General features: G+C 64.3%; 58 protein-coding genes and 1 tRNA gene (2 of these 59 only partly in view). 29 read left to right on the top strand and 30 right to left on the bottom strand.

From position 1 onward, the window contains the following. The 3 genes from CCC_RS12945 to CCC_RS12935 all read left to right on the top strand — a co-directional run. Nucleotides 1–926, top strand: partial view of an acetyl-CoA C-acetyltransferase gene (locus CCC_RS12945; RefSeq protein WP_009870746.1) — the 3' portion only. It extends 247 nt beyond the left edge of the window; the window shows 926 of its 1173 coding nt (coding positions 248–1173); its start codon lies beyond the left edge, outside the window; the stop codon is at nt 924–926. A 142-nt stretch (nt 927–1068) separates the two neighbouring features. After that, entirely contained in the window at nt 1069–1791 is a 723-nt protein-coding gene (gene phbB, locus CCC_RS12940; protein WP_041041789.1) for an acetoacetyl-CoA reductase, read from the top strand. Nucleotides 1792–2029: 238 nt separating this feature from the next. Then, nucleotides 2030–3154 (top strand): HD domain-containing phosphohydrolase, encoded by a 1125-nt coding sequence (locus CCC_RS12935; RefSeq protein ID WP_009870744.1) that lies wholly within the window; start codon nt 2030–2032, stop codon nt 3152–3154. A 3-nt stretch (nt 3155–3157) separates the two neighbouring features. Here the strand turns inward: CCC_RS12935 and CCC_RS12930 are convergent, their stop codons facing one another. Further along, nucleotides 3158–5035, bottom strand: coding sequence for a TonB-dependent receptor domain-containing protein (locus CCC_RS12930; protein ID WP_236686379.1), 1878 nt, complete (start codon nt 5033–5035; stop codon nt 3158–3160). 183 nt (nt 5036–5218) lie between these two features. Here CCC_RS12930 and CCC_RS12925 point away from each other — a divergent pair, with 183 nt between their 5' ends. The 4 genes from CCC_RS12925 to CCC_RS12910 all read left to right on the top strand — a co-directional run bounded on the left by CCC_RS12925 (nt 5219) and on the right by CCC_RS12910 (nt 9870). Beyond that, the gene (locus tag CCC_RS12925) at nt 5219–7675 is read left to right on the top strand and encodes a sensor histidine kinase (RefSeq protein WP_236686378.1); all 2457 of its coding nucleotides are present in this window, start codon (nt 5219–5221) and stop codon (nt 7673–7675) included. Between the two features lie 82 nt (nt 7676–7757). Beyond that, complete coding sequence (locus tag CCC_RS12920) at nt 7758–8480, top strand: response regulator transcription factor (RefSeq protein WP_041041785.1); 723 nt, start codon at nt 7758–7760, stop codon at nt 8478–8480. Nucleotides 8481–8483: 3 nt separating this feature from the next. Then, entirely contained in the window at nt 8484–9092 is a 609-nt protein-coding gene (locus tag CCC_RS12915) for a TetR/AcrR family transcriptional regulator (protein ID WP_041041783.1), read from the top strand. Then, on the top strand, nt 9082–9870 hold the full coding sequence (locus tag CCC_RS12910; RefSeq protein WP_009870739.1) for a hypothetical protein: 789 nt from the start codon (nt 9082–9084) through the stop codon (nt 9868–9870). Before CCC_RS12915 ends, CCC_RS12910 begins: the two co-directional genes overlap by 11 nt. Here CCC_RS12910 and CCC_RS12905 read toward each other — a convergent pair. Together CCC_RS12905 and CCC_RS12900 are read right to left on the bottom strand one after the other, a co-directional pair. Then, nucleotides 9857–10171 (bottom strand): YdhR family protein, encoded by a 315-nt coding sequence (locus CCC_RS12905; RefSeq protein WP_009870738.1) that lies wholly within the window; start codon nt 10169–10171, stop codon nt 9857–9859. The genes CCC_RS12910 and CCC_RS12905 overlap by 14 nt on opposite strands. Nucleotides 10172–10183: 12 nt before the next feature. Beyond that, nucleotides 10184–10594 (bottom strand): PaaI family thioesterase, encoded by a 411-nt coding sequence (locus CCC_RS12900; protein WP_009870737.1) that lies wholly within the window; start codon nt 10592–10594, stop codon nt 10184–10186. Nucleotides 10595–10664: 70 nt separating this feature from the next. On the opposite strand from CCC_RS12900, the gene CCC_RS12895 reads away from it, so the two are divergent. Then, entirely contained in the window at nt 10665–11450 is a 786-nt protein-coding gene (locus tag CCC_RS12895) for an enoyl-CoA hydratase (RefSeq protein ID WP_009870736.1), read from the top strand. A gap of 6 nt (nt 11451–11456) precedes the next feature. Here CCC_RS12895 and CCC_RS12890 read toward each other — a convergent pair whose 3' ends face one another. The 5 genes from CCC_RS12890 to CCC_RS12870 all read right to left on the bottom strand — a co-directional run bounded on the left by CCC_RS12890 (nt 11457) and on the right by CCC_RS12870 (nt 15998). Next, entirely contained in the window at nt 11457–11759 is a 303-nt protein-coding gene (locus CCC_RS12890; RefSeq protein WP_009870735.1) for an STAS domain-containing protein, read from the bottom strand. A gap of 15 nt (nt 11760–11774) precedes the next feature. After that, nucleotides 11775–13823 carry a methyl-accepting chemotaxis protein gene (locus CCC_RS12885; RefSeq protein ID WP_009870734.1) on the bottom strand — a complete coding sequence of 683 codons (2049 nt, stop codon included), beginning with the start codon at nt 13821–13823 and terminating at the stop codon, nt 11775–11777. A gap of 206 nt (nt 13824–14029) precedes the next feature. Then, the gene (gene soxZ, locus CCC_RS12880; protein WP_009870733.1) at nt 14030–14359 is read right to left on the bottom strand and encodes a thiosulfate oxidation carrier complex protein SoxZ; all 330 of its coding nucleotides are present in this window, start codon (nt 14357–14359) and stop codon (nt 14030–14032) included. Nucleotides 14360–14363: 4 nt separating this feature from the next. Further along, the gene (locus CCC_RS12875; RefSeq protein WP_041041781.1) at nt 14364–14813 is read right to left on the bottom strand and encodes a thiosulfate oxidation carrier protein SoxY; all 450 of its coding nucleotides are present in this window, start codon (nt 14811–14813) and stop codon (nt 14364–14366) included. Nucleotides 14814–14900: 87 nt separating this feature from the next. Continuing rightward, nucleotides 14901–15998, bottom strand: coding sequence for a YeeE/YedE family protein (locus CCC_RS12870; RefSeq protein WP_052473206.1), 1098 nt, complete (start codon nt 15996–15998; stop codon nt 14901–14903). 152 nt (nt 15999–16150) lie between these two features. Between CCC_RS12870 and CCC_RS12865 the strand changes: the two genes are divergently transcribed. Then, nucleotides 16151–16378, top strand: coding sequence for a sulfurtransferase TusA family protein (locus CCC_RS12865; RefSeq protein ID WP_009870730.1), 228 nt, complete (start codon nt 16151–16153; stop codon nt 16376–16378). A 197-nt stretch (nt 16379–16575) separates the two neighbouring features. Here CCC_RS12865 and CCC_RS12860 read toward each other — a convergent pair whose 3' ends face one another. Genes CCC_RS12860 through CCC_RS12845 form a run of 4 tightly spaced genes read right to left on the bottom strand, consistent with a single transcriptional unit; the run spans nt 16576 to nt 20474 of the window. Then, complete coding sequence (locus tag CCC_RS12860) at nt 16576–17256, bottom strand: N-acetylmuramoyl-L-alanine amidase (RefSeq protein WP_009870729.1); 681 nt, start codon at nt 17254–17256, stop codon at nt 16576–16578. Beyond that, nucleotides 17253–18155, bottom strand: coding sequence for a DMT family transporter (locus CCC_RS12855; RefSeq protein WP_009870728.1), 903 nt, complete (start codon nt 18153–18155; stop codon nt 17253–17255). Before CCC_RS12855 ends, CCC_RS12860 begins: the two co-directional genes overlap by 4 nt. Beyond that, entirely contained in the window at nt 18152–19966 is a 1815-nt protein-coding gene (locus tag CCC_RS12850; RefSeq protein WP_009870727.1) for an ABC-F family ATP-binding cassette domain-containing protein, read from the bottom strand. The genes CCC_RS12855 and CCC_RS12850 overlap by 4 nt, the downstream gene beginning before the upstream one ends. 31 nt (nt 19967–19997) lie before the next feature. Beyond that, on the bottom strand, nt 19998–20474 hold the full coding sequence (locus CCC_RS12845) for a hemerythrin domain-containing protein (RefSeq protein ID WP_009870726.1): 477 nt from the start codon (nt 20472–20474) through the stop codon (nt 19998–20000). Nucleotides 20475–20671: 197 nt separating this feature from the next. Between CCC_RS12845 and CCC_RS12840 the strand changes: the two genes are divergently transcribed. Continuing rightward, nucleotides 20672–21016, top strand: a complete 345-nt coding sequence (locus CCC_RS12840; RefSeq protein WP_009870725.1) for a hypothetical protein — start codon at nt 20672–20674, stop codon at nt 21014–21016. A gap of 84 nt (nt 21017–21100) precedes the next feature. Continuing rightward, nucleotides 21101–21634, top strand: coding sequence for a carbonic anhydrase (locus tag CCC_RS12835; RefSeq protein ID WP_009870724.1), 534 nt, complete (start codon nt 21101–21103; stop codon nt 21632–21634). Between the two features lie 54 nt (nt 21635–21688). Here CCC_RS12835 and CCC_RS12830 read toward each other — a convergent pair whose 3' ends face one another. The 3 genes from CCC_RS12830 to cobB form a co-directional block, all read right to left on the bottom strand. After that, nucleotides 21689–23581, bottom strand: coding sequence for a potassium transporter Kup (locus CCC_RS12830; RefSeq protein WP_009870723.1), 1893 nt, complete (start codon nt 23579–23581; stop codon nt 21689–21691). 3 nt (nt 23582–23584) lie between these two features. Further along, complete coding sequence (locus tag CCC_RS12825; protein ID WP_009870722.1) at nt 23585–25474, bottom strand: potassium transporter Kup; 1890 nt, start codon at nt 25472–25474, stop codon at nt 23585–23587. A gap of 66 nt (nt 25475–25540) precedes the next feature. Then, entirely contained in the window at nt 25541–26269 is a 729-nt protein-coding gene (gene cobB, locus CCC_RS12820; protein WP_082036612.1) for a Sir2 family NAD+-dependent deacetylase, read from the bottom strand. Nucleotides 26270–26317: 48 nt separating this feature from the next. On the opposite strand from cobB, the gene CCC_RS12815 reads away from it, so the two are divergent. Further along, nucleotides 26318–26791 carry a low molecular weight protein-tyrosine-phosphatase gene (locus CCC_RS12815; RefSeq protein WP_009870720.1) on the top strand — a complete coding sequence of 158 codons (474 nt, stop codon included), beginning with the start codon at nt 26318–26320 and terminating at the stop codon, nt 26789–26791. A gap of 126 nt (nt 26792–26917) precedes the next feature. Here CCC_RS12815 and CCC_RS12810 read toward each other — a convergent pair whose 3' ends face one another. Further along, nucleotides 26918–27325, bottom strand: coding sequence for a hypothetical protein (locus CCC_RS12810; protein WP_009870719.1), 408 nt, complete (start codon nt 27323–27325; stop codon nt 26918–26920). Nucleotides 27326–27544: 219 nt separating this feature from the next. Between CCC_RS12810 and CCC_RS12805 the strand changes: the two genes are divergently transcribed. After that, complete coding sequence (locus CCC_RS12805; RefSeq protein WP_009870718.1) at nt 27545–27736, top strand: hypothetical protein; 192 nt, start codon at nt 27545–27547, stop codon at nt 27734–27736. A gap of 26 nt (nt 27737–27762) precedes the next feature. On the opposite strand, the gene CCC_RS12800 is transcribed toward CCC_RS12805, so the two are convergent. The 6 genes from CCC_RS12800 to CCC_RS12775 all read right to left on the bottom strand — a co-directional run bounded on the left by CCC_RS12800 (nt 27763) and on the right by CCC_RS12775 (nt 33320). Then, a complete protein-coding gene (locus CCC_RS12800) occupies nt 27763–28203 on the bottom strand; it encodes a CBS domain-containing protein (RefSeq protein WP_009870717.1) in 441 nt (146 codons plus the stop codon). An 85-nt stretch (nt 28204–28288) separates the two neighbouring features. Next, complete coding sequence (locus CCC_RS12795) at nt 28289–29254, bottom strand: ankyrin repeat domain-containing protein (protein WP_009870716.1); 966 nt, start codon at nt 29252–29254, stop codon at nt 28289–28291. Nucleotides 29255–29265: 11 nt separating this feature from the next. Continuing rightward, nucleotides 29266–30945, bottom strand: coding sequence for an energy-dependent translational throttle protein EttA (ettA, locus tag CCC_RS12790; RefSeq protein WP_009870715.1), 1680 nt, complete (start codon nt 30943–30945; stop codon nt 29266–29268). Nucleotides 30946–31020: 75 nt separating this feature from the next. Continuing rightward, nucleotides 31021–32433, bottom strand: a complete 1413-nt coding sequence (locus tag CCC_RS12785) for a TRAP transporter large permease subunit (RefSeq protein WP_009870714.1) — start codon at nt 32431–32433, stop codon at nt 31021–31023. Beyond that, nucleotides 32433–32876, bottom strand: a complete 444-nt coding sequence (locus CCC_RS12780) for a TRAP transporter small permease subunit (RefSeq protein ID WP_152619772.1) — start codon at nt 32874–32876, stop codon at nt 32433–32435. Before CCC_RS12780 ends, CCC_RS12785 begins: the two co-directional genes overlap by 1 nt. Nucleotides 32877–32924: 48 nt before the next feature. Next, nucleotides 32925–33320, bottom strand: a complete 396-nt coding sequence (locus CCC_RS12775; protein WP_009870712.1) for a hypothetical protein — start codon at nt 33318–33320, stop codon at nt 32925–32927. A 110-nt stretch (nt 33321–33430) separates the two neighbouring features. Between CCC_RS12775 and rnr the strand changes: the two genes are divergently transcribed. Both rnr and CCC_RS12760 read left to right on the top strand, forming a co-directional pair. Continuing rightward, complete coding sequence (gene rnr, locus CCC_RS12770; RefSeq protein WP_009870711.1) at nt 33431–35692, top strand: ribonuclease R; 2262 nt, start codon at nt 33431–33433, stop codon at nt 35690–35692. A 186-nt stretch (nt 35693–35878) separates the two neighbouring features. After that, nucleotides 35879–37453, top strand: a complete 1575-nt coding sequence (locus tag CCC_RS12760; RefSeq protein WP_236686377.1) for a S41 family peptidase — start codon at nt 35879–35881, stop codon at nt 37451–37453. A gap of 34 nt (nt 37454–37487) precedes the next feature. Here the strand turns inward: CCC_RS12760 and CCC_RS12755 are convergent, their stop codons facing one another. Continuing rightward, nucleotides 37488–38240 (bottom strand): SDR family NAD(P)-dependent oxidoreductase, encoded by a 753-nt coding sequence (locus CCC_RS12755; RefSeq protein ID WP_009870709.1) that lies wholly within the window; start codon nt 38238–38240, stop codon nt 37488–37490. Between the two features lie 222 nt (nt 38241–38462). On the opposite strand from CCC_RS12755, the gene CCC_RS12750 reads away from it, so the two are divergent. Then, nucleotides 38463–38852: a CBS domain-containing protein gene (locus CCC_RS12750; protein WP_041041776.1), complete on the top strand. Its 390-nt coding sequence runs from the start codon at nt 38463–38465 to the stop codon at nt 38850–38852. Between the two features lie 9 nt (nt 38853–38861). On the opposite strand, the gene CCC_RS12745 is transcribed toward CCC_RS12750, so the two are convergent. Next, nucleotides 38862–39782: an ethylbenzene dehydrogenase-related protein gene (locus CCC_RS12745; RefSeq protein WP_009870707.1), complete on the bottom strand. Its 921-nt coding sequence runs from the start codon at nt 39780–39782 to the stop codon at nt 38862–38864. A 129-nt stretch (nt 39783–39911) separates the two neighbouring features. Here CCC_RS12745 and CCC_RS12740 point away from each other — a divergent pair, with 129 nt between their 5' ends. Next, nucleotides 39912–40595, top strand: a complete 684-nt coding sequence (locus CCC_RS12740; protein WP_041041774.1) for a c-type cytochrome — start codon at nt 39912–39914, stop codon at nt 40593–40595. A 46-nt stretch (nt 40596–40641) separates the two neighbouring features. Further along, nucleotides 40642–41214 carry a YqgE/AlgH family protein gene (locus CCC_RS12735; RefSeq protein ID WP_009870705.1) on the top strand — a complete coding sequence of 191 codons (573 nt, stop codon included), beginning with the start codon at nt 40642–40644 and terminating at the stop codon, nt 41212–41214. 397 nt (nt 41215–41611) lie between these two features. Here CCC_RS12735 and CCC_RS12730 read toward each other — a convergent pair whose 3' ends face one another. Together CCC_RS12730 and pdxH are read right to left on the bottom strand one after the other, a co-directional pair. Beyond that, nucleotides 41612–42514, bottom strand: coding sequence for a cation diffusion facilitator family transporter (locus tag CCC_RS12730; RefSeq protein WP_009870704.1), 903 nt, complete (start codon nt 42512–42514; stop codon nt 41612–41614). Continuing rightward, nucleotides 42511–43098 (bottom strand): pyridoxamine 5'-phosphate oxidase, encoded by a 588-nt coding sequence (gene pdxH, locus CCC_RS12725; protein ID WP_009870703.1) that lies wholly within the window; start codon nt 43096–43098, stop codon nt 42511–42513. Before pdxH ends, CCC_RS12730 begins: the two co-directional genes overlap by 4 nt. 100 nt (nt 43099–43198) lie before the next feature. Between pdxH and CCC_RS12720 the strand changes: the two genes are divergently transcribed. Next, nucleotides 43199–43672 carry an RT0821/Lpp0805 family surface protein gene (locus CCC_RS12720; protein WP_009870702.1) on the top strand — a complete coding sequence of 158 codons (474 nt, stop codon included), beginning with the start codon at nt 43199–43201 and terminating at the stop codon, nt 43670–43672. 83 nt (nt 43673–43755) lie between these two features. After that, nucleotides 43756–44688 (top strand): DnaJ C-terminal domain-containing protein, encoded by a 933-nt coding sequence (locus CCC_RS12715; protein WP_009870701.1) that lies wholly within the window; start codon nt 43756–43758, stop codon nt 44686–44688. Nucleotides 44689–44691: 3 nt separating this feature from the next. Here CCC_RS12715 and CCC_RS12710 read toward each other — a convergent pair whose 3' ends face one another. After that, nucleotides 44692–45642, bottom strand: coding sequence for a ChaN family lipoprotein (locus CCC_RS12710; protein WP_009870700.1), 951 nt, complete (start codon nt 45640–45642; stop codon nt 44692–44694). Between the two features lie 74 nt (nt 45643–45716). Between CCC_RS12710 and CCC_RS12705 the strand changes: the two genes are divergently transcribed. Genes CCC_RS12705 through CCC_RS12695 form a run of 3 tightly spaced genes read left to right on the top strand, consistent with a single transcriptional unit; the run spans nt 45717 to nt 49088 of the window. Then, a complete protein-coding gene (locus tag CCC_RS12705) occupies nt 45717–46655 on the top strand; it encodes a TAXI family TRAP transporter solute-binding subunit (protein ID WP_009870699.1) in 939 nt (312 codons plus the stop codon). A 22-nt stretch (nt 46656–46677) separates the two neighbouring features. Continuing rightward, on the top strand, nt 46678–48735 hold the full coding sequence (locus CCC_RS12700; protein WP_009870698.1) for a TRAP transporter permease: 2058 nt from the start codon (nt 46678–46680) through the stop codon (nt 48733–48735). Beyond that, nucleotides 48732–49088, top strand: a complete 357-nt coding sequence (locus CCC_RS12695) for a DUF1850 domain-containing protein (RefSeq protein ID WP_082036611.1) — start codon at nt 48732–48734, stop codon at nt 49086–49088. Before CCC_RS12700 ends, CCC_RS12695 begins: the two co-directional genes overlap by 4 nt. An 11-nt stretch (nt 49089–49099) precedes the next feature. Here CCC_RS12695 and CCC_RS12690 read toward each other — a convergent pair whose 3' ends face one another. From CCC_RS12690 to CCC_RS22950, 3 genes are all read right to left on the bottom strand, one after another. Further along, nucleotides 49100–50113: a TRAP transporter substrate-binding protein gene (locus CCC_RS12690; RefSeq protein ID WP_009870696.1), complete on the bottom strand. Its 1014-nt coding sequence runs from the start codon at nt 50111–50113 to the stop codon at nt 49100–49102. Nucleotides 50114–50406: 293 nt separating this feature from the next. Beyond that, on the bottom strand, nt 50407–50559 hold the full coding sequence (locus tag CCC_RS22810) for a hypothetical protein (protein WP_236686376.1): 153 nt from the start codon (nt 50557–50559) through the stop codon (nt 50407–50409). Beyond that, nucleotides 50556–50681 carry a hypothetical protein gene (locus tag CCC_RS22950; RefSeq protein ID WP_269078883.1) on the bottom strand — a complete coding sequence of 42 codons (126 nt, stop codon included), beginning with the start codon at nt 50679–50681 and terminating at the stop codon, nt 50556–50558. The genes CCC_RS22810 and CCC_RS22950 overlap by 4 nt, the downstream gene beginning before the upstream one ends. Before the next feature lie 84 nt (nt 50682–50765). Here CCC_RS22950 and CCC_RS12685 point away from each other — a divergent pair, with 84 nt between their 5' ends. From CCC_RS12685 to CCC_RS12660, 6 genes are all read left to right on the top strand, one after another. Beyond that, the gene (locus CCC_RS12685; protein WP_236686375.1) at nt 50766–52184 is read left to right on the top strand and encodes a sensor histidine kinase; all 1419 of its coding nucleotides are present in this window, start codon (nt 50766–50768) and stop codon (nt 52182–52184) included. Beyond that, on the top strand, nt 52181–52783 hold the full coding sequence (locus tag CCC_RS12680) for a response regulator transcription factor (RefSeq protein ID WP_041041768.1): 603 nt from the start codon (nt 52181–52183) through the stop codon (nt 52781–52783). Before CCC_RS12685 ends, CCC_RS12680 begins: the two co-directional genes overlap by 4 nt. A gap of 104 nt (nt 52784–52887) precedes the next feature. Next, entirely contained in the window at nt 52888–53538 is a 651-nt protein-coding gene (locus CCC_RS12675; RefSeq protein WP_041041766.1) for a response regulator transcription factor, read from the top strand. A gap of 634 nt (nt 53539–54172) precedes the next feature. Further along, nucleotides 54173–54637: a DUF192 domain-containing protein gene (locus CCC_RS12670; protein WP_009870692.1), complete on the top strand. Its 465-nt coding sequence runs from the start codon at nt 54173–54175 to the stop codon at nt 54635–54637. A gap of 43 nt (nt 54638–54680) precedes the next feature. After that, nucleotides 54681–54757, top strand: a tRNA-Pro gene (locus tag CCC_RS12665). Between the two features lie 175 nt (nt 54758–54932). Further along, on the top strand, nt 54933–55322 hold the 5' portion of the coding sequence (locus CCC_RS12660) for a proteasome-type protease (protein ID WP_041041764.1). 348 nt of this gene lie beyond the right edge of the window; 390 of the gene's 738 nt are visible here — the first part of the coding sequence; its start codon is at nt 54933–54935; the stop codon falls past the right edge of the window.

Raw genomic sequence — 55322 nt, 5'->3', positions numbered from 1 at the left:
CCATCAACCAGCTGTGTGGCTCGGGCCTGCGCGCCGTGGCGCTCGGCTTCCAGGCCATCAAGCTGGGCGATGCCAACATCATCGTCGCCGGCGGCCAGGAGAGCATGAGCAACGCTCAGCACGCCATCTATATGCGCGGCGGCGTCAAGATGGGCGACGCCGCCCTGGTCGACACCATGATCAAGGACGGCCTGACCGACGCCTTCAACCCCATCCACATGGGCATCACCGCCGAGAATCTGGCCGAGAAGTTCCAGATTTCGCGCGAGGAGCAGGACGCCTTCGCCCTGGCGTCGCAGAACAAGGCCGAGGCCGCCATCAAGGCTGGCAAGTTCAAGGACGAGATCACTCCCGTCACCATCACGGTCAAGCGGGAAGAGAAGCTGTTCGACACCGACGAGTTCGTCCGCATGGGCGCCACTCTCGACCAGATCGCCAAGCCCAAGCCCGCCTTCAAGAAGGACGGCACGGTGACCGCCGCCAATGCTTCGGGCATCAATGACGGCGCCGCCGCCCTGGTCCTGATGACCGCCAAGGAAGCCGATAAGCGCGGCATCACGCCCTTGGCCCGCATCGCTGGCTGGGCCACCGCCGGTGTCGATCCCAGCACCATGGGCTATGGTCCGGTTCCCGCCTCGCAGAAGCTGCTGGCCAAGCTGGGCTGGAAGCACGAGGACCTGGACCTGATCGAGGCCAATGAGGCCTTCGCCGCCCAGGCCATTTCGGTCAACAAGGGCATGGGCTGGGACACCTCCAAGGTGAACGTCAATGGCGGCGCCATCGCCATCGGCCATCCCATCGGCGCCTCGGGCGCCCGCATCCTGGTCGGCCTGCTGCACGAAATGGGCAAGCGCAATGCCAAGAAGGGTCTTGCCACCCTGTGCATCGGCGGCGGCATGGGCATCGCTCTGTGCGTCGAGCGCTGATCTGACCGGGTTTTGAAATAAGGGGGAGCCGCGCCCGCCCGGCGGCTTCCCCGCTTTCCACAGGACGGATTTACAGATCGGACAGCCGGAGCGAACCGGCAGCAAAGATCCGAGCGGAGACACAGTAATAGAGGAGAAGTCCATGGGTCGTTTAGCAATTGTGACCGGCGGCACCCGCGGCATTGGCCGCGAGATTTCGGTGACCTTGAAGAAGGCCGGCTACAAAGTGGTGGCCAATTACGGCGGCAATGACGAGGCTGCGGCCAAGTTCACCGCCGATACCGGCATTCCCTCCATGAAGTGGGATGTGGGCAGCTATCCCGCCTGCGAAGCCGCCATCGCCAAGATTACCGCCGAGCACGGCCCGGTCGAGATCATCGTCAACAATGCCGGTATCACCCGTGACGCCACCTTGCACCGCATGAGCTATCAGATGTGGGAAGAGGTGATTCACACCAACCTGACCTCGTGCTTCAACATGGCGCGTCTGGCCATCGATTCCATGCGTGAGCGTGGGTTCGGCCGTATCGTCAATATCGGCTCCATCAACGGCCAGGCCGGTCAGTACGGCCAGGTCAACTATGCCGCCGCCAAGTCGGGCATCCACGGCTTCACCAAGGCCCTGGCCCAGGAAGGCGCCGCTAAGAACATCACCGTCAACGCCATCGCGCCCGGCTATGTGGACACCGATATGGTCCGCGCCGTGCCGCCCGCGGTTCTGGAAAAGATCATCGCCAAGATCCCGGTGGGCCGTTTGGGGCGCGCCGAGGACATTGCGCGCTGCGTCATGTTCCTGATCGCCGACGAAGCCGATTTCATCACCGGCTCGACCCTCTCGGTCAATGGCGGCCAGCACATGTATTGATCCGTTTTTGCCACTTCGGCGAAATGGCGGGCCCTCTTCCCTTGGGAAGAGGGCCTACTTTTTGAGCCGGGCAGACGTGGATTCGTCACCGAGCGTGTGTTGCATGTTGATAATGGTTTCCCCATACTGATGGGAGGGGAATTGCTAGAACATGAGACAGGGAAATGACCGGCTCTGACAACGCGTGGCGAGGATTCGCGAGTGGCCGGGAGGTTTGTGCAAGCCGAGGCTGTCCCGCATGAGTTCTCCCAAGGTAACCAATCCCGAACTGGCCGATCACTCCCGCAAGATTCTGGTGGCCGTGGTGGATGCCCATCAGGGGCATCGCCAGCAAGTGGTCTCGGCCTTGATGTCGTTCTATCAGGTCGCGGCGTTCGACAGCTTCGACCATGCCATGGAAAAGCTGGCCAAGACCCCGCCCTGCGTGGTCCTCCTGGACGAACAGGTCTTGCCGCGTATGGGGGGCGACCCCATCGGGATCACCCGCAAACTGCTGAAGGGTGTGCCTATCATCCGCACCCTGGCGCGCCCCATCTCGCAACTGGGCAGCGCCGCCTATGACACCGACGCCTGTCTGGAGAAGCCCTACCGCCGCTCGACGCTGATCAAGACCATTTCGGGGCTGGTCAACAAGACGGTGGAAGCCGAGTGGGAGAATCTGGCGCCCCAGTACAAGGAATCGCTGCGCCGCACGGTGGACAGTTTCAACAACATCTCCGACCTCATCGACAAGGGCCAGCCCCTGGTCTACACCGAAATCACCGAGGCCTGCGGTCCCCTGGTGGACGCGGTCAGCAATCACGACTTCAAGGTGATCCTCAACGGGGTCAAGGGCCACGACAACTATTCCTATGTCCACTCCCTTCGGGTGGCGACCCTGCTGTCCCTGTTCGGCCACACGATCGGGCTGAAGGGCGAGGATCTCAATCTGCTGGCCACCGGCGGTCTGCTGCACGATATCGGCAAGATGGGCATCCCCCACGAGGTGCTGAACAAGCCTGGCCGTCTGGACGATGTGGAATTACAGGTCATGCGCAGCCATGTGCCGCGGTCGGTGGATTATCTGAAGCTGTGCGAGCATTTGCCTAAGGGCGTTCTGACCATCGCCGCCCAGCATCACGAGAAACTGGACGGCACGGGCTATCCCGCCGGACTTCAGGGCTCGCAGCTTAACGAACTGGCGCGCATGGCCTCCATCGTCGACATCTTCGGGGCGCTGACCGACCGCCGGGTCTATAAGGAGCCCATGTCGCCGGAAGATGCGCTGACCATGATGGTCGAGCGCATGGGCAACGAGATCGACACCTCCCTGCTGGCCCTGTTCCGCGCCATGCTGCTGGACGCAGCAACCCCCACGGCCTAAGAGTTAAAAACTGACCGTCGCCTGGACGAAGGCGTTGCGGCCCGGTGCCCATTGCAGCCGGGTCGTGGGGCTTTGCGGCAGCGGATTGACGTGAAGGTGATAGTGCTTGTCCAGCACATTGGCGATCCCGGTGGTCAGGGCGGCCCTGTCCCCCAGCGCCACCCCGGCGAACAGGTCGAGCAGCGCCCAGCCCGCCGTGCCGCCCGCCGTGTCAGAGCCAGAACCAGTGGCGTTATAGGCGTCGATGCGGTTCTGTGTGGCGGCGAAACTGAGTCGGGCCCCCGCTGACCCCACGGTGTCGGGGGCCAGTTCCCGTCGGTGTTCGAGGACCATTTCGCCGTCCAGCGGGGGAATCTGATAGAGGGGGCGTGAATCGGTGAGGTTCTCGCCGCGCGTCCAGGACAGCCTGGCCCGAGCCCCCCAATTCTCCGAGACCTGCCACCAGCCTTCCATGACCGCTCCGGCCAGATAGGCGTCCACGTTGCGGTAGATGATGGCGCCGTCGCTTTTCAGGATTCCCGGCTGGCCATGCGCCCGGTCGGCGGTGATGAAGTCAACGACCCGGTCGCCATAGCCTGATACGGCCACCCGCCAGGATCCGGTGGGATTGTCCGGCGCGAAATTACCTTTGAAGCCGCCGCCATCCTGGCGTGCTCCCAATTCGAGGCGGTGGTGGGCCTCCGGGTTCAGTTGCGGGTTGCCCACCTGGACGAGGGCGACAGGACCGGAACTGGCGTAGAAGCGTTCGCCCGCATCGGGGCTGCGTACGGCCCGGCGCAGATCGGCATGCAATCGCCCGGTCTTGTCCTCGGTGTCGTGGGTCGCCATGAGGCGGGCGCTGATGTTCAGATTGCTCGGATTGGAATCCGTATTGCCGTAATAGCGGTTCCACAATTGCTGTGGCGTGACCTGGAAGGACGAGGCGCCGCTTCCTGAAACCGGCGGCAGCTGGCTGCGGTCATTGGCGTCGGAATGGATCGCGTCCAGACGCAGGGCGGCGCTGAGGGCGTCCTGGGCCGAAAGTTTGGTGGTGGTGGCGAAGGTCAGTCCCGCCTGCAAGGTCTGGACATCGGGCATGCGGTGCACGGCCTGGCCCTGCGACGGGTACAGGGCATCGATGTCGATATTGTATTTCAGCAGGCCGAAATCGGCGCTCACCGTATTGCGGAAGGCGCCGGTGGTGAACTGGCCCCGCATCACGCCGCGGGTGGTGGTCCACAATCCGTTGTATTTCAGACCCAGGCTGCCCCGGTCCCGCAGGCTGGTATTGTCGGCGTCGTAGCTAAGAGCGTCGAAGACCACCCCCGCTTCCACCCGGTCGAACCCGGACTCCTTGGGGGCATGCTCGAAGACCGTCGAGGCGACGTAGCGGTCCAGCCGGGTGGCGTCGATGCCGTAATTGGGAATGCGGTGGTTGGTGAAGGCGTCGCGCATGAGGAAGCCGGACAGGCGGCTTTCAGGGGCGGGGCGCCAGGCCGCCGCCAGTTGGGTGTTGACCCGGTCATAGCCGTAATTCACCCGCTGACCGGCGCCATCCTCATAGGGCTTGACGTGGTCGTGGCGGGCGCCGCCCCATAAAGAGACGCCGCCCATGTCCATATTGGTCAAAGCGGCTTCGGTCGAAACATTTCCATTGCCCTGAAACCCACCGGTGAGCGCCACATTGCCCGAGGCCGCCACAGCGCGGCGCTGGGCGAAGAACTCGGTCGGCCAAGCCGTCTTGGCGGGCATCAGCGGCTCTGCCACGGGCAGGTCGGTGAGCAGCATGGTGGGCGGCACGTCCTGACCGGCGTGACGGCCCATGTAGCGGGTATCGATGAAGGACTGGTCGGGTTGCAGTTTCGGCGGTTCCGTCGCCTGGGCCGATTCGGCGCAGACCAACAAGGCCGCCAGTAACGGCAGCTTCCGCGAAAGACATGAAATTTGAGTTTTCCCCCTACTCATACCAACTAGAACTAATAGGATGTTGCTATCAAAGGCAAGCCAATCCGACTGCAACCATTGCACTTGTTGCTTCTTCGGTGTACCGGTTTCAGGTGGCGTGGGCGGGGAGTGCGCGCATCCATGGGAATGAGATTGGCAGAGCGGTTCGCCGCGATCATGGCCCTGGCGCTGTGGGTGATGACGGCGTTTGCCCCATTGGCTGGCGCCGCGACGGTCTTGTCGCCCGAGACCCAACTACAGCCTCTTGGCGGGCAGTGGTCAGCTTTGCGTGATCCATCGGGAACGCTTCGCATCGAGGATGTGGCCCAATCGGAGGCCGCCCATGGGTTTGCGCCCCTGCCGGGCAATCTCGCCGCCGGATATGATCGGGGGGCCTGGTGGCTGAGCGCCGAGATTCGCCGGACAGCCGATGCCTCCGCCGACTGGCTGCTGGAGGTGGAGCCCGCCTTTCTCGATGAGGTGACCTTGTTCACCGGGGATGGGCAAGGCGGATTTCGGGCCGTCACCATCGGAGACCGCGTCCCCTTTTCCGCACGCCAGTTGGCTTACCGCACGCTGGTCTTTCGCCTTCATCTGCCCGACGATTTGCCGCTTCGGGTTTATCTGAGGATCAAGTCCACCAGCACCATTTCGGTATCGGCGCAGATCCTGTCGCCAGAAGGTTTCGCCTTGCGCGTATCCAACAGCCAGATCGCCCATGGTCTTGCCCATGGCGCATCGGTCATCCTGATTCTGCTTGCCCTGGTTCAGTATGCCGCTGGCCGCGATCGCCTCTATCTGGGCTACATTACATATGCATTCCCGGTAGAGGTCATGTATCTGGCCAGAGACGGGCTTGCCTCGCAGTTCCTGTTTCCCGAGATGCCTTTGGTGGCCGATCATCTGCTGGGCATATCGCTCTGTCTGGCGTCCGGGGCTGCCGTCCTTTTCGCCGCCCGCGTCATGGAACTTGAGACGTATTTTCCCCGGATGAACCGTGTCTACAGGATTTTGGGGCGCGGGTGCCAATGGTCCGCGCTGTCGGTTCCCGCCGGGTTTTACGGGCTTGCGGCGCCTGTGATCGTCTCGATGTTGCCGGTGTTCTTTCTGGTCACCACCGTCTTGGGTCTGCGGCGGGTCGTCGATGGCGAGGCCATCACGCGATGGTATCTGGCGGCCGTCCAGATTCCGTTTCTGATCAATGCCACCATCGTGGCGCGGGCGTTGGGCCTTGCCGATATCCCCATGGAACTGGATCTCGTCGCCCATTACGGTGCCTGCGCCCATCTGTTGCTGATCGGGTCCGGCCTGATCTGGCGTGGGGCCGCCATCGAGGCCCGTCGCCTTCAGGACCGGCAGGCCCAACTGGAATCGGCGCAACTGGTCGAAAAGGCCCTGGAAGAGCGGGTCCGGCTGCGCACCCAGGAATTGGCGCAATCCAATGCCGCTCTGGCCATGGAAATCGCCGAGCGCCGCGCCGCCGAGGATCGGGTGAGAGAACGGGAAGGACAATTGCGCGCCATTCTCGACGCGGCTCCGTTTCCCATGGTGGTGTCGAGCTTTCCCGACGGCATCGTGACCTTCTTGAACGGACCGGCTTCGGAACTGCTGAATGTCGCTCCGGCATTCTGCATCGGCCAGGACGTGACCAAGTTTTATGTCGATGCGGCCGATCGGGATATCCTGGTCCTGCAACTGGCGGCCAGCGGAGCGGTGCTGGGAAGCGAAATTCGGGTCAGACGGCAGCCCGATGAGGAACGCTGGGTTCTGCTGTCGGCGGTGAGGTTTTTTCATGGCGGCCAGGATTGCGCCCTGGTCTGCCTCAACGACATCACCACGCGCAAGGAACTGGAGGGGATGCTTCGACTCGGCCGGCGCCGTGCCGAGGCGGCGCTGGAGGCGGAGCGTCAGGCCACGCGCGAACAACGCAATTTCCTGGCCATGGTCTCGCACGAGTTCAGGGTTCCGTTGGCGATCATCGAGGCGGCTTCGCAATTGCTGCGGATCTATCTCAATGCCAATGACGAGGCCGGGGACGAGATCGCGAAAATCCGCCGTGCCGTGCGCCGGATGTCCGAACTCATCGATGTGTGCCTGGCAGACGACCGGCTTGACGCCTCGGCCATGCAGTTGCAACTCGGCAGCGTGGATGTGACCCGTATGCTCATGGACATTTGTGACGACAAGCGGCCCTTCGCCGGGAACCGGGAGCTTGTGGTCCGGGCGCAGGAGCGGGGGCTCGTCAAGGCCGACCCCACCCTCTTGCGGATCGCCTTTTCCAATCTGATTGAAAATGCACTGAAATTTTCGCCTCCCCATGACCCGGTGAGCGTCGATGTGATCATCCATCCAGACGCGGTTCAGGTCCGGGTCAAGGATCTGGGGCCGGGGATCGCTCCGGAGGAGCAGCCCCGCATCTTCGAGAAATTCTACCGCTCCACCAAGTCGGACCGTGTCCGCGGAGCTGGTTTGGGGCTCTACATCGTCAAGCGGATCATGGATCTGCACGGCGCCGCCATTTCCGTGGACAGTCAGGCGGGTGCTGGGACTGCTTTCGACATTTGGTTGCCGTCAGCGGCAGTTGATAAAACCAATTGACGTAATACTTAAGCTCTAGATATGAGTTTAGTGAAGTATGGTGAAATCAACCTAAGAACTGTAGCCGTTTTTTGGGGGAAACATGATCAAGGTAATGGTTGTCGAGGATGACCCTGATCTTTGCGGTTCCATTTGCCGCTATCTTTCCCTGGTCGGAATGAACGTGCAGCGGGCAGGGTCGGGCGTCGAGATGGATGCTCTTCTGCCGGACTTCGCTCCTGATCTTCTGGTCCTCGACGTCAACCTTCCCGGCGAGGACGGGTTTTCCATCGCGGCCCGGCTGCGTTCGTCCAGCAAGGTCGGCATCATCATGCTGACCGCGCGGGGACAGTTGGACGACCGGGTGCTGGGCCTGACCGCCGGGGCCGACGCCTATCTGGTCAAGCCGGTGCAGTTCCGCGAACTGGAAGCGGTGATCCACAGTCTGACCCGCCGCCTGAGCGAGGCCCCGGCCGAGGAAAAGCGGGAAGGCCGCGAGGACGGCAACCAGACCTGGGGCTTCGATGCCGCCAGCTGGTCGCTGATCACCCCCAATGGCCACCGGGTGCCCTTGACCAATGCCGAATACCGGGTCTTGCAGACCTTGACTCACGAGCCCGGCGCTTCGGTGGCGCGCGACGATATCGCCGCCGCCCTGGGAAAGAGTGTGGGCGGCTATGATGACCGCAGCATTGACGCGGTGATGGCCCGGCTGCGGCGCAAGGTCAATGCCGCCACCGGCGAGAACCTGCCGGTCCGCGCCGTGCGGTCGGTGGGCTATGTCTTCGCTGCGCCTGTCGAGGCCCGTGCGCGTCAGCCGGGCTAGGCCATGGCCCGGACGATTGGGTCCCACGGCCCCCGCACCATGGAGGCGATCCGCAAGGCGGGCCTCAAACTGATCTACGAGCACGGCTATGAGGCCATGAGCCTGCGCCAGTTGGCCGCCGAGGTCGGGATTCAGGTGGGCTCGCTCTACAATCACATCAGCACCAAGGAAGATCTGCTCTTCGATCTGATCCGCGCCCATATGGACGAACTGTTCTTGCAGTTCGACGCCGCCATGGCCTTGGTGGAGGGGCAAGGCGCGGAAGAGCGTCTGCGCGCTTTCGTGGCCTTCCACGTCACCTATCACATCGTACGCAAGCGCGAAGTGTTCATCGGGGCCTCTGAACTGCGCTCGCTCGAGCCCAATCATTACGAAGAGATCGTCACCCTGCGGCGCCGTTACGAACGCCGCCTGGTTGAAATCCTCGACCAGGGCGAGGCGGCGGGGCTGTTCCGCTGTGGCGACGCCCATGTGGCTGCCTATGGCATCCTCAGCATGCTGACCGGCGTCTGCACCTGGTTCAGGCCCCATGGACGGCTGAGCAAGGAACAGGTCATCGCCATTTATTCCGATCAGGTCCTGGGCGGGTTGATGGGGCCCCGTGGGTACTGAGATCCTGATCCGCGGGACCGGCGAGATCGCTTCGGCCATCGCCTGTCATCTGGTCTGGAGTGGCTTTCAGGTCGCGCTGCAATCGTCAAAGCCCCCCATCGCCATCCGCCGCCGCATGGCCTTTTCCGATGCCTATTTCCATGGTGAGGCCGAGCTTGAGGGCTTGCGCGCCCGCAAAGCCGCCGATCCCCAGGCCATCGCCGTCGCCTGGCAGGAGGGCGAGATTCCGTTGCTCGCCATGGAGTTTTCAACGGCGCTGGCGGCGTGGCCCTGGGCGGTGCTGGTGGATGCCCGCATGAACAAGCAGCAGGCCCCCGAACCCCAGATCGGTCTGGCGCCGCTGGTGATCGGCATGGGGCCGGGCTGTCGTATCGGCCTCAATGTGGACGTGGCGGTGGAGACCTCGTGGGACCGGTTGGGCGAAGTGGTGCGCAGCGGGTCCACCTTGCCCCTGGCGGGCGAGCCGCGCGCCGTGCTGGGCCAGGCCCGCTCGCGCTTCCGCTATGCGCCCATCGCCGGACTCTTGCGCGCCGAGGCCGAGATCGGTCAGCGGGTGAGGCAAGGCGATGTGGTGGCCTGCATCGGCGATGCGCTGGTCGAGGCGCTGTTCGACGGCATCGTGCGCGGCCTGACCCATGACGGCGTGCCGGTGGAACAGGGCAACAAGATCGCCGAGATCGATCCGCGCCCTGGCGAGGTCAAGCTGGCCGGTATCGACAAGCGTCCCCGCCACATCGCCGAGGCGGTGGAGGCAATCGTTTCGGCTAGGCGTCGCTGAGAATCTGCTGCGTCAGGTTGTCGACCACGACGGGGCTTTCGAAATAGGCGACGACCGGCTCGGTGCCGTATTTTTCAGTCACGAAGGCGCGCCATTCCGGGGTGTACAAGGCCTCCGCCTCCGCCCGCGAATTCCAAAGATAGAGGCCGCCCGCCACGGTCCCGTCCTCGGACAAGATGTAGGTCTTGCGGATCAGGCCCGGTACAGCCTGATACTTTGGGGCGGTGCTGAGGAAGATGGCGCGGGCCTCTTCGCGCGTGATGGGCTTGCGAAGGGTGAAGGTCGTCATGGTGGAGATCATTGGTCTCTTCCCTTAAGGGATGGCGTAGGTGGCGGTGACATGGGCGACCAGTTCGTCGGTGCCTGCCGCGATCAGTTCCACCGCTCCCATGGCCAGGCGGCGGCCCAATTTGAGCAGGCTGGCTTCGGCGATGATGTCGCAACGCTCGGCCTTGCGCAGGAAGCTGATATTGAGATTGCTGGTCACCGCCATTTCCTGCTGCCCGATCTGGGTCAGCACGGCGGCGTAGAGCGCCACGTCGGCCAGGGTCATCAGGGCCGGGCCGCAGACCACGTCCACCGGCCGGGTCAAATGGGGGCCGAAGGGCATCACAAGCCGCGCCGTTCCCTTGCCCAGGGTCTCGGCCCGGATGGCCAGATCGCGGGCCATGGGCAGCTTTTCCATGAGAAGGGCGTTGAACTGTTCGGCGGAGATGGCGGACATCGGGCCTCCTGGGTAAACTGGTCGGACCAGTGTCGGAGATTCCCGCCGCCGATGGCAAGGAAGGTTTGCTATGTCCGAGGTCGAGTCCATCCTGATCCGCCGCGACGAGGCGGGAATCGCCACCCTGACCCTGAACCGCCCGGCGGCCCGCAATGCCCTGTCGGTGGCCTTGATGACCGAGATGGAAACCCATCTGGCCGACATCGCCAAGGATCGATCGGTGAGGGTCGTGGTGCTGGGCGCCAATGGCCCCGCCTTTTGCGCCGGGCATGACTTGAAGGAGATGCGCGCTCTGCAAAGCCGCGAAGAGGTGGCGGAAGTCTTCGCCCTGTGTTCAAGGGTGATGCGCGCCGTGGTGCGGCTGCCCCAGCCGGTGATCGCCAAGGTCCACGCCATGGCCACGGCGGCCGGTTGCCAATTGGTGGCCAGCTGCGATCTGGCCTATGCCGCCGAGGGGGCGAAATTCGCCACGCCCGGCGTCAATATCGGCCTGTTCTGCTCGACCCCCATGGTCGCCCTGTCGCGTGCCGTGGGGCGCAAGCAGGCCATGGAGATGCTGCTGTCGGGCCATCCCATCAATGCCGGGACCGCCGAGCGCTGGGGACTGGTCAATCATGTGGTGGCGCCGGAATCCCTGGATGCGGAAGTGGCCTCCATGGCCCGGCTGATCGCGTCCAAGTCGTCCTATACTCTGAAGCTGGGCAAGGAGGCGTTCTACCGCCAGCTTGAGATGGGGCTGGACGACGCCTATGCCCATGCCTCGCAGGTGATGACCGAGAACATGCTGGCCGCCGATGCCGCCGAGGGGATCGACGCCTTTTTGGACAAACGCCCGCCGGTTTGGCGGGGCTGCTGAGTCTTCTTATCGGATCTCGAACAGGGTCTGGAAGGCGGCGCGGTTCAGGGCTTCGCGGACCACGCCCTTGGCGCCATGGATCACCACCTTGGTCCCCGCGGCGTTGGCGCCATCGTAGACGTGGACGAACAAACTCATCCCGGTGGAATCGATGGTGGTCAGGTCGTCCAGGCGGATAGCCCAGTGAGACTGGCCTATCTTATCCATCTCGGCCAGGATTTTGGGGAAGGTCGCGGCCTCGGTGAAGGTCAGCCGCCCCTTGATGGTTAATTCGGCACCGTTGCCGGACGTCTTGATGCTGTACTGCATGGTTGGGCGTTCCTGCTAGGCTATACGGATGGAGGTCAGGAAGCTGTCGACGCGGTCGCGCAGTCTGTTGGCCCGTTCCGAGACGTCCTGGGCCGTTTGCAGAACCTCGGTCGAGGCTTGCTTGGTGTCTTCAGCCGCATTGTTCACCCCGGCCACATTGGCGCTGATCTCACCCGCCGCGTCGGCGACCTGATGGACATTCTCGGCGATTTCCTTGGTGGCGCCGTCTTGTTGGTGCACCGCCTGGGCGATGCCGGTCGCCACCTGATGCACCTGCTCGATCACCGAGGTGATGGCGGTGATGGCCGTGACGGCCTCGGCGGTGACCTTCTGCACGGCGGAAATCTGTCCGGCGATTTCCTCGGTGGCCTTGGCGGTCTGGTTGGCCAGATGCTTGACCTCGCCCGCCACCACGGCGAAGCCTTTTCCCGCCTCGCCCGCCCTGGCCGCCTCGATGGTGGCGTTGAGCGCCAAGAGGTTTGTCTGGGCGGCGATATCGTTGATCAAGGCCACCACGGCCCCGATCTTGCCCACCGCCGAGGCCAGTCCATCGATCAACTGGCTGGTGCGCCGCGCTTCCGCCGAGGCTTCATCGCTGATGCGCACCGAGTCCTGAACCTTGCGGGTGATGTCTTGTCCGGTCTGGGCCAGTTGCTCGGCCGAGCCAGCGGCGGTGCGCATGCTGACGGCGGTTTCCTCGACACCGGCCGCCACCGCCGAGGCCTGGGCCGAAGTGTCCTCGGCCGTGGATGAGAGCGAGCGGGACGTGGCTTCCAGTTCGGTGGCGGTGGACGCCATGCCCGCCAGGGCGTCGCCGACCTCTTCGTTGAATTCGCGCAGCAGGTTGTCGATGACCTTGGACCGTTTGTCCTTGGCGTCTTCGGCCCGATGCCGCTCTTCCTCCAAATGGTCGGCGCGGATCAGTCCTTCCTTGAAGATCTCCACGGCGCGGGCCATGGCTCCGATCTCGTCCCTGCGTTCCAATCCGTTGATGGGCACACCTTTGTCGCCTTCGGCCAGCTTGGTCATGTCGAAGGTCATTTCGGCCAGCGGGCGGGTGATGCCGCGTGCGATGATCGTGGTCAGTATGATGCCCAATGTCAGGACGACCAGGGTGGTGGTCAGATAGGCGTAAAGGGCGCCGAGCGTGGCGGCATGCCCCTTGTTGGCCATGTCCACCAGAGCCGCCGAGGCCATGTCCTCCACCTGTTTCAGCAGGTCGATCTTCTTGGTGATGGTGTCGAACCAGACGGGGGCCTCGACGCCGCCCAGATCGTTGGTGAAGGGGGCGTCCAGGGCCACGGCGCGCATGCGGTCCACCTCCTTGACCGCAGGATCGGACTGGATTTTCTCGAAGGCCTGGCGCAGATCCGGCTCGGCGTTCTTGGCGAAGGTTTCGAAGAACACCTCCTGGCGGGCGATCAACTGGGTGAAACTGCGATGCAGGGCGGGCGAGAAGGCCTTGGCGGCAAAGCCACCGCTGGCCGTGGCCCGCTCCTGACCCGCCCGCTCCTTGCCCTGCAGCAGCTGGACATAGGCGATGATGGCCTTGGTGACGCGGGTGTCGCGGCTCGCCACCGCCATTTCCTCGATCACCGCCAGTTGCCGGGCGATGGTGGCGGTGTAATAGCCTGTGGCTTCGCCCAAGGCGAGGGTGAGATTGCTGATGGCGGCGCGTTTTTCGGTCAGGCCCTTCAAGGCGGTGTCGGCGGCGTCCAGCTTGGCCGTAAAGCCCGGACCATAGGCGGCGGCGGGAAAGCGCCCCAAGGCGGTGGAGAGTTCGGCCAGCTTTGCGTCGGTGAGCTTGCGCTGTTCGGGCAGACGGTCCTTGAACTTTTCGCCCTTACTGCCGACGAAGCCTGCCGAGGTGCCGCGCTCCTTCTGAAGTTCGTGGACCAGGGCGCTGATGGCGGGCGCCAGGCGCGCCAGGTCCTCCACCTGTTCCATCTCATCGGCCTGTCTGTTCTTTTCCGACAGGTTGAGGCCGGAATAGACGATGACGGCCACCAGCGGAATGATCAGCGCCAGGGCAAGCCGGATAGCGATTGGGAGATTCTTCAGCATGGGAGCCCCTTGGGCGTTCGGGCTGTGGGCCGCGAACAGCCTCACATCTGCAATTCGATGACGCGGACGCCCCTGATTAGGTGCATCGTTCATGCATGATATGCCGAAGCTTTATTGCTGCCAAATTATAAATATTGACGAAAGACAGTGCTGTATAAGGCGAAGGGGGCGGTAAGTATTGTTGCGTATAAAGCTTGCCCAGGGTGTTATTCGACGATGATGTCGTGAATGTATTCCAGGGTTTCGCCGTTCTCGTCGAACCAGCTCAGCTTGATCTTGCCGCTGGACGTGGCCAAGGCGAAGAAACTGGCGAAGGGATTGGCCGATACCGCCTGATGCCAATCGGAGCTGATGACCGGCTCGTTATTCCAGGTGCAGGTGAAGCGGGCGATGATATGCCTGGGAATGGTCTTGCCAGCCCCATCCTTGCGCAGGCCGGTTTCCATGTCGTGGCTGAGCTGGGTCTTGATCTCGATGATCTCGCCCTTTTTGGCCTTGGACGGGATCCTTACCTTGACGCGCTCTGAATTGGCCATGGTCTCAGTCTCCGCAGCCGCCGATGGTGACGGTGACGTCCTGGCGGGCGATCCAGACCTGGCCGTCGGAGGTCACCGCATAGGCCCGCACCGTCTGGGTTTTGGCCAGCCGCATGCGGAAGCTCACCTCGGCGCGCCCCGACAGGGGGGTAAGATACCAAGACGACACCACCGGATAGGGATTGGCCTCGGCCAGGACGTGGATGGCCTTGACGTGGTCGGCGGGCGTCATGGGCGAGTCCACCGAGACGGTGATGGGCTCCGAGGCGCCGCTGGCGGCCACGTCGCGCATCTTCAGCCGGACTTTGCCCTCCTTGGCCTTGAACGGCCCCATCAGCTTGTGGGCCAGGTCTTCGGCCTCTTGCGCGCGTACTGGCGCGGCCAGACCCGCGGCGGCCATGGCGGCTGTTCCGGCCAGCACGGTGCGGCGGTTCAGCGTCCGGGATCTGTGCAATTGCCTGTCCTCCCCAGGAATTTTTTTCTTTGATGGTAACGGAGGCAGGCGCGGGCGCGCAACCTATATATCATAATATTATGATATTCAGGGCTTCAGCAGGGATTTGAGGCCGGGCAGCAGGCCCCCTTCCTCCAGGCTGCGAAGGCCAAGGAGGCCGCCCGAGATGATTGCGCCTAGCGCCAGAAAAGAGGTGGCCGACAAGGTCGATAGACCGGTCAGGCCCTGGCCGATGGTGCAACCCATGGCCATGATTCCCCCTGTTCCCATGAGTGCGGCTCCGCCCAGATGACGCCGCAGATCGGCGGTATCGGCGAAGCCTTCCCAGGCAAAACGTCCCGACAGCCGGGCCGACAGGAACGAGCCCGCGATGATCCCGCCCACTGCCGCGACGCCGAAGCTGATGGTCGAGCCGGTAAAGGTCATCAGATACATCAGCCCGTCGCCCATGGGCGAGATGAAGGAGAGCGAGGCGATGGGGGCGGGGGCGAAATCGTCGGCGCCCAGGATTGCGGTGACGGCCCAGCCGGTGGGGATGGTCAGGCCGATGACCACGGCGCCTGCCAGCGTGCCGCCCGCCGCGCGGAAGGACGCGTCCTTCAGGCACCATACCAGGGCGCCGCCTCCCAGGACGGCAAGGGTCAGAATTCGGGCGGCGGCGTGGGGCAGGCCAAGTCCCGCCAGCAGGGCGGGCAGGCTTTGATCGGATGCGCCCAGCCGGGCGGCGGTGATGCCGGTGGCCTGCTCGATGGCGATGCGCTCCATGGCCAGCAGGCCCTTCAGCGTCATGGTGGCGAACAATCCGACCACCAGCACCACCACCACGGATTTGAGATTGCCGCCACCCAGGCGCACCAGCGTCTTGCTGCCGCAGCCGCCCGCCAAGGTCATGCCGTAGCCAAACATCAGCCCGCCCAGGATGGCTCCGGCCCAGGCAATGGTGGCGCCGAGATAGATGGATTTGCCCAGCTCTACCAGCCCCGCCGCCTGCAGTCCCTGGGCTCCCAGCATGGCCACCGCCATGGCCAAGACCCAGGCGCGCAGCCGTCGGCGGTCGCCCAGGAAAACCAGATCGGACAAGGCCCCCATGGTGCAGAAATCGCTGGCCCGCGCCGCCCAGCCGAACACCGCGCCCAGCGCGAAACCGGCCGAGCCGACCAGGGTGGTAAGGGCGATTTCGGACAAGGGGCTGTCTCCGCCAAGCCAGATGATATTGTGTCCAGGCTATCACCGGCATGGCGACGGCATCAATGGACTGGGATCGATGGTAATATTAGTGTAGTCTTATATCAACGGGGCGAAACAGCCCGATGAAGCCACACGAGGGAGGACCAGGGATGTCGAATACCGTTCTGGATGTGAAGGGCCTCAACTGCCCGCTGCCCATTTTGCGCGCCAAGAAGGCCATCAAGGACCTGGCGGCGGGGGCGGTACTCGAGGTGATCGCCACCGATCCGGGCTCGGTCGCCGATTTCGACGCCTTCTGCCGCCAGACCGGCAACGCCTTGCTGTCCAAGGACGAGGACGGCGGCGTCTATACCTTCAAGATTCAGAAGGGCGCCTGAGGCGCTTCGTGCTGATCCCGATGATCGCAAGCGTTCATCGGGATCGCCCTCAATGGGCGGGTGGGCTTAAGCGCCCTTGCCTCCCGCCGCACCGCACGCGAAGGCGTGCTGCCGATATATTGCCAGCGAAGCTGGCGTCGGCGCGGCCCCTTGGGGCTAATCCAATCCCGACGAGCCGAACTCGCCGGGATTTGATCTTATCGCACGATCCTGAGCAGCGAGCGCAGCCGCCCGACGCTTTCCTCGTCGATCAGACCATCCACCTTCCAGGGCCGGAAATGGCGTTGGAAGGCGGTGAGCGCCGCCTTGGGATCGTGAATGTCGTAGCCCACATGGGCAAGACCGGCCAGCAGAACATGATCGGGCGGCAGGGGCGTGGGCTCGCCGCAGGGCCACAGGCCGATACCGTGGCCCTCGGCCAGATCCTGCCACGGGAACAGTTCGCCGGGGTCCTGCTTGCGGGTGGGGGCCACGTCGGAATGGGCCACCACGTTGCGGGCAGAGATGGGATGGCGCTCCAGAATGCCCCGGCACAGGCGGATCAGGGCCTCCATTTGAGCGCCGGGAAAACCGCGATAGCCGAATTCATGGCCTGGATTGACCAGTTCGATACCGATGGAGCGGGAATTGACATCCGCCACGCCACGCCAGGACGAGGCCCCCGCATGCCAGGCCCGCATCTCCTCGGGCACCAGGACGAAGACGCGGCCATCCTCTTCGATGACGTAATGGGCACTGACCTTGGCCTGGGCGTCGCATAGCCGGGCCAGGGCCGCCTCACCCGTTTCCATGCCGGTATAATGCAGCACCAAGGTATCGATGACGGCGCCCGCCGGGCGGGGCTCGAAATTGGGCGAGGGCCGCGAGATGATGGTCATGTTCCGGGTTCCGGTTCTTCCGCGCGATGGATGGCGCGTCCGGGCAGCAGTTCCACCGCCGCCACGCCCAGCACGGTCAGGGCTCCGCCCACCAGCTTATGCCAGGTCAAGGGCTCGCCCAACAGCAAGACGCCGCCAGCCAGTCCAACGACCGGTCCCAGCAGGGTGAAGGGCACCACCCGGTTCATGGGATGGCGCGCGATCAGCCGATACCACAGGGTATAGGCGATCAAGGTCGACCCGATGATGGTATAGGCAACGCCGCTCCAGCCCTTGACCCCGGTGGCGGCCAGGGCTTCGGATTGACCGTCCTCGGTGATCAGCGACAGGACCAGCAGCATGGGGGCGGCCAGCAAGGCCATCCAGCCGTTGAGCGCCAGGGGATTGATGGGCCCAATCCGCTTGATCACCACATTGGCCAGGGCCCAGGCGAAACCCGAGGCCACAACGGCCAGAAAGGGCGTGAGGTGGGGCAGATGGGGCTCGCCCGCCAGCAGGGCCACGCCCAGGAAGGATACGGCAAGACCCAGGCTGCGCCAGATTCCCAGCACCTCGCCGAAGAAGGCCCAGGCCAGGATGGCCGAGAAGGGAATGGACAATTCGATGACAATGGCGGCGGTGGCGGCGTCCATGCCCGCCACGCCAAAGAACATCAGCCCGAAATGCCCGATCCCCAGCAGCAGGGCCAGCAGGGCGATGCCGGGCAACTGGCCGCGGGTCGGCCGGAAGAAGGGCGCCAGGATGGCGGCGGTGCAGGCAAAGCGCAGCGCGGTCAGCAAGAAGGGCGGCAAGGTGCCGAGCGCCGTCTTCACCGCCACGAAATTGAGGCCCCACAGGGTCACCACCAGGGTGGCCGACGCCCATTCCAGGGGAGTGAGGCGGGCCGGTGAGCGCCTCACTTCCCCCCCGCCTCTTCGCGCTTGGTTTCCAGTTCCAGCCAGCGGATCTCGGCTTCGTCCAGTTCGGCCCGCGCCGCTTCGGCCCGCGCCGCCAGTTTCTGGAAGCGGGCGGCGTCCTTGGCATAGAGATTGGGATCGGCCAGATCGGCCTCCAGCTTGGCGATCTCGGCCGTCAGCTTGTCGATGCGGCCGGGAAGCTGATCCAACTCCCGCTGATCGTTGAAGGACAGGCGGGTGCGGGCGCTTTGGGGCTTTGGCTGGGCCTGGGGCTTGGAGGGCGGCTTGGGCGCGGCATTGGGGGCGGTTGCCGGGCGCTGGCGCAGATAGTCGGAATAACCGCCCACATATTCCGAAACCTCGGCATCGCCTTCCACCGCGATGACGCTGGTCACCAGCCGGTCGAGGAAGTCGCGGTCGTGGCTGACCACCAGCAGGGTGCCGTCGTAATCGGCCAGAACCTCTTCCAAAAGGTCCAGGGTATCCATGTCCAGGTCGTTGGTGGGCTCGTCCAGGATCAGCAGATTGGAGGGTTTGGCCAACAGCTTGGCCAGCAGCAGGCGGTTGCGCTCGCCGCCCGACAATGCCCTGACCGGCGTGCGGGCCTGGGCCTCGGAGAACAGGAAGTCCTTCATGTAGCCGACCACATGCTGAGGTGTGCCCCGCACCCAGACATTGTCGCCGCGCCCGTCGGTCAGCGTGTCCCAGACGGTCTTGTCGGGGTCCAGCGCGGCGCGGCGCTGGTCGAAATAGGCGGTCTCCAGATTGGTGCCAAGGCGCACCACGCCGCCATCGGGGGCCAGTTCGCCGGTCAGCATGCGCAGCAGCGTGGTCTTGCCCGCGCCGTTGGGGCCGATCAGCCCGACCCGGTCTCCTCTGAGGATGCGGGTGGAGAAATCCTGGCAGATGCGCTTGTCCCCGAAGGTCTTGGTGACATTCTCGGCCTCGATCACCAGACGGCCCGACAGGTCGCCCGAATCCGTGGCCAGATTGACCTGGCGTCCGGCGGCCAGCACCTGGGACTTGCGCTCGGCCCGCTCGGCTCTGAGGCCATGCAGCGCCCGCAAACGGCCCATATTGCGCTTGCGGCGCGCCGTGACGCCGCGCGCCAGCCAGTGCATCTCCTGGCGCATGCGGGTGTTCATGCGGGCCAACTCGGCTTCTTCCGCGGCGAAGACCTCGTCTTGCCAGGCGGGGAACTTCTCGAAGCCGAATTCGGCGCGGCGTACCACGCCGCGTTCCAGCCACAGGGTCTGCTTCGACACCGTTTCCAGGAAGCGGCGGTCGTGGCTGATCATCACCAGGGCGCCGCCATAAGACGACAGCCATTCCTCCAGCCACAAAATGGTCGGCAGGTCCAGATGGTTGGTGGGCTCGTCCAGCAACAAGGCGTCGGGCTGGCCCACCAGGGCGCGGGCCAGGGCGGCGCGGCGTCCCTCGCCCCCCGAAAGCGCTACCGGGTCGCGCGCCCCATCCATGCCGATGGCGTCCAGAACGGCATCGACCCGATAGGTCTGGTCGCGTTCGTCGGGTCGCAGCCCCTGGGCGACGTAATCGGCGATGGTGGGCGCCAGGATGATGGGGTCTTGAGGCAGAACGGCGATGGAGGCGCCGGGCTGGACGAAGCGTTCGCCTGAATCGGGGGCGATCTCGCCTGCCAGGACCTTGAGAAGGGTGGACTTGCCCGAGCCGTTGCGGCCGACCAGGCAAGTCTTGTCGCCCTTGGCGATCCAGGTGGTGACACCTTCGAAAAGCGGCGTGCCGCCAAAGGTCAGACGAACGTCGCGTAGCGCGAGGAGGGGAGGAGGAGCCATGCCCGATGGCTACACCCACCGGGCCCGCTTGTCAAACCGGCGACGCGGCCCCATCGGGGCGCCAATTGGCATACACTTCCGGCGCGCCCAGACGGTGATAGCCCTCGCGGATCAACGAACCGACCAGTTCGGTGTCGTCCACCAGCAGGTCGTGCATCAGTTCGAAATAGGCGCCGAAAAATCCCTGCAGGCTTTCGAAGCCGGAGGGCACCTGCCCGGTCAGCACGGTCTGCGCCTGCTTGATCAGGCGGGCATGGCCGCGGCAATGCTCGTCCACATGGCTGCCGAAGCGGTCGCGGGGCAGCTTGCGCAACAACTGCTCCTCATAGAAGCAGTGGGCGACCAGCAGGCGGAAGAAATCCCGGCACAGGGGCAGAATGTCATCCAGGTCGGTGGTCGTCTCGGCCCTGGCCTCGATTTGCGCGGAGAGTTCGAGAAGGCGCCGATGCTCGCGGTCGATTCTGTCGTGCCCCAGGGCGAAATGCTCAGACCAGACCATGGTGCGCATTGGACTTCTCCCCAACAACCACCTTCTTTCCGGGTGGGAATTACCTCATGGGGAATTCAACCACATCGCGGTTCGCAAAGTCCGCCTATGGATTGAATCGCTCTGTAACCGTATCTTTCATCCTCAAGATTTTGCCAGCGACCCGGACCGGCCGATGGGTTACCTTTTGCCGTCAAGCGTTGCCAGGAAACGTATCCATGCCCTATGTCAGCCGCGATGCGCTCGGCCGGGTGGTCGGGCTTTACGAGCAGGCCACGGAAAATGCGGCGGAGAATCTTCCGGCCAGCCATCCCGACGTGCTGGACTTCCTATTCCGCGACACCGGCGGCGAGCGCAGCTCCGCCCGCTTTTTGGCCTCGGATCTGGCCTTCATCCGCGTGGTCGAGGATCTGGTGGCGGTGCTGGTGGAAAAGCGGCTGATCGCCTTCACCGACCTGCCCTCCGCCGCCCAGGACAAGCTGTTGGATCGGCGCTCCATGCGCTCCTACCTGTCGGGTGTTTCGGGCATGTTTTCCGGCGACGAGGAATCCAAGATCATCTGACGCGCCGCTGTCTCGCAGGGGTTTCTACTCTCATACAATTGATATATCCTTTTCCGGAAGATGTGCCGGAGGAGGAAACGCAACATGTCCCAATGCTGTACTGACGCCCTCAAAGATCTGTCCCGCCGCGGATTCGTCAAGCTGGCCCTGGGGGCCGGCGCCGCTCTTTGGGTAAGCTTCAAGCCGACCGTCAGCCTTGCCGGCGGCGATACCGAGGCTCTTTTGCTGTCTTGCATGGATTACCGTCTGATGGACGATATCGTCCACTACATGGACGGCCGCGCCATGACCAACAAGTATGACCATGTGGTGTTGGCCGGGGCTTCCCTGGGCGTGCTGCAGGATAAGAACCTGTCCTGGGGTCAGACCTTCTGGGATCATGTGAAAGTCGCCCTCGACCTCCATCACATCAAGAAGATCATCGTGATGGATCACCGCGATTGTGGCGCCTACAAGGTGTTCCTGGGGCCCGATTCGGCCAAGGACAAGGCGACCGAGACCGAATCCCACACCGCCAAGCTGCGCGCCCTGCGTACGGCCATCAACGTCAAGTATCCCGCCCTGGCGGTGGAATTGCTGCTGATGGACCTGGAGGGCAAGGTCGAAACCGTCGCCTGAGCGCTCTGAGGCGAGAAAGCCCTTCGCCCCATGGGCGGAGGGCTTTTTTCGTGGCTACAATTGCACCTGAATGCCCAACTCGACCACGCGGCCCGCGGGGATGTGGAAGAAGTCGGTGGCCGAGACCGCATTGCGGCTCATGATGACGAACAGGCGCTCGCGCCATTCCGGCATTTCGGGATGGGTGGACGGCACCAGCGTCTCGCGGCCCAGGAAGAACGAGGTGTCCATCATCTCGAATTCCAGGCCGAAGGCCTTGCACAGGCGCAGCACCTTAGGGATATCCGGCTCCTGGAAGAAACCATAGCGCACGGTAATGCGGTAAAAGCCCTCTGCCAGGCCTTCCACCACCACCCGGTCGCGGGCCGGGACGCGGGGAATATCCTCGGTGACCACCGTGAGAAACACGATGCGCTGGTGCAGCACCTTGTTGTGCTTGAGATTGTGCAGCAAGGCGATGGGCACCGTATCGGTGCCGCCGGTCATGAACACGGCGGTGCCGCGCACCCTGAGAATGGAGGTGGAGTCCTTCTGCTGCGCCATGAACATGTCGAGAGGCAGGGCGCCGTCGGCAAGGCGCCGCGTCAGGATGTCGCGCCCCTTGCGCCATGTGGCCATCAGCAGCAGCATGCCGAAACCCACGGCCAGGGGGAACCAGCCGCCCTGGGTGACCTTCAGCAGATTGGCTCCCAGAAACCCCAGATCCACCGTCAGGAACACCGCGCCCAGGGTTAGGCACAGCCACAGCGGCCACTTCCATTGGTGCCGCGCCACCACCAGGGCCAGGATGGTGGTCGCCCCCATTGTGCCGGTCACCGCGATGCCGTAGGCGGCAGCCAGATTGGTGGAGCTCTTGAAGCCGACCACCAGGGCGACGATGCCCAGCAGCAATCCCCAATTGGCGCGGGGAATATAGATCTGCCCCTCTTCCTCGTCCGAGGTGTGGCGGATGTCCAGACGCGGCGAATAGCCCAGTTGGACAGCCTGGCGCGACAGGGAGAACACGCCCGAGATCACCGCCTGGCTGGCGATCACCGTGGCCATGGTCGACAGGATCACCATGGGATAAAGGCCCCAGCCCGGCACCAGCATGTAGAAGGGGTTCTTCGCCGCTTCCGGGTTATCCAGGATTAGCGCGGACTGGCCGAAATAACTGAGCGTCAGGGCGGGCAGGACCAGGGTGAACCAGGCCAGCTGGATGGGGAATTTGCCGAAATGGCCCATATCGGCGTATAGCGCCTCACCGCCCGTCACCGCCAGCACCACCGAGCCCATCACCACGAAGGCGATCCAGCCATGGGTGAACAGGAAGGTGACGCCATAGGCCGGGTTGATCGCCGTCAGGATGGCGGGATGCCCCACCACCTCGATCAGACCCAGGCTGGCGATGGTCACGAACCACACCACCATCACCGGCCCGAACAGGCGTCCCACCAATTCGGTTCCGTGGCTTTGAATGGCAAACAGCGCGATCAGCACGATCAGCGTCAGCGGCACCACATAAGGCGTGAAGAACGGGGTTCCCACCTCCAGTCCCTCGATGGCCGACAGGACCGAGATGGCCGGGGTGATCATGCCGTCGCCGATGAACAGGGCGGCGCCGAACAGGCCCAGGCCCACCAGCGTTCCCACCTTGCCGCGGTCGCCGCCGGTGGCGCGGATGGTCAGCGCCAGCAGGGCCAGGATGCCGCCTTCTCCCCGGTTGTCGGCGCGCATGACGAACAGCACGTATTTGAAGGTCACCACCAAGATGATGGCCCAGAACACCAGGGAGGCGATGCCGAAGATGTTCTCCGGCGTCGAAGGGATGCCGTGATCGGGATCGAAGCATTCCTTCAGCGTATAAAGCGGGCTGGTGCCGATATCGCCATAGACCACGCCGATGGCGGCCAGGGCCAGGGTGCCCAGGCGCTTCAGATCGGTCTTTTCGGCGGCAGGGGTTTCCATGGCCTAGATCTCGATCTGGCTGCCCAGCTCGACGACGCGATTGCTGGGGAGGTGGAAGAAGTCCATGGCGCTGGTGGCCATGCGGGCCAGGGTGGCGAACAAGGTGTCGCGCAACCCCTTGATGCCGGGCTTTTCCGTGGGCAGCAAGGTCTCGCGCGAGACGAAATAAGAGACCGACATGGGCTCGTAGAAGAAGCCCAGCTGATCGGTGCGGGCATGGGCCAGGGCCTTGGGGATGTTCGGGCTTTCCATGAAGCCGTAGCGCAGGAAGACCCGGTGGAAATTGGGCGCCAGCAGGCGGTTTTCCAACCGTCTCTCCTCGGGCACGAAAGGCACTTCCTCGACGATCACGGTCAGCAGCACGACGCGCTCGTGGACGATCTTGTTGTGCTTCATGTTGTGCAGCAAGGCGATGGGCACGCCTTCGGAGGTGCCGGTCAGGAACACGGCGGTGCCGGGAACGCGCGGCACCCGGTCCGACAGCGAGGCCAGGAAGTCCTCTACCGGCAGAGCGTCGGCCTTGAGCCGCGCCAGCAGGCGCTTACGGCCGTCCTTCCAGGTGGTCAGGATGGTGAACAGCAATCCGCCCACCACCAGGGGGAACCAGCCGCCGTCCGGAATCTTGACGGAATTGGCCAGGAAGAAGGCCAGATCCACCACCAGGAAGCCGCCGATCATCAGCTTGACCTTGCGCGGATTCCACTTCCAGATCAGCAACATCACGGTGCCGACCAGCAAGGCGTCGATCACCATGGTCCCGGTCACCGCCACGCCATAGGCGGCGGCCAGATTGGACGAGGTCTTGAAGCCCACCACCAAGGTCATGACCATGCACATGAGCAGCCAGTTCACGAAGGGCAGGTAGATCTGCCCCATCTCCTCTTCCGAGGTGTGGATGATCTCCATGCGCGGCAGGAAGCCAAGCTGGATGGCCTGGCGCGTCACGGAAAAAGCGCCCGAGATCACCGCCTGCGACGCGATCACCGTGGCCATGGTGGCCAGGATCACCAAAGGCAGGGCCAGGCTGGCGGGCGCCAGATTGAAGAAGGGATTGGTGATGGCCGCCGGATCGTGAAGCAACAGAGCGCCCTGGCCGAAATAGTTCAAGATCAGGGCGGGCAGCACCAGAATGTACCAGGCCAGCCGGATGGGCAGGCGGCCGAAATGGCCCATATCGGTGTAAAGCGCCTCGGCCCCCGTCACCGCCAGAACCACCGAGCCCAGCGCCAGAAAGCCGTGCCAGCCCTCGCGGAACAGGAAGGAAATGGCGTAATGGGGGCTGAGCGCCGCCAGAACGCTCGGCGCGTGCGACAGATTGCGGATGCCTAGGATGGCCAGCGTCAGGAACCAGGCCAGCATGACGGGGCCGAACATCTTGCCCACCAGATCGGTGCCGTGGCTTTGGATGGCGAACAGCACGAACAGGATGCACAGCGTCAGGGGCACCACCCATTGTTCCAGATGGGGGGCCGCGACCTGAAGCCCCTCCACCGCCGACAGAACGGAGATGGCCGGGGTGATGATGGAATCGCCATAGAACAGGGCGGCGGCGAAGATACCCAGCGCGCTTACCATCAGCGACAGGCGGCGGTTGCTCTCGGCGGCGCTGCTCACCAGGGCCAGCAGCGCCAGGGACCCGCCCTCGCCGCGATTGTCGGCGCGCATGATGATGACGACGTATTTGAATGACACGATGATGGTGATGGCCCAGAAGATCAGGGACAGAACGCCCAGGATATTGCCTTTGTCCATGACGACCGCGTGCGGGCCGCTGAAGGTTTCCTTCATGGCGTAAAGCGGGCTGGTGCCGATGTCGCCGAACACCACGCCGATGGCGGCGAGCATCAGGCCAGCGACGTTGCGGGACTTTCCGTCTCCGCCATGGGCCGTCATATCAGGTGTCCCCCTTAGGCATCTGGGCCACATGGCTACTGATATCGCGCCGAGAGTCAAGAGTGGTTAGCGTGACAGCAGGTCCTCGACAAAGGTGGGAACAAGCTGGGAGGCAGGCCCCAGGCGGGTTTCATGGAACAGGGAGGTGCCCTGGGAAGGCTCCAGATTAAGCTCGATCGTATGGGCGCGTCCTTGCGCGCGCACGGTTTGGACGAAGCCCGCCGCCGGATAGACATGGCCCGATGTGCCGATGGAGACGAACAGCGCGCAATCCATCAGCGCTTCCATGATGCGTTCCATATCCAGGGGCATCTCGCCGAACCACACCACATGGGGGCGCAGCGAACCGATCCGGTAGCAATCGGGGCATTTGTCGTCCAGCCCCAGATCGGCGGTCCAGGCAAAGGGGCGGGCGCATTTGACGCAGCGGATCTTCAGCAATTCGCCATGCATGTGGATCAGGTTCTCCGACCCGGCGCGCTCGTGCAGGTCGTCGATGTTCTGGGTGATCAGCAGCACCTCGCCCGGCCAGTCCTTCTCCAGCCGCGCCAGGGCGGCATGGGCCGCATTGGGCGTGACGCCGCCTTCGGCCAGATTGCGCCGCCTGGCATTGTAGAAGGCATGAACCCTGGCCGGGTCGCGGCGGAAACCCTCGGGCGTCGCCACATCCTCCATGCGCACCTTGGACCAGATGCCATCCCTGTCGCGGAAGGTGTCCAGGCCTGATTCCTTGGAAATCCCCGCCCCGGTCAGGATGACGATGCTACCCATTTCAGTCCCGGCCTTTCCAGCCATGGCCTAGCCCCATTATAGTGCCGTCTAACCAAAATCCAGGAAGCGCCCATGGTCAAGGTTCTGTTCGTCTGCACGGGAAATATCTGCCGCTCGCCCACCGCCGATGGGGTGCTGCGCACTATGGTGGCGTCCGAGGGGCTGTCGGGCCAGGTGGTGGTGGATTCAGCCGGGACCCATGCCTACCATGTGGGCGAGCCCCCGGATCGCCGTTCCACCGAGGCGGCGCGGCGGCGGGGCTTCGATCTGAAGGATCTGCGGGCCCGGCAGTTGAAGAAGAGTGATTTCGACGAGTTCGATCTGCTGTTGGCCATGGATCGCGGGCATCTGGATATCATGAGCCGCGCCTGTCCGCCCGATCGCCGCGACCGGTTGGCCCTGTTCCTGTCCTTCGCGCCGCATCTGGGGATCGAGGACGTTCCCGATCCCTATTACGGCCAGGGCGACGGCTTCGAACGGGTGCTGGACATGATCGAAGCGGGATCGGCCGGTCTGCTGGCCCATATCCGCGACAGGCTGGCATAGAGCGCTTCCGAATTTGTCATCCCGAGCGAAGCCGAGGGATCTCATCCTGGGACGGCTTTACCGGTTCGGCTGCCATGGCCCAGGCGGAGATCCCTCCGCCCAGGGGCGTCGGGATGACAGGCGGCATCACCCCAAGGCGTTGTTGATCAGGTACTGGGCGATGTCGGCTGGCTTGACCTTGATCTCCTTGGGCTCCTGGCCGGTTTCCAGCGCCTTTCGGATGCGGATGGAGTTCTCTACCTTGGCCGGGTCGACCTTGACCAGTCCTCGGGCGCCGCGGATGCGGGGGTAATAGGTGGGATCGACCAGCTTTTCCTTGCGGCCCAGGCGCTCCAGCAGGGCGGCCTCGTCGGTGCCTTCGGCTGGCTGGCTTTTGACCAGAACCCAGTCCTTCTCGCCCGCCAGACCGGCGGCCAGAGTCTCTTCGGGCGTGCGATCCTCCACATAGCCGATGGCGTAGAGATTCTTTCCCAGGCCCACATCGGCCCCCCAGGTTTGCAGCCCCTTGCTCCTGGCCACGTAGATGGTTCCCACCTGATCCTCCCCATTGTCATCGACCGAAGCTCAAGGGTACACGCCCGTCAGAGCGGCGCAAAGAGGGCGCATTCCGAATGGAATGTGAAGTGGTTCATGGAAGCGACGGGAGTTCAAAGGTATGAATTTATGAAATTTCGCTTAGTTCGGGTGTCAACCCTATTGAGCTGGGCGCCAGGGCAGGGTAGATCGTAGCGAGTCACTGGGGGAAATACGTAGATGCTTGCCGCCGAGGCCCTTTCCAAGCAGCCTTATCTGGCCATTCGCTGCCATGCCTGCCGCTACTTCACCATGGAGCGCTGCTGCAATGCCTCGGCTCGGCTGGAAGGCCAGGACGACCGGGATGGGGAGTGCCCGCACTTCCGCTTCGGGCTGTCCAGCGGCCCGGCGCCTGAATGGCAATTGCGCTAAAAGACGTCTGGCCGAAGGAACCGGGCTTAGCGCCCGGCCATCACGTAATCGCGTAAGGATTCCGCTTCCATCTTGGTTTCGTCCAGCCGGGACTTCACCACATCGCCGATGGTGACCATGCCCGTCACCTCGCCGCTGGAGTCCATGACCGGCAGGTGACGGATACGCTTGGCGGTCATGATTTCCATCAAGCGTTCGACCGTGTCGTCTTCGTGGCAGACGAAGACTTCGGCGGTCATCAGATCACGCACCTTGGCGGTGACGCAGACATCCATGGCGTCGGCCAGACCGCGCACGATGTCGCGTTCCGACAAGATCCCCGCCACCCGGTCGCCGGTCATGACCAGAACGGCGCCGATCTTGTGCTGGGCCAAAAGGCGGGCGGCGTCACCGATGCTGGCGTCGGGGGTGACCGAAACGATCCCTCCGCCGCGGGCCTTGGATTTCAGGATGGTCTTGACGATCATGGACACCCTCCCTTGAACGCGAAACTGCGGGCTCTCCCCCCTAACACTTTGGGGCGGGCCCGCATCCCTTCAAGGGAGACGGCCATCAGTATAGGAGTTTGACCGCCTGGGTCCGCTCCTCGGGCTTCAATCCCGAATTGCCCAGCAGGTAATGAAGCGCGGTGCGGCCGCGCGCATCGGCCCGGTGGGGATCGGCTCCGGCCTTCAGGACTTTCTCGATATCGGTCAGGCTGCCCTTGGCGGCGGCGGTCATCAGCGGCGTCTTGAGATCGCGCGGCAGATGGCCATGGCCATTGCTTTCCGAGGTCAGAGCCCCGGCCGGATCGCGGGCGATGCGTTCGAGCAGGTTGAAATCGGCCTCGCGGCCCTTAGGAGTCGGGCAATCGGTCAGCGGCCCGCCCATGAGCGGCCCCAGACGCTTGGCGGTCTCTTCCAGAAGGGCGCGGTGGCTGGCGGCCATGCGGCAGGGAAAGCGCAGATTCATGCCGTCGAAGACGGAAGGCTCGGGCTCGGTCTTGCGCGCCACCAGATCATAGCCCTTGGTCGAAGGCATGGTCTCGGCCAGCAAGATGGCCTCGACCTTGCGCAAGCTGAGGGCATAACGGATGAAGACATAGGTGTCGGCCTTGACGCCCTTGCCCTGGGGGGCGTCGGGCAGCAATTCGAAATAGCTGACCAGCCACTCTTCCTTGTCGGCCAGCAGCGGGTCGGCGGCCACCTGCTCGTCGGTGGGCACGCGCAGTTCGATCTCGGCATCGATGTCGTCGAGGATATTGGACGCCTTGACCGTATTGCCAGCCAGGAATTCCCGCAAAGCGCCGCCGATGGCTTCCAGCTTGTCGGCATTGGCATCGGCGGGCAGGGCGGATCGGCCCGCTCCGGCACGGTTCATCTCGGTCTGGATGCGGGCGAAGGTGACCAGGCCGTCGCCGGGCAGGGCCGCCAGTTCGTCGCCTCCCGAGGCGGGCGCCCGGCCCGACAGAAACCAGGCCCCGGTTCCCGCCGCCAGCAATAGGGCGCAGGCGGCAGCGACGACCGTGTGCTTCGACATGGGGCAGGTCCCTAGCGCTTGATCGGCTTGTACTTGATGCGGTGGGGCTGGTCGGCGTCGGTGCCCAGACGGCGGTGACGGTCGGCCTCGTAATCCTGGTAATTGCCCTCGAACCAAACCACCTGGGAATCGCCTTCGAAGGCCAGGATGTGCGTGGCGATGCGGTCCAGGAAGAAGCGATCATGGCTGATGACCACGGCGCAGCCGGGGAACTCGGCCAGGGCGTCTTCCAGGGCGGACAAGGTCTCCACATCCAAGTCGTTGGTGGGTTCGTCCAGAAGGATGACATTGGCGGGACGGCTCAGCATCTTGGCCAGATGGACGCGGTTGCGCTCGCCACCCGACAGCACGCCCACCTTCTTTTGCTGGTCGGCGCCCTTGAAGTTGAACAGACCGGCATAGGCGCGCGAATTGATCTTGCGCTTGCCCAGGTCGATTTCCTCCTGGCCGTCGGAGATTTCCTCGAAGGCGGTCTTGTCGGGATCGAGCGAATCGCGGCTCTGGTCCACATAGCCCAGCACCACGGTCTCACCCACGGTGAACGAGCCCGAGGTCGGCTGTTCCTGGCCGGTGATCATGCGGAACAAGGTGGTCTTGCCCGCGCCATTGGGGCCGATGATGCCGACGATGCCGCCGGGCGGCAGGCGGAAATTCAGGTTCTCGTACAAGAGATTGTCGCCGAAGGCCTTGGAGACGTTGACCGCCTCGATCACCTTGCCGCCCAGACGCGGGCCGGGCGGAATGGAGATGACGGCGGGGCCGGTGGCCTTTTCCTGGGACTTGGCCACCAGATCCTCGAAGGCGCTGATACGGGCCTTGCTCTTGGTCTGGCGGGCCTTCGGGCTGGACCGCACCCATTCCAGCTCGTCACGGATGGCGCGCATGCGGGCGGTCTCTTCGCGCTCTTCCTGCTCCAGGCGCTTGCCCTTCTGCTCCAGCCACGAGGTGTAATTGCCCTCGTAGGGGATGCCGTGGCCGCGCTCAAGCTCCAGGATCCAGCCGGTGACATTGTCCAGGAAGTAGCGGTCGTGGGTGATCATCACCACGGTGCCGCTATAATCTTCCAAGAAGCGCTCCAGCCAGGCCACCGATTCGGCGTCCAGATGGTTGGTGGGCTCGTCCAGCAGCAGCATGTCGGGATGCGACAGCAGCAGGCGGCACAGCGCCACGCGGCGGCGCTCGCCGCCCGAAAGCGTGGTCACGTCGGCATCGCCGGGCGGGCAGCGCAGCGCGTCCATGGCGATCTCGATGGTGCGCGTCAGGTCCCAGGCGTTGAGATGGTCGATCTTTTCCTGCAACTCGCCCTGTTCGGCGATGAGGTCGTTCATCTCGTCGTCGGAGAGCTCCTCGGCGAACTTGGCCGAGACTTCCTCGAAGCGGTCCAGCAGGGCCTTGGTCTCGGCCACGGCTTCCATGACATTGCCCATGACGTCCTTGGCCGGGTCCAGATGGGGTTCCTGGGCCAGATAGCCGATCTTGACGCCCTCGGCCGCCCAGGCTTCGCCGCCATATTCCTTGTCGATGCCGGCCATGATCTTCAGCAGGGTCGACTTGCCCGCGCCGTTGACGCCCAGCACGCCGATCTTGGCGCCGGGCAGGAAGCTCAAGGTCAGCCCCTTCATGATCTCCTTCCCGCCGGGATAGGCCTTGGTCAGGTTCTTCATGACATAGACGTACTGGTACGAGGCCATGGGGGCTCTCCGCTTGGGCGTGACGATTTGGGGAGACTGAGTAGACGGGTGGAACCGCCCCGTCAAGCGTGGGAACTACCTCTGCTCCTCGGGGGAGTAGAGTTGGACCGGACTCCAGTCGGCACTGCCGCTTGAAACCGGTGCCATCTGTGCCGCGGGTTCGGTCAGATGGACCAGGGCGGGAAAGGCCAGGACCAGGGCCAACACCGCCATCTGAAGGGCCAGGAAGGGAGCCAGGGCGCGCATCAACCTGCCTATGCCGAGGGCCTGGGGCACGGCGCGCCGCGCCATCAGCACCGCCTGGCCGAGCGGCGGCACCAGGAAACTGGCCTGAAGGGTCAGCAAAGCCGCCACCGCCACCCACAGGGTGTCGGGCACCCGGACCAGCAGGGGCGGCATCAGCACCGGCACCAGGACGAAGATGATCTCGAAGGCGTCCAGCACCAGGGCCGAGAGCGCCAGGATCACCAGCACGCCGCCCAGGGCGCCGGTGGTACCCCAGGGCAGGGCCTCCACCAGACGGGCCAGCAACCGGTCGGATTCGAACAGGCGGAACACCAGGGTAAAGGTGGTGGCGCCCGCGAAGAGGGCGAAGAGGGCGCCGCTGACGGCCATGGTGTCGGCCAGCACGTCGTTCAGAACTTTAAGGGTCAGATGGCCCGAAAGGGCTCCGCCCAGGGCCAGAGCGAAGGCCCCCATGGCGGCGGCTTCCACCGCGTAAAAGCGCCCCAGGGCCACGCCGCCCAGCAACAGGGCAATGAAGGCCGCCGTGGCTCCGGCCAGCAGCAACCCCTTGCCGCTCATCTTCGGCACCGTGCCGCGCTCTGATGTGCGGCCAGTCCACAGGGCGGCGGCCAGGAACAGGCCCAGCAGCAGGGCGGCGGGGATTACGGCGCCCCGGAAAAGATCCTGGGTGTTGAGGATACGGGTCAACTGGCCGGTGGCGTTCAGGGCCTCGGTATGGGCGCGCATCATGGCGTCGCCCAATAACAGCAGGACCAGCGAGGGCGGCACCACCACGCCCATGGTGCTGGCCAGGCAGATGACCGCCAGGGAGCGTTCCGGCCCGACACCCGCGTCTTTCAGGCGCGGCGCCACCACCCGGCCCAGAGTCGAGGCGCTGGCCGCCACCGACCCGTTCATGGGGGCGATCAGCGCGCCCACGCCCAGGGCCGCCAGGAGAGGCGCCGCCCGCCAGCGCCGGACCATGGCGGCGGCGCCGCCGAACAGGGTCTCGGCCAGGGGCAGACGGTCCAGCAGCGCGCCCATCAGGACGTAAAGGGGCAGGGCCTGAAGCAGGTCGTTCTCCAACAGGCCGGTCAGGCGATTGGGCAACGCGGTCAGGACGGGCAGGGTGAAGATGCCAGCGCCGAGGCCGAAAACGGCGGCCAGGACAGAGACCCCCACCAGCACCACGAAAACCGGAAGCCCGGTCAGGCCCAGCAGAGCCGCCACGGCGGCCAGCATGATCAGGCCTACCGCCTCCATCACAGGGGCCTCCTCGCCTGGATCAGCGCCTGGACCAGGACCAGCGCGGCCAGCCCCCAGGTGGCCAGGCGGATCAGGAAGTAACCGGGGTTATAGGTATCGGGAAAGGCCTCCAATTGCCGCAGCGACTGCCAGGTGGCGGGGGTGGAACTCACCAGGATGAACAGGGACCACGGCGCCAGGAACAGCAGGGCCCCCATCCGCGCCATGTTGCGCCGGGTGCGCGGGGCGAAGGACTCGGCCCAGGAGGCGGCGGTCAGATGGGCGCCGCGGCGGCTGGCGAAGGTCAGTGCCAGGGCGATATACAGCGCGAACAGCGCCTGGGCGGAATCGTTGGCTTCGCGCGATCCGGCCTTGATCAGGTCGCGCAACGGCCACTGAAGCAACAGCAGCACGCAGACCGGCACCACCAGCCAGCGCGACCAGCCCAGAATCCGGTCCATGGATTGCCGCAACGCCTTCATGCCGCTCAGGCTAGCACGGAGCCCATCTCAGCGCGAAACGATCAGGTGGGTGACAATGGGCAGTTCGGCGGCCAATTCCTCGGCCAGCAGGCGCGACCACGAACGGGTGTCGGTGAACGAGGCCCCAAGCGCCGCGTCGCACCGCATCTGCCAGTCCTCCATGGGAAACAGCGCCACCCATTCCACCTGATCATCGAAGAGAAAGACCGGGGCCAGCACCTCGCGGGTCATGCGCCACGGCGTGTCGGCATCCAGGCAGCGCCCACTGTTCTGCAATATAAGCCGTGGCTCCTCCGCGCCAAAGACCAGCACCGCATGGCGTCCATGTCCGCTCTCGCCGCAGATGGCGGCGGTGAACCGCCGAAAGATGGCTTCGGCCCCCGGATCGTCCAGGCGGATACGGAAAATCGCGGGCTTGGTCATGGGGTATGCTCCTTGAGGAAGCATCAGAGCATGGGGGAGGAGGCGGTCCCTTGATGGGGGTCAAGGGGCCGTCCCTTGCCCCCGGCCCCTTCGCTCTATAGGCTGGGGGGATGAATAAGCCGCCATCCAAGCCGAAGAAAATCGTCCCCATTCCGTCCAAGCAGGAAATCCTCGACTTCATCCGTGCCCAGCCGGGGCGGGTGGGCAAGCGGGAACTGGCGCGGGCCTTCAATCTGAGGGGCAGCGACAAGATCGACCTCAAGGCCATCTTGAAGGAGTTGGAGAAGGAAGGCGAAGTGGAGCGCGGCCAGAAGCGGCGCTTTGCCCGTCCCGGCGCCCTGCCCGATGTGGGCGTGGTGGAGATCATCGGCAGCGATGCCGACGGTGAATTGCTGGCCCGGCCCCTGAACTACGAGGGCGAGGGCCGTCCGCCGCGCATCTTCATGGCGCCTTTCCGTCCCGGCGAGGCGGCGGTAGGAATCGGCGACCGGGTGTTGGCCAAGCTGCGGCGGGTACGGGGCGAGGATGTCTACGAGGCCCGCGCCATCCGCATCGTCGGCGAGGCCCGCGCCCGCGTGCTGGGCGTGTTCGAGCCCAATCCCGACGGGTCGGGGCGTATCCGGCCCACAAGCCGCAAGGAAAAGGCCGAATACATGGTGCCCCGGGGCGAGACCGGCGACGCCAAGATGGGCGAGCTGGTCCTGGCCGATATCATGCCAGGAAGGCTTTACGGCCTGCGTCAGGCTTCGGTGAAGGAGCGCATGGGGATGCTGGGCGCGCCGCGCTCGGTCAGCTTGGTGGCCATCCATACCAACGATATTCCCTTTGAATTCCCGGAAGCCGCCCTGAAGCAGGCCGCCGCCGAGGGACCGGCGCCCATGGGCGAGCGCGGCGATCTGCGCAAGATTCCCCTGGTCACCATCGACGGCGAGGACGCGCGCGACTTCGACGACGCGGTGGCCGCCGAACCCGATACGGACCCCAAGAATCCTGGCGGCTGGCACTGTCTGGTGGCCATCGCCGACGTGTCTTGGTATGTGCGCCCCGGCGATGCCCTGGACAAGGAAGCGTTCAAGCGCGGCAACTCGGTCTATTTCCCCGACCGGGTGGTGCCCATGCTGCCCGAGGAACTGTCCAACGGCTGGTGTTCGCTCAAACCCGACGAGGACCGCCCCTGCATGGCGGTGGAGTTCTGGCTGGACGCGCTGGGCAACAAGCTGCGCCATCGTTTCGTGCGTGGAATGATGCGTTCCCAGGCGCGGCTGACCTATACCCAGGTTCAAGCCGCCAAGGACGGACAGCCCGACGACAAGACCGCGCCCCTGATGGCCCGTGTGATCGAGCCCCTTTACGGCGCCTGGGCGGCCTTGTTCCGCGAGCGTAAGGAACGCGGCGTCCTGGAACTGGACATCCCCGAGCGCAAGGTGGTCATCACGCCCGAGGGCAAGGTGGATTCCATCACCGAACGCGAACGCTTCGACAGCCATCGGCTGATCGAGGATTTCATGATCATGGCCAATGTCTGCGCCGCCGAGACCCTGGAAAAGGTCCACAAGCCCTGCATGTATCGCATCCACGATCTGCCCAGCCAGGAAAAGTTGGACGGGCTCCGGGAATTCCTGTCCTCCATGGATCTGAAGCTGGCCAAGGGGCAGGTGCTGCGCCCGGCCCATTTCAACCGCATCCTGGAGGCGGTGGAGGGCACCGCCAATTCCCATCTGGTCAGCGCGGTGATTCTGCGCTCGCAGGCCCAGGCCCAGTACAGCCCGGAGAATATCGGCCATTTCGGCCTGGGGCTGGCGCGTTATGCCCACTTCACCTCGCCCATCCGCCGCTATGCCGACCTGCTGGTCCATCGCGCCCTGATCGCGGGGCTGCATCTGGGCGAGGGCGGCTTGCCTGCGGATGCAGTCGCAGAGTTCGCCGAATGGGGCGAGCATATTTCGGTAACGGAACGGCGCGCCGCCACCGCCGAGCGCGAAGCGGTGGACCGCTATGTCACCGCCTTCCTGTCGGACAAGGTGGGCGCCACGTTCAGCGGCAAGGTGTCTGGGGTCACCCGCTTCGGCCTGTTCGTCACCCTGGACCAGACCGGGGCCGATGGGCTGGTGCCCATCTCGACGCTGCCCGAGGATTTCTACGTCCATGACGAGGTGCATCACTGCCTGGTGGGCAAGCGCACCCGCAAAACCTTCCAACTGGGCCAGAAGCTGGATGTGGAACTGGCCGAGGCCAATACGCTGACCGGCTCCATGGTCTTCCGCCTGGGCGGTGTCGAGGCAAGATCGGCCCGCGCGCCGCGTCCTGGTACCCGACCGTTCCGTCCCGGTGGGGGTGGTCCCGGCGGCGGCGCGCGGCGCAAGGGACGGTGACGTTGTTTTCAGTCGTCATCCCGGCCGAACATCGTGAGAGCCGGGATCCAGGAGCCGTTTCCCCCTGGATCCCGGATAACGCGTTGCGCTTCCGGGATGACGGAGGCTTCTTGCCGGGTTCGCTTCAAATCGGGGATCGGTGAAATTTCTGTACCCGCGGAACCGGCCTTGCGCATAATCGCCCCGATGATTCGATCCACGCCCATGGGAGCCGGGTTCGTCCTGGCCGTGTCTCTCCTCGCGCATCCCGCCTCGGCAGGCTGGGTGGCGGGCGAGGCCGAGCGCACCATCGCGTTCGGCTTCGACGCCATCGTCGAACGTCACCTTCAGCCGGTGACCGCCCAGACCATCGCGCTGGACGGGCTGCGCGGTCTGGCCGAGATCGATCCGCAGCTGGGCGTTACCCTGGACCAGGGCCGTCTGCGCCTGTCCACCACGGAACGGGTGGTCGCCGATTTTCCCGCCGCGCCGCCCGATGACACGGTGGGCTGGGCGCGCATCACCGTCAATGCGGCGCTGGAAGCATCCCAGGTCTCCGAGCGCCTGCGCGACGCCGATGCCGAGCGGTTGTATCAGGCGGTGTTCGAGGGCGCGTTGGGCAAGGCCGATCTGTTTTCCCGCTATGCCGGGGCCAAGGAAGCGCGCGAACACCGCTCCAACCGTTCGGGCTTTGGGGGTATCGGCATCAAATTCGATCTGATTGACGGCGAGGTCCGCATCGTCGAGGTGGTGGACGACGGCCCCGCCGCCAAACTGGGCCTGCGCTCGGGTGACGTCATTACCGCCATCGATGGCGAAGCGGTCAAGGGGCTGGACCGGGCCGACATTTCCAACCGGCTGCGGGGCGCCGTGGCCACCGAACTGGTCCTGTCCCTGCGGCGCGGCAGCCAGATGCTGCAATTCACCCTGCGCCGATCGCTGATCGTGCCCCAGACGGTGAGCTCTTCCGTGGCCGGCGGCATCGCCCATTTCAAGATCACCAGCTTCAACCAGCGCACCGCCTATAGCCTGGAAAACCAGTTGAAGGAAATTCGCGACCGGCTGGGCGCGGGGCTTCAAGGCGTGGTGCTGGACCTGCGCGGCAATCCTGGCGGATTGCTGGACAAGGCGGTGGCGGTGGTCGATCTCTTCGTGACCGAGGGCACCATCATCTCCACCAAGGGCCGCCACCCGGCCGCCGCCAATGCCTTCGAGGCCAAGCCCGGCGATATCGGCGAGGATCTGGCCCTGGTGGTGCTGGTGGACGGACGCTCGGCTTCGGCTGCCGAGATCGTCGCCTCCGCCCTTCAAGACGCCGGGCGCGCCGTGGTGGTCGGCACCAATTCCTACGGCAAGGGCACGGTCCAGACCGTGGTGCGCCTGCCCAATGACGGCGAAATCACCCTGACATGGTCGCGCTTTCATGCGCCGTCGGGCTATGCCCTGCACGGACTGGGCGTTCTGCCCGTCCTGTGCACCGGCGGCACGGGCCAGACCGCGGCCCAGATGGTCGAGGCCGCCGGACGCGGCCTCTTTCCCGGCAAGCCCACCGAGACCCTGGCGGTGTGGCGCGGCACCGGCATCGAGGATACGGAACTACGCCACCGCCTGCGCGATACCTGTCCTCCCGTCCGGCTGGGCGACAGCAAACTGGAGATGGAACTGGCCGACAGGCTGCTGTCCAACCGCGCCGCCTATGCCCGCGCCCTGGCCGCCTCGGCTCCCAGCCGGGGGCTGGAAGCCTTGCAGACCCGGCCGTCGCCGGAAACCGGGTCGCACTGACCCTTGGGGCGGGCATAAGGCGGGGCGGCGAGGCTCAGCCGATGGTATAGCCGCCGTCGACCACGATTTCCTGACCCCAGATATTCTTGGCGCCGTCCGAGCATAGGAAGACGGCAGTCGCGGCGATGTCGCCGGGCTCGCCAAAGGCTCCGGGCATCAGACGCGCGGTCACCTGGGTGGCCACAGCCTGCAGAACATCGGCGGGCAGGCCGATGCTGCCCCAGATGGGTGTGCCGATGGGGCCGGGGGCCACCGAGTTCACCCGGATGCCCTTGGGCGCCAGTTCGGCGGCCAGGGTCTGGGCGAACGACTTCAGCGCCGCCTTGCTGGCGCTGTAGACGGCCAGACCGGGGAAGCCCACCTGGGTCAGGAAGGTGGTGACGAACAGCACCGAACCGCCCTTGCGGATATGAGGCAGAAAGCCGCGAACCGTCTGTACCGCGCCGGTGAAGTTGACGCTGAACTGGTGATCGATGGCCGCCGCGTCGCTCTGCTCGAAGGGCACGACCTTGGCGATACCGGCATTGGGAACCACGATATCGACGCCGCCAAATCGTTTGACCGTCTCGGCCACCAGCCGTTCCAGATCGGCCGCGCTGGTCACGTCGCCGGTCACCACCAGCACGGAGTCTTCCCGGCCCTTGGCGATTTCAGCCAAGGCGGCGGTGTTGCGGGCGAAGATGGCGACCTTGGCGCCTTCGTCCAAAAAGCGCAGGGCGATGGACTGACCGATGCCGCTGCTGGCGCCGGTGATAATGGCAATCTTGCCGTCGAGGGGACGTGTCATTGCAGGTTTATCCTCATGGGGGGAAGGGAGCCCCAAAGGCGCATGGATCGCCCCTCCAGCACTTTGAGGCCGGTCAAGTCCCCCTCCCTCTCATTTTCGGGCGGGCCATTTGCACATTGTTCGCAATCGGGATAAGATTCGTTGCTGATCTGATTAAAGTCCGTTCGTATCGGGCTGCTATATATTGCGGTGCAATATTCTGGCTCGGAAAAGGGATGAAAAATGCGGATCTCCGATGTGCTTGGGCGTAAGGGGCACACGATCCATACAGTGGCGCCCAGCGCCTCGCTGCGTGAGGCGGCGTCCCTGTTGCTCGAAAAGAATATCGGGGCCCTGATCTGTTCCGACCGGGCCGGAGGGATCGTCGGCATCTTGTCCGAACGCGATATTTCCCGGTCTTTCGCGCGGCTCGGCGCGGATATCATCAGCATGTCGGTGAGTGATGCCATGACCCGCGACGTGATCGCCTGTTCGGCCGATGATGGCGTCGCGGAAATCCTCGAGATCATGACCGAGACACGTTGCCGTCACATTCCCGTGGTCGGGGATGGCGAACTCCTGGGCCTGGTCTCCATCGGCGATCTGGTCAAGGCCTTGAAGGAGGAGGGCTGAGCCCTTCCTCTACTTCTTCACCGCGATCAGGTCGGCGTCGCCCTTGTCCAGGGCCAGGCTGTGCTCCAGCGAGACGTAGTGGAAGCGCCGGGCCGTGTGACCGGCATGAATGGCAAAGCCAACCGTATAGGTCTTGCCCGTCTCGATGGATTTGTAGGGAGCCGGGGCCGAGAGCGGACGGCTGAGCGTCACGGTCCAGGCATCGCCGTTTGAGCTGGCCTCGGCGGTGACGGCCGAGGGCTTTGTCTCCATGCGCTTGTCGAAGATGGTGCCGCTGGCGGCCACGGCCGCCATGCCGGGCTTCAGGCGGGCCTGCCAGAATTCCATCACCTGACCCGAAGCCCGCATCTTCTCCAGTTCGGCCGCCGCCACCAGTTCGTCGCCCGCCCCCTGGCGGCTGGGCTTGGCGCGGCTGCGGTTCAGGTATTTGGTGCGTTCGCCCGTTCCACCGGCTGGCATCTTGGCCGCGTCCTCGTGGCAGGTGCCCCAGCAGCCTGCCTGGGTGGCCTCGGGCAAAGTGCCGTCGTCGAGCATCATGGTAACCTTGGTGGCGAAGTCCGGGTCCATCTTGGAATCGGGTTGGGCACCTTCCTTGAACTCCAGGCGGACCAACAGCCTGCCGTTCTCCTGGGCCACCCTGACGGTGGCGGGGATGAAGGCGGGCTTGCCCGCCATGGGGGCGGGTTCGTTCTTGGCTCCCGACACCAAGGTGGCGCCCATGTCCTTTTCCTCGCCCAGATGGCACTCCTTGCAGGCCTTGCCGTTCTTCACCTTGGGCGCTCCGCCGTGATCGCCCGACAGCACCCATTCCAATGAGGACTGGCCGGGATAGAACAGCACAACCTCCTTGGCCGGGACGTCGCTCCAATCCAGGGCGAAAGCCGGGGTGGAGGCAAGGACCATCAGGGCGGTAAGGGCGGTGCGGTTCATGGCGGTCTTCCTGGTTGAGAGACGAAGACCTAACCACAGGGCGACGCCCGGTGACTTGACCTTGCTCAATGCAAAGCAGGGGCGATCAACGTAACCAATCTAAAATCTGCATGTTTTGGAGGGCAGGCCATGAGGATCGGTTTGGGGGCGGCGCTGGTGGTGGGCGGCCTGGTGGCTTCCCTGGGAATCGCCAGTGCCCAGCAGGCCCCGATCATGATCAAGGGCGAGCCCTATGTGTACGACAAGGACAATGCCCAGGACGTCATGCGCATCTGCGCCGGTTGCCATGGCGAGTTGGGCAATGGCGGCGGCGGCGGCTCCTATCCCCGTCTGGGCGGTCTCAACGCCGATTATCTGGCCGAGCAGATGCGCAAGTTCAAAAGCCGCGAGCGTGAGAACATTCCCATGATTCCCTTCGCCGTGGACCGGGAATTGTCCGAGCGTGATGTGCTGGACGTCACCCGCTTTCTCTCCGAGGTCAAACTGGAGACCAAGCCGCCGGCCAATATGCCCGCCGATGGCTATGCCCGGCTGCAGATCATGAAGAAGGTGCTGCAGATCCCGCGCGAGCCGGGCGATGTGGAGGCGGGCAAGACCGTCTATGCCGCCGATTGCGGCCCCTGCCATGGCAACAAGGGCCAGGGCCGCCTGAAGAAACCAGCCATCGCGCCGCAGCACATCGCCTATCTCAAGACCCAGATGGACAATTTCCTGTCGGGCAAGCGCAAGCATGACGACCTGGAGGTCATGAAGGCCAAGACGCCCGAGGAGTGGAAGAACCTGTGGGCTTTCCTGTCCAGCCTTCAGGATTGACGCGAGCGGGCTTGCTTTCAGATGCTCCCCGGAATATCTGAAAGCTATGCCTACGCAAAAAACCACCGGCTATCTCGTCGGACAGATCCTGATCGCCATGCCGCAGATGGAAGACCCGCGCTTTGCACGGGCCATCGTCTATCTGTGCGCCCACAGCGCCGAAGGGGCCATGGGCATCGTCATCAACAAGCTGTTTGGCGGCCTGACCTTTTCGGAATTGCTGGAACAGCTGGAAATCCCCACCACCCCGGCCTGCGACGAGATCCGCGTCCATTTCGGCGGCCCGGTGGAAAGCGGACGCGGCTTCGTGCTGCATTCCTCCGATTACCTGCACGAGAACACCATGATCGTCGGCGGCGATGTGGCGCTGACCGCCACCGTGGATGTACTGCGCGCCATGGCCGACGGCACCGGCCCGCGCGAAAGCCTGCTGGCCCTCGGCTATGCCGGTTGGGGATCGGGGCAGCTGGATTCGGAAATCCGCGAGAATGCCTGGCTGACCGTGCCCGCCGATCCGGCCCTGCTGTTCGGGCGCGATCTCGAACACAAATACGAGCAGGCCATCCAAAAGCTGGGCATCGATGTGGGCCTGCTGTCGGCCGATGTCGGCCACGCCTGAGGTTCGAACAAGCTAAGCCCGGATCGATTCCCACCCCCTTCGCCGTCACCCCCGGACTTGATCCGGGGGGCAATGGATTGTCGGGTCAAGCCCACGGCCGTCGGGTTTAAATTTTCATGGGAGACCCGAATGGCAAAGCCAATGCGAGTTTCATCTGGTCATGGAACACGGATGGCCACGGATGCCGCTTTGCGGCCACGGATGATCGCCGATTATAAAAATCCCATATAGTCATCCTGGGGCCAAGGTCGGGGAGATGGCCGGAAACAAGATCATTTCCGTGTTTATCCGTGACATCCGTGTCTCATGACTACACGCCTGCCGCCTCAAATTAAACCGGACAGCCGTGGGTCAAGCCCGGCAATGACGATGATTGGAGACTGATCGCGGGTGGATTCTATCTGAACTCCGTCCGCTCTTCTCGGATGCCGGCCGGGTCCTCGTGGATGATCACGTCGAAGCCGGGGAATTCGGCCAGGATGGCCTTTTCCACCTCGTCCGAGATGCGGTGCGCCTCGACCAGCGACAGGTCGCCAGCCAGTTCCAGGTGAAGCTGGATGAAGCCCTGGCGGCCCGAGGTGCGGGTCTTGAGGTCGTGGTGGTCGCGCACCTGGGGATGGGTGGCCAGGATGGCGCGGATGCGCGCGCGGTCGCTTTCGGGTAGTTCCTTGTCCATCAGGGTGTCCAGCGACAACCGGGCGATCTGCCAGGCATTGATCATCAGCCAGCCGCCGATGCCGATGGCGAACAGCGGATCAGCCAGGGGCCAGCCGGTCCCCGCCGCCAGCAGCAATGAGACGATGACGCTGCCATTGATCAGAACATCGCCGGTGTAGTGCAGGGAATCGGCCGAGATGGCCATCGAGCCGGTGCGCCGGGTCACCATGCGCTGGAAGCTGACCAGAGCCAGGGTGGCGATGATGGAGAACACCATCACCGCGATGCCCCATTCGCCGTGGCTGACCGGCTGGGGATGGACCATGCGGCTGCCCGCCTCGGCCAGCAGAAAGCCGCCCGATCCCACCACGAAGGCCGCCTGCCCCAGTCCGGCCAGGGCCTCGGCCTTGCCGTGGCCGAAGCGGTGGTCGTCGTCGGCGGGGACCAGGGCCTGGCGCACCGCCACCAGATTCAGGGCGGAGGCCGCCAGATCCAAGGTGGAATCGATCAAGGTCGACAGCAGCGCCACCGAACCGGTGGCCAGCCAGGCGGCCAGCTTCACCGTGATCAGCAGGGCGGCGGTGGCGGTGGACGCATAGGTTGCCAGCCGCATCAGGCGGTCATGGTCGGTAGCCTGACTCATGGATAGAGATGCTCCAGACGCCAGCCGGTCTCGTCGCGCACATAGTCGAAACGGTCGTGCAGGCGGAAGGGCCGGTCGTGCCAGAACTCGATGCGCCGGGGGGAAAGGCGAAAGCCCGACCAATGGGGCGGACGCGGCACCTTGCCCAGGCCGAATTTGGCGGCGAACTCGCCCACCCGCTTTTCCAGTTCGAACCGCGAGCCCAGCGGACGCGACTGGATGGAGGCCCAGGCGCCGATCTGGCTGGCGCGGGCCCGGGTGGCGAAATAGGCATCGGCTTCCGCGTCCGGGACCTGGGTGATGGAGCCCTCGGCCCGGATCTGGCGCCTCAGGCTTTTCCAGTGCAGGCACAAGGCCGCATGGGGGTTGGCCGCCAATTCCTGGCCCTTGCGGCTTTCCAGATTGGTGAAGAAGACGAAGCCCGCCTCGTCGGCGCTTTTCAGCAGCACCATGCGCACGCTGGGCCTTCCCTCAGCATCGGCGGTGGCCAGGGCCATGGCATTGGGGTCGTTGGGCTCTGACCTATCGGCCTCTTCCATCCATTTGTGAAACAGAACCAGGGGATCGGCTTCGGGTGCGGACATTCTCTCACCGGCAGGTGTTGACGCGACGCCCTCAAAATGCCCAGATTCGGGGGGCATATGGTAGACGTTTTGCAGCATACCCCCTTTTCGGAAGACAGCCATGCCCACCCATGCTCCCAAGATCGTTTCCGCCCTCCTGGCCGTGTCGCTGTTGGGCGGCTGCGCCGATGCCAAGCTCGGCCAGACCGGCGGCGCCATTCTTGGCGGCATCGGCGGTGGCCTGCTGGGCTCGCAGTTCGGCGGCGGTATCGGTCGTGTGCTGATGACCTCGTTGGGTGCGGCGCTGGGCGCCTATGCCGGTTCGGAACTGGGCAAGAAGCTGGACAAGGCCGACAAGGAAGAGGTGCTGAAGGCCGAGGAAAAGGCCCAGGACGGACCCGTGGGTGAAACCGTCGCCTGGAATAATCCCCAGACGGGCAATTCCGGCACCGTCACTCCGGTCGCAGAGGGCAAGGATGCCCAGGGACGAACCTGCCGCGACTACCACTCCACCATCTTGGTCGACGGCAAGGAAGAGGCGGTCAACGGCACCGCCTGCAAACAGCCCGACGGTTCGTGGAGCGTGGTGAATTAACTCACGCTTCCTTAACCTGACTTCCGCCATCCTCACAGGTTGGCGATGCCGCCTTTTTTCATGGCAGCCGGGATGATGACGCGGTGAAGGATCCTTATCTGGTGCTGGGCGTGGCCCGCACCGCTTGCGACGACGAGATCAAGAAAGCTTACCGCGCCCTGGCGCGTGAGCTTCATCCCGACCTTAATCCCGGCGATACCAAGGCCGAGTCCCGCTTCAAGGATATCTCGGCCGCCTATGACTTCCTGTCCGATTCCACCAAGCGCGCCCAGTTCGACGCGGGCGAGATCGACGCCACCGGCAGCCCCAAGCGCCGCGCCTGGCGCACGCGCCCCGGCCCCGGTCCCGGTGCGGGCCCCGGTGCGGGCCCCGGTGCGGGCGGCCCCAGGGGCGGCTTTGGCGGCTTTGGCGAAAACGTCGACGACATCATGGCCGAGTTGTTCCGCCGCAAGCAGAAGGGCCAGGCCCATGCCAGGGCCAAGACGCGGGGCGGCGATGTACGTCACGCGCTGACCATCTCCTTCCTCGACGCCGCCGCGGGCGGGACCAAGCGGGTGACCTTGATGTCGGGGCGCACCCTCGAGGTGCGCATTCCTCCGGGCAGCACCGACGGCCAGACCCTGCGGCTGAAGGGCCAGGGCCACGGCGCCGAGGACGGGGCTATTCCCGGTGACGCTTTCATCGAATTGAAGGTTGAGGACCATCCCCACTTCAAGCGCCGGGACCTGGATGTGCTGCTGGATCTGCCGGTCTCGGTGCAAGAAGCGGTCCTGGGCGGCAAGGTGCCGGTGCCCACCATCGACGGCAAGGTCATGGTGACGGTGCCGCCCGGCTCCAATACCGGCGCGGTGCTGCGCCTCAAGGGCAAGGGCATCGCTGGCCCCCAAGGGACGCGGGGCGACCAGTTGGTGACCCTTTCGGTGGTGCTGCCCGAGGATGCCGAGTTCCGCCAACTGGTGGAAAAATGGGGGCCGCGCCACGGCTACGACCCCCGCGCCAAGGCGGGGCTGGGGTAAGCTCTACCTCCCCGCTTCCTCCTTCTTCTTCATATGCTTTTCCATGGCGGCGCATGGGTCCTGGCGGGCCGCGCGATTGGTGAACCACACCAGATCGAAGGGCGGCCTGCCATAGGCGGCGGGGTTGGACTTTGCCTCCTCCACCTCCACGAAGCCGATGGTCAGGATGGTGATGCCGGGCACCATGGCGCGCAGGCGGGCGGGCACGCCGCGATCATTGCGCACATGTCCGGCTCCGGCGATCAGCACCGCCGGTCCCGCTTCGGGGCGCGAGGCCTGATCGGCCAGCACCTCGGCCATGGCGGCGTCGCGGGCGCGCTGGACGCGGACCATGCCGGGCACCGCCTTGTCGGGCAGCATGCCGCAATGGCCCTGGCGGATATCGTCCGAAAGCGCCTTGTCCTCGGCGGCGCTCAAGGCTTGGTCCAGGCCGAAGCGCCCGTCCACCTCGGCGCCCTGCTCGCCTTTGGCGATGCGCCGGGTCAAGTCCTGGGGCAGGTTGGCGGCCTTGACCTCGCCCCTGGCCGCCAGAGCTGCCCCGATGATGGGGCGATACAGGTTCCAGTCGGGCCAGCCGCGCTTTTCCCATTCCAGGGCCGCGCCCAGGGTGGCGGGGTCAGAAAGATTCTGGTCGAGCAGAGCCTGGCGATCCATGTCCACCATCTCCAAGGCCAGCAGCGGGCGGCGACCGGCCTTGGCCAGTTCGCGCAGCATCCAGGCCTGAAGGGCGTGGTGGTCGGCATTGTCATGGGTCTCGCCCAGCAAGACGATACCGGCGCCCAGGGCGCCTTCCATCACGCCTTGGGGGCTGGACCACTTGCCCGTGGCGGGTGCCCAGACCCTGCCCACCAGCGGATGGTCGCCGGACAGGGTGGGCGGAGGCGGGGGCTCGGCCCAGGCGGGCAGGGCCCAAAACAGGGCGAGAGCGAGGAATCGAACGAGCGTTCGGCTCATCTGGTCAAGGCGGAGGGGTTGCGTTATGGTCATACCAAACCCTTCTAATAGAACACCAATGCTCGGGAGGCATCATGAAGAGGGTCGTTCTGGGGGCCGTGCTGGCCTCGATCCTGGCGTTGCCGGCTTTTGCCGCCGACCAGTTCCTCAACATTCTTACCGGTGGGACCAGCGGCGTCTACTACCCTATGGGTAATGCCCTGTCCTCCATCTTCGGCAAGGCGCTGCCGGGGGCGCGGGTCACCGTCCAGGCCACCAAGGCCTCGGTGGAAAACCTCAACCTGCTGCAGGCGGGCCGGGGCGAACTGGCCTTCACCCTGGGCGATTCCCTGACCCAGGCCTGGGAGGGCGTGGAAGAGGCGGGCTATAAGGCGCCCCTGAAAAAGCTGCGCACCATGGCCGCCATCTATCCCAATTACATCCAAATCGTCGCCACCGCCGATTCCGGCATCAAGACCCTGGCCGATCTTCGGGGCAAGCGGGTGAGCGTGGGCGCGCCCAAATCGGGAACCGAACTGAACGCGCGCGCCATCTTCAAGGCGGCGGGGCTTACCTATGCCGATATGAAGGTGCAATATCTGCCCTTCGGCGAATCGGTGGAGCTTTTGAAGAACAAGCAATTGGACGCCACCCTGCAGTCGGCCGGTCTGGGCGTCTCTTCCTTGCGCGATCTGGCCAGCGGCGACGATATCGTCATCGTCCCCATCTCCGCCGAGATCATCGCCAAGACCGGGGACCCGGCCTATATCGCCTCGGTGGTTCCCGCCAATACCTATCGCGGCCAGACAGTGGACGTGCCCACGGCCGCCGTGCGCAATTTCCTGGTCACCCATGACGGCGTTCCCGCCGATCTGGTCTACGGCATGACCAAGGCCATGTTCGCCAATATGCCCGATCTGCTGGCCGCCCATTCGGCGGCGCGCGAGATCTTGCCGGAAAATGCCGCCAAGTCGCCGATCCCGCTGCATCCGGGGGCGGAGAAGTATTACCGCGAGGCCGGGTTGTTGAAGTGATCGACGGTTAAGGGGGGCGGCCATGAGCCAGAACGAGGAAAAGGGTGTCGATCCGGCGGAGATCGACACCAAGGGCGAAGTTTTCGGCCATGGCGTCGATTCAACCGGGATCTTCTGGATCGCCATTGTCTTTTCCGCCTTCCAGATCGTCACGGCGGCCTATTCGCCGCTGTCATCCTTGCCGGTGCGATCCATCCATGTGGGCTTTTTGCTGCTGATGGTTTTCGCCCTATACGCCGCCATGGGCCGCGGCAATCCGGTCAAGGTGGCGACCTGCTGGGCGCTGGGGGGGCTGTCCTTCCTCCTGTCGCTTTATCACCTGGTCTATGAAGGCGACCTGGTTCAGCGCTCGGGCGATCCGTCCACCGCCGATCTGGTGGTGGGGACCATCATGGTGGCCCTGGTCTTCGAGGCGGCGCGCCGCCTGATGGGCTGGGCCCTGCCGATGCTCTGTCTGGTTTTCGTGGCCTATGCGGCCTTTGGCGAGATCCTGCCCGCGCCTTTGGGCCATCGCGGCTATGGCTATGACCAGATCGTCAACCAGTACTTCCTGGGGACCGAGGGCATCTTCGGCATCCCCTGCTATGTCTCGGCCACCTATATCTTCCTGTTCATCCTGTTCGGCAGCTTTCTCGAACAGGCGGGCATGATCCGTCTGTTCACCGATGTGGCGCTGGGCACGGTGGGCCACACCAAGGGCGGTCCCGCCAAGGTGGCGGTGGTGACCTCGGGCCTGATGGGCACCATCAACGGGTCGGGCATCGCCAATGTGGTGACCACCGGGCAGTTGACCATTCCGCTGATGAAGCGGTTCGGCTATCGCGCCGAATTCGCGGCCGCCGTGGAGGCCACCGCCAGCATGGGCGGCCAGATCATGCCGCCGGTCATGGGCGCCGTGGCCTTCATCATGGCCGAGACGCTGAACATCTCCTATGCCGAGGTGTGCAAGGCGGCGGCCATTCCCGCCCTTCTTTATTACGCTTCTGCGCTGTGGATGGTGCATCTGGAAGCGGGCATCGCCGGGCTGCACGGCATGCCCAAGGATCAGTGCCCCAGCGCCATCGGGGCCTTGAAGCGGCAGTGGTATCTGATGGTACCCCTGGCCGCCCTGGTCTATCTGCTGCTGGCCGGGTTCACGCCCATGTTTTCGGGCACGGTGGGGCTGGCGCTGACCGCCATTGTCATTCTGGGCTCTTCCATCGCCGCCAATATCGGCGGTATGGCGGGCCGGGTGGTGTTCTGGGGTGTGCTGGGCGTCGCCTCCTCGGCCTTTTTCAAACTGGGCATCAATGTGGTGGTGGGCATCGTCGTTGCCCTGATTGCCGTGAATTTCTTCGTGCGCGGCGGGCGCGAGACCATGAATATGACGGTGCGCGGCCTGGTGGAGGGAGCGCGCTCCGCCGTGCCGGTGGGTGTGGCCTGCACCCTGGTGGGCACCATTATCGGCACCATGACCCTGACCGGCATCGCCGGAACCTTTACCCAGGGATTGGTGTCCATGTCGGGGGGCTCGCTGTTCCTCACCCTGGTGCTGACCATGATCGCCTCGCTGATTCTCGGCATGGGCATTCCCACCATTCCCACCTACATCATCACCTCGTCCCTGGTGGCGCCCATGCTGTTCAAGATGGGCGTGCCGCTGATCGTCTCGCACATGTATGTGTTCTATTTCGGCATCCTGGCCGATCTCACCCCGCCGGTGGGGTTGGCGGCCTTCGCCGCCGCCTCCATCGCGCGGGCCAAGTTCGCCGTCACCGGAATCTGGGCGGTGCGAGTCGCCATGGCGGGCTTCGTGGTGCCCTTCATGGCGGTCTATGATCCGTCGCTGATGATGGTCAGCGGCTCGCTGCTCGATACCGCCTATGTGGTGGGCAAGTGCCTGCTGGCCATCGGGCTGTGGGGGGCGGCGACCATCGGCTATCTGTGGATGCCCATGCGGCTTTGGGAGCGGGGGCTGGCGGTCGCGGCGGCCTTCTTGCTGGTGGCGGCCATTCCCTGGACCGATCAGGCGGGCTTTGCCCTGTCGGCGCTGTTCCTGGGCTGGCACTGGCTGCAGGCGCGCAAGGCGGTTTCTGCTTGAGCGGATTGTGCATGGTCGTGGCCGCCGGGCTGGCGGTGGTGACGCCATCGGATCACTTCACCCTGGCCTGGATCCATTCGGTGGAGAAGGCGGAATGGCGCGAGGACTGGCGGGTCGAGTCCGGCCGCCTGATCCTGCATCAAGCCTCGGCCATGGGCAGCGGCGCGGGTATGGAGCCCCCGCCCGAAGCCGTTCTCAAGGGCGGGCGTTGGGTGTGGCATCCCAACATCGTGATGGAAGAAATCGTCCTGGCCCGTTCGGACTTCACCGCTGATTGGCGGTTATGTGTCGATACAGTTTGCCGGGACCTGAGGAAAGACGACGGGCAGACCCGGCTGCGGGCCTGCCTCTGATCTTTTTGGGATCAGTTCCTGAACCCGAACTTGATGGCTTCTCTGTAGAAGGATTCGATCAGGTCCTTGCCGACCCGGTTTTCCATATCCCGGTGCACGGGAAGCAGAGTCTTGCGCCAGACCTCCAGCTCGGCGGGGGTGGGGTCGTGGAACTCGGTCTTGCCCGAAGCCTTCATGGCTTTTAGCGCGTCATCGTTTTCGGCCTGGGCGATGGCGTTGGCATAGACCGTGGCCTCGCTCATGGCGCCTTCCAAGATGGCGCGGATGTCGGAGGGTAGGCTGTCCCAGAACTTCTTGTTCACGATGACCGCATAGCCGAGATAGCCGTGATTGGTGAGCGTCGCGTGTTTTTGCACCTCGTGCATCTTCTGGGTGTACATGTTGCTGGGCGGGTTTTCGGTGCCATTGACCACGCCGGTCAGCAGCGCCTGATAGACTTCCGAGAAGGCGATGGGCTGGGGCTGGGCGTTCAGCGCCCGCATTTCAGCGTCCAGCACCTTGGAGGACTGGATGCGCATCTTGAGGCCCTTGAGGTCGGCTGGCGAGATGAGGGGCTTGTTGGCGCTTAGAATCTTGAAACCGTTGTCCCAATAGGCCAGGCCGATAATGCCCTTAGTCTCCAGTTTTTTCAGCAGGCTGGCGCCGACGGGGCCGCCGGTGACGGCGCGCAGAACGTCCTTGCTGGGAAAGATATAGGGCAGGTCGAAGACTTCGAATTCCTTGATCCCCAGCGGGCCGAACTTGGCCAGGGACGGCGCCAGCATCTGGGCGGCGCCCAATTGTAGGGCCTCCAGCTCTTCCTTGTCCTTGTAGAGCATGCTGTTGGGAAAGACTTCGACCTTGACGCGGCCCTTGGTCCGCTCCTCGGCCAGTTTCTTGAAGTATTCGGCGGCCTTGCCCTTTGGGGTGTCCGGGGCGACCACGTGGCTGAACTTGATGACGATGGGCTGAGCCTGCTGGGCCATGGCGCCGCAAGACAGCACGCAGACGGCAACGATCCCCGCCACGAGGGTTCCGAACTTCATGTAATGTCCTCCCGAGACGCCTCTTAAGCCGGGGCCGTCACACACTACTATAGGAATCGGGCCGGACCTCGGCCATTGTGGTGTTCCACACGGGAAAGGACCCCATGACAGGACCCAAAGCCCTCCGAGACCGCCGTGCCATTCAGGTCATGCCCGTGGTGGCCATGGGCCTGGTGGTCATGCTGTTGGGCGTTTTGCTGTGGCTTTTACACCGCAGCGAGGTGGAGGAGGAAAAGCGGGTTCTGATCCAGGATATTCTTTGGGTCGAGCAGAATCTTTACTTCCATTTGTCGTCAGGCATAGAGCGGCTCGAGCAATTGGCCGAACTGGCGGGACGGGAAGGGGCCACGGCGCCGGAATTCGCCCTGCAGGGCAAGGCGCTGGTTTCCGCGGCGCCGGAGATCGAGCGGCTGATCATTCGCGATTCCAAGGGCGGCGTGGTTCAATCCATGCCGCCCGCGGAATCGGGAGCCGCGCTGGGCGACGATCCCCAGTGGTCGAACAGCTTCACCCTGGCCCGGTCCTCGGGGCGCCCGGTCTTCGGTCCGCCCTTCACCGTGGAGGCCAAGGGCGCGCGTTTCGAGGCGCAGGTTCCTTTCTTCCGGGGCGGCCAATTCGCGGGAACCGTGACCGGCGTTTTTCCCTGGATGGAATGTTGGCCCATCATGTGCCGTGGTGGTTCGCCCAGGCCTATCGGCTGGAGATTCAAGACGGCAACGGCGTGCTGCTGGCCGCCAAGTCTCAATTGTCCCCCGCCGAACCGGGCGCCAGCTACACACTGCGCTTCGAGCCGCCCGGTCACGGTCTGGAACTGGTGGCCATCTCCTACCACAACGACCCGAAATTGTTGCGCAATGTTCTGGCGGCGGCGATTTTCATCCTTTCGCTATTATCGGTGTCCAGCCTGTGGGCGTTGCGCCGCCATGTCCGCCGCCGTCTGGCGGCCGAGCAGGCGCTTCGCACCGAGCATTCCTTCAGGAAAGCCATGGAGGATTCGCTGACCGTCGGCATGCGGGCCCGCGATCTGGAGGGGCGGATCAGCTATGTCAATCCGGCCTTTTGCCACATGGTGGGCTGGACCGCCGATGAACTGGTCGGCACGGTGCCGCCCATGCTCTATTGGGTGCCCGAGGATCTCGAGCACACTTACGAGCTGCACCGGGCGGTGATGCGGGGCGAGGCGCCCGCGGAAGGCTTCGAACTGGTTTTCCGGCGCAAGAACGGAGAACGCTTCAGCGCCCTGATCTACGAGGCGCCGCTGATCGATTCCGAGGGGCGCCACACCGGCTGGATGGCCTCGGTCCTCGACATCACCGAGCGCAAGCGGGCCGAGGATCTGTCGCGCCAGCATCAAGAAAAGCTGCAGCACACGGCGCGGCTGATCACCATGGGCGAGATGGCCTCGACCCTGGCGCACGAGTTGAACCAGCCGCTTTCCGCCATCGCCTCCTATGCCACCGGCTGCCTGAACCGCATCGCCGCCGGCGATGCCAGGGCCGAGGAGATGGTGTCGCCGCTGACCAAGCTGGGGGCGCAGGCGCAAAGGGCGGGACAGATCATCCGCCGCATTCACGATTTCGTTCGCAAGAGCGAGCCCCTGGTCCGGCCCTGCCTGCTGGACGAAATCATCGAAGGCGTGGTGGGCTTTCAGGAGCCCGAGGCCCGCAAGCGCGGCATCCGCATCGATCTGACCTTCGCCCTGGAACCGGGAATGGCCCGCCCCCGCGTCGAGGCCGACCATGTTCTGATCGAACAGGTCATCCTCAATCTGGTGCGCAACGCCATGGAAGCCATGGGTCAGACTCCCCGGCCGCAGCGTGTGCTGAGCATCTCGTTGCAAAGCGGGGATGGTCAGGCGACAATCCGCGTCGCCGACCGGGGCTCGGGCATTTCCGCCGAGGTCGCCGCCAATCTGTTCAGTCCGTTCTTCACCACCAAGGAGACTGGGATGGGAATGGGCCTGAATATCTGCCGCTCCATCGTCGAGGCTCATCGCGGTCATCTGTGGTTCGAACCCAATCCGGCTGGCGGCAGCATCTTTCTGTTCACCTTGCCGGAGATGGCCCGATGACCAAGGGGGTGGTCTTTATCGTCGATGATGACGAGGCGATTCGGGATGCGCTGGGCTGGCTGTTCCAGTCGCGCGGCGTCAGTGCCCAGTGCTTCGCCTCGGCCGAGGATTTTCTCGGGGCCTGGACGCCGTCGAGCAGCGGCTGTCTGGTACTCGACATCCGCATGGAGGGGATGACCGGGTTGGAACTGTTCGACCGCCTGTGCGAAATGGGCGCCCGGCTGCCGGTTATTTTCCTGACCGGCCATGGCGACGTTCCCATGGCGGTGTCGGCCTTGAAGAAGGGAGCCCGCGACTTCGTCGAGAAGCCCTTCAACGACAACGAACTGGTCGATAAGGTGATCGAGGCCCTGGCCTGGGAAGCCGAACGGCAGGCTTCGGCCCATGCCGCCGCCTCCCTGGCCCAGCGTCTGGAGAGCCTGACACTCCGGGAGCGTCAGGTGATGGACAAGGTGCTGGCGGGCAAGCTGAACAAGGTCATCGCCGATGATCTGGGCATCACCATGCGCACCGTCGAGGTTCACCGCGCCCATCTTTTCGAGAAGATGGGGGTGAAAACTGCGGTGGAGCTGGCGCAGCTTCTCTCGCAGCGGCGGTAATCGCCGTACGGGTTTACAAGTGCCTTGCCGTGGTTCATCTTCTTGTGCGGGTGCCTGGGTGCCCAACCCATTGATGGAATTGCCTTTAAAAGGACAGGTCGGTCATGACGGCGCCTCAAGAAATTCATGTGGTGGATGATGATCCCGCGGTGCGGGATTCCCTGCGCATGCTGCTGGAGGCCGAGGGCCATGCCGTTCGGGTCTATGCCGATGCCGAGACCTTCATCGCCGAAGGATTGACGGGGGGCGGGCCGGGCTGTGTGGTGTCCGATGTGCGCATGCCCGGTTTGAGCGGTATTGATCTGCTGCATGTCCTGCAGGACCGCGATATCGATATGCCGCTGATCGTCATCACCGGCCATGCCGATGTCAGCATGGCGGTCCAGGCCCTCAAGGAAGGAGCCTCGGATTTCATCGAAAAGCCGTTCGACGAGGCGGTCTTCATGGCGGCGGTAAACAAGGCCCTGGCCCGCAGTGAACGCGCCTGGGTCGAGCGCCGCCGCCTCGACGGCACCCTGGCGCGGGCCAACTCGCTGACCCCGCGCGAATACGAAGTGATGGTGCTGGTGGCCCAGGGCCTGTCCAACAAGGCCGCCGCCCAGGAATTGGGGATCAGCGTGCGGACCGTGGAAATCCATCGCGCCCGCGTCATGGAGAAGATGGCCGCCGACAGTCTGTCGGCCCTGGTCCGCATGGTGCTGGAACTGGAGGAATCGGGGCGTCTGGTCCACGACGAGGACGCAGACGAGGCCTGATCGCGCCGAAGTCCCGGCTTATACCAGGCTGGGCTGATCGAAACCGATCATCGCAGCGCCCTCATGCGGCGGGCGGACGCCTTTCGCGTCCTTGCCTCCCGCGCGTCTATCCAACCAGCGATGGGTCTCACTTGCCGCAGGTTGGTATTATAGAATTAAAAGGGGCGCCGGTTTTCACCGGCGCCCCTTCTTTTGACCAGAAAGCGGAGACGCGACACTGTGCGGTCGCATCTCCCTGCCAAGGAGGGTGGGGATGGGCGGGAAGGCCCCCCAGGGCAGTATCTCCGGTTCTGGCCTTCGGAGACTTTCGCCTCTGTCCAGCTCACGAGAAAGACTATAACAAAGTATTCGCAAGGATAAAACAGGAAAATCACCCGCTCAATTTGATGAAATAGTTAGATCAACTTCAAGTATATTTAAAATTACATTTGGCTAAAATTTTATGCAAATTGGGTGAATCGTGTGTTTTCGCCGCATTGCGGTGGCCGCGCCGGGATATCAATTCTTCCGAGCGTCTTTTCCGAGGCGCGCATCTACGAATCACCTGTTATCTGCTCATAGGTACAAAGTCCTCTATTGCCATGGAGGGGGGGCGGGGGCACCATGGCTGTCCCAACATGAAAGGGGTCCCTCCATGATTCGCGCCCTCGCTGCGATGATTATTGTCCTGCTGGGTGTTTCGGCCGGGGCGGTCGCCGGGTCGGTGACCTTTGGGGCGTCCAGGCTGGATGTGGTGACCGAGGGGGGCGCGCACCATGCCTTCAACGTCGAGATGGCCGTCACATCCGAACAACTGTCCCAGGGTTTGATGTTTCGCCGCGACCTGCCCGCCGGTACCGGGATGCTGTTCGATTTCGGCTCGCCCCGCCAGGTGTCCATGTGGATGAAGAACACGCTGATCCCTCTGGACATGCTGTTCATGGACCGCACCGGGCGGGTGATTCATCTGGAGCAATACACCGTTCCCGGCAGCCTCGAACCCCGTGGGCCGTCCGAACCGGTCCTGGGCGTATTGGAGATCCCCGCCGGGACGGTGCGGCGCCTGGGGCTGAAGACCGGCGACCGGGTCGTTCATCCCATGTTCGAACGGGGACGCTGAGCCGCCTTGCCATCCGCGTTCAAACCCCTTACAACGCGGCCATCGGGGTGTAGCTCAGCCTGGTAGAGCGCCAGCTTTGGGAGCTGGATGTCGTAGGTTCGAATCCTATCGCCCCGACCACTTCCTGCATGTGACGGTATTGTCGGACCTGGCGCGGTGTCGTGCTTGCCGTCTGGGCAGGTCCTGCCTGGAAAATGGGCTGCCGCGCCGTTGGATGCCGGAAAAACCTGGACATATCCCTGGCCCGGTCCTTGCGATGGCTAAAACCTCCGACGCCAAGCAATGGGGGAAATGCGTGAGCTATTGTCTGGGGATGCGGCTGAAGGCCGGTCTGGTGTTCGTCTCGGATTCGCGCACCAATGCCGGGGTGGACAGTGTGGCCACCTTCAAGAAGTCCTTCGTGTTCGATGGGGCCGAGGACCGGGTCATCGTCATTCTCGCCGCCGGTAATCTGGCCATCACCCAATCGGTGATCAGCCTGCTGGAGGAGCGTCTTCACGGTCCCGACCGTTCGCGCTCGCTCTATGGCGTCAAGTCCATGTACGAGGTGGCCCGTCTGGTGGGCGACACGTTGCGCGAAGTGCATTCCATCGATGGGGCCCATCTCAAGTCCCACGGCACCGATTTCGTCGCCTCGCTCATCGTCGGCGGGCAGATCCAGGGACGGCGCATGCGCCTGTTCAGC

It is taken from the genome of Paramagnetospirillum magnetotacticum MS-1 (assembly GCF_000829825.1).
Lineage (GTDB): Bacteria > Pseudomonadota > Alphaproteobacteria > Rhodospirillales > Magnetospirillaceae > Phaeospirillum > Phaeospirillum magnetotacticum.
This window is presented reverse-complemented; position numbering and strand designations above follow the sequence as displayed.

Bases quoted from the DNA above. Each gene is read 5' to 3' on its own strand.
- phbB (WP_041041789.1), top strand. From the start codon at position 1,069: ATGGGTCGTTTAGCAATTGTGACCGGCGGCACCCGCGGCATTGGCCGC.
- CCC_RS12935 (WP_009870744.1), top strand. From the start codon at position 2,030: ATGAGTTCTCCCAAGGTAACCAATCCCGAACTGGCCGATCACTCCCGC.
- CCC_RS12925 (WP_236686378.1), top strand. From the start codon at position 5,219: ATGGGAATGAGATTGGCAGAGCGGTTCGCCGCGATCATGGCCCTGGCG.
- CCC_RS12920 (WP_041041785.1), top strand. From the start codon at position 7,758: ATGATCAAGGTAATGGTTGTCGAGGATGACCCTGATCTTTGCGGTTCC.
- CCC_RS12915 (WP_041041783.1), top strand. From the start codon at position 8,484: ATGGCCCGGACGATTGGGTCCCACGGCCCCCGCACCATGGAGGCGATC.
- CCC_RS12905 (WP_009870738.1), bottom strand. From the start codon at position 10,171: ATGATCTCCACCATGACGACCTTCACCCTTCGCAAGCCCATCACGCGC.
- CCC_RS12900 (WP_009870737.1), bottom strand. From the start codon at position 10,594: ATGTCCGCCATCTCCGCCGAACAGTTCAACGCCCTTCTCATGGAAAAG.
- CCC_RS12895 (WP_009870736.1), top strand. From the start codon at position 10,665: ATGTCCGAGGTCGAGTCCATCCTGATCCGCCGCGACGAGGCGGGAATC.
- CCC_RS12890 (WP_009870735.1), bottom strand. From the start codon at position 11,759: ATGCAGTACAGCATCAAGACGTCCGGCAACGGTGCCGAATTAACCATC.
- CCC_RS12885 (WP_009870734.1), bottom strand. From the start codon at position 13,823: ATGCTGAAGAATCTCCCAATCGCTATCCGGCTTGCCCTGGCGCTGATC.
- soxZ (WP_009870733.1), bottom strand. From the start codon at position 14,359: ATGGCCAATTCAGAGCGCGTCAAGGTAAGGATCCCGTCCAAGGCCAAA.
- CCC_RS12865 (WP_009870730.1), top strand. From the start codon at position 16,151: ATGTCGAATACCGTTCTGGATGTGAAGGGCCTCAACTGCCCGCTGCCC.
- CCC_RS12860 (WP_009870729.1), bottom strand. From the start codon at position 17,256: ATGACCATCATCTCGCGGCCCTCGCCCAATTTCGAGCCCCGCCCGGCG.
- CCC_RS12850 (WP_009870727.1), bottom strand. From the start codon at position 19,966: ATGGCTCCTCCTCCCCTCCTCGCGCTACGCGACGTTCGTCTGACCTTT.
- CCC_RS12845 (WP_009870726.1), bottom strand. From the start codon at position 20,474: ATGCGCACCATGGTCTGGTCTGAGCATTTCGCCCTGGGGCACGACAGA.
- CCC_RS12840 (WP_009870725.1), top strand. From the start codon at position 20,672: ATGCCCTATGTCAGCCGCGATGCGCTCGGCCGGGTGGTCGGGCTTTAC.
- CCC_RS12835 (WP_009870724.1), top strand. From the start codon at position 21,101: ATGTCCCAATGCTGTACTGACGCCCTCAAAGATCTGTCCCGCCGCGGA.
- CCC_RS12830 (WP_009870723.1), bottom strand. From the start codon at position 23,581: ATGGAAACCCCTGCCGCCGAAAAGACCGATCTGAAGCGCCTGGGCACC.
- CCC_RS12825 (WP_009870722.1), bottom strand. From the start codon at position 25,474: ATGACGGCCCATGGCGGAGACGGAAAGTCCCGCAACGTCGCTGGCCTG.
- cobB (WP_082036612.1), bottom strand. From the start codon at position 26,269: ATGGCTGGAAAGGCCGGGACTGAAATGGGTAGCATCGTCATCCTGACC.
- CCC_RS12815 (WP_009870720.1), top strand. From the start codon at position 26,318: ATGGTCAAGGTTCTGTTCGTCTGCACGGGAAATATCTGCCGCTCGCCC.
- CCC_RS12805 (WP_009870718.1), top strand. From the start codon at position 27,545: ATGCTTGCCGCCGAGGCCCTTTCCAAGCAGCCTTATCTGGCCATTCGC.
- CCC_RS12800 (WP_009870717.1), bottom strand. From the start codon at position 28,203: ATGATCGTCAAGACCATCCTGAAATCCAAGGCCCGCGGCGGAGGGATC.
- CCC_RS12795 (WP_009870716.1), bottom strand. From the start codon at position 29,254: ATGTCGAAGCACACGGTCGTCGCTGCCGCCTGCGCCCTATTGCTGGCG.
- ettA (WP_009870715.1), bottom strand. From the start codon at position 30,945: ATGGCCTCGTACCAGTACGTCTATGTCATGAAGAACCTGACCAAGGCC.
- CCC_RS12785 (WP_009870714.1), bottom strand. From the start codon at position 32,433: ATGGAGGCGGTAGGCCTGATCATGCTGGCCGCCGTGGCGGCTCTGCTG.
- CCC_RS12780 (WP_152619772.1), bottom strand. From the start codon at position 32,876: ATGGACCGGATTCTGGGCTGGTCGCGCTGGCTGGTGGTGCCGGTCTGC.
- CCC_RS12775 (WP_009870712.1), bottom strand. From the start codon at position 33,320: ATGACCAAGCCCGCGATTTTCCGTATCCGCCTGGACGATCCGGGGGCC.
- rnr (WP_009870711.1), top strand. From the start codon at position 33,431: ATGAATAAGCCGCCATCCAAGCCGAAGAAAATCGTCCCCATTCCGTCC.
- CCC_RS12760 (WP_236686377.1), top strand. From the start codon at position 35,879: ATGATTCGATCCACGCCCATGGGAGCCGGGTTCGTCCTGGCCGTGTCT.
- CCC_RS12755 (WP_009870709.1), bottom strand. From the start codon at position 38,240: ATGACACGTCCCCTCGACGGCAAGATTGCCATTATCACCGGCGCCAGC.
- CCC_RS12750 (WP_041041776.1), top strand. From the start codon at position 38,463: ATGCGGATCTCCGATGTGCTTGGGCGTAAGGGGCACACGATCCATACA.
- CCC_RS12745 (WP_009870707.1), bottom strand. From the start codon at position 39,782: ATGAACCGCACCGCCCTTACCGCCCTGATGGTCCTTGCCTCCACCCCG.
- CCC_RS12740 (WP_041041774.1), top strand. From the start codon at position 39,912: ATGAGGATCGGTTTGGGGGCGGCGCTGGTGGTGGGCGGCCTGGTGGCT.
- CCC_RS12735 (WP_009870705.1), top strand. From the start codon at position 40,642: ATGCCTACGCAAAAAACCACCGGCTATCTCGTCGGACAGATCCTGATC.
- CCC_RS12730 (WP_009870704.1), bottom strand. From the start codon at position 42,514: ATGAGTCAGGCTACCGACCATGACCGCCTGATGCGGCTGGCAACCTAT.
- pdxH (WP_009870703.1), bottom strand. From the start codon at position 43,098: ATGTCCGCACCCGAAGCCGATCCCCTGGTTCTGTTTCACAAATGGATG.
- CCC_RS12720 (WP_009870702.1), top strand. From the start codon at position 43,199: ATGCCCACCCATGCTCCCAAGATCGTTTCCGCCCTCCTGGCCGTGTCG.
- CCC_RS12710 (WP_009870700.1), bottom strand. From the start codon at position 45,642: ATGAGCCGAACGCTCGTTCGATTCCTCGCTCTCGCCCTGTTTTGGGCC.
- CCC_RS12705 (WP_009870699.1), top strand. From the start codon at position 45,717: ATGAAGAGGGTCGTTCTGGGGGCCGTGCTGGCCTCGATCCTGGCGTTG.
- CCC_RS12700 (WP_009870698.1), top strand. From the start codon at position 46,678: ATGAGCCAGAACGAGGAAAAGGGTGTCGATCCGGCGGAGATCGACACC.
- CCC_RS12690 (WP_009870696.1), bottom strand. From the start codon at position 50,113: ATGAAGTTCGGAACCCTCGTGGCGGGGATCGTTGCCGTCTGCGTGCTG.
- CCC_RS12685 (WP_236686375.1), top strand. From the start codon at position 50,766: ATGTTGGCCCATCATGTGCCGTGGTGGTTCGCCCAGGCCTATCGGCTG.
- CCC_RS12680 (WP_041041768.1), top strand. From the start codon at position 52,181: ATGACCAAGGGGGTGGTCTTTATCGTCGATGATGACGAGGCGATTCGG.
- CCC_RS12675 (WP_041041766.1), top strand. From the start codon at position 52,888: ATGACGGCGCCTCAAGAAATTCATGTGGTGGATGATGATCCCGCGGTG.
- CCC_RS12670 (WP_009870692.1), top strand. From the start codon at position 54,173: ATGATTCGCGCCCTCGCTGCGATGATTATTGTCCTGCTGGGTGTTTCG.